We start from the raw sequence: 55,404 nt of genomic DNA, 5'->3' as shown, positions 1-55,404 counted from the left end.
CGTCCTGTGCGTGCCACAGGGTACGCACGGCGCGCTTGAGATAGGAGGTGTGCGCCACGTCGAAGGTGAAGCCGGCTTCCTTCAGGAGGCGACCCGCCTCGCGGGCCTCGGCCACGCCCTGCTCGCTCAGGTCGACATCGGCCCAGCCGCTGAAGCGATTTTCGAGGTTCCAGGCCGACTGGCCGTGGCGGATCATGACAAGCTTGTACATGGCATCCAACGTCGGGAAGAAAAATCCGATGGTGGAACCTCGCCCGCGAGGCGTCAACTTCGGACGCGCGTAAGGTATCCCTGCCAGAAGTCACGCTAAACCTTACGACGCCTGGGCGCATCTCAGGTGTCCTAGTCCACTGCCGGAGTGCCGCACCATGCGTCGTACCCTTCTTTCCCTTCTCATCGCCTTTTCCGTGACCGGCGCCGGCGCCGCGATGGCCGCCGACGACATCAACAAGATCAACGGCACCGCCTCGGTCGACGCCGGGCAGACCGCCGGCGACGTGCACACGGTGAACGGCTCGGTGAAGATCGGCGCGCGCGCCACTGTCGAAAAGGCCAGCACGGTCAACGGTTCGGTCGACCTAGCCGAGGGCGCCACGGCCACCGAAGTCAGCTCGGTCAACGGTTCCGTGTCATTGCATCCGCAAACCCGCGTCAGCCAGGACCTGCACACCGTGAACGGCCGTGTCCAGCTGGAGCGCGGCGCGGACGTCAAGGGCAAACTGTCCAACGTCAACGGCGAGATCTCCCTCGACGGCGCGCATGTCGGCGGCGGCATCGAGACCGTCAATGCGGACATCACACTGGACGGCGGCGCGAAGGTCGAGGGCGGCATCCTGGTGAAGAAGCCGAGGATGGGCTGGCAAAGCAGCAACGACAAGATCCCGACGATCGTGATCGGGCCCAACGCCGTGGTCCAGGGCCCGCTGACCTTCGAACACGAGGTCAAGCTCTATGTCAGCTCCTCGGCCAAGGTGGGCAAGATCGAGGGCGCGACGCCGCAATCGTTCTCGGGCAGCGCGCCGTAACCCGAACCGCGGACTCAGATCCAGTCGCGCGGCGTGAGATATTCGGCAAGCCGGGCCTCGGGGGTGTCCGCTTCCGGGGTATAGGCGTACTCGAAGCGGACGCGCGGCGGCAGGCTCATCAGGATCGACTCGGTACGCCCGCCGGATTGCAGGCCGAACAGGGTGCCGCGGTCGTAGACCAGGTTGAACTCGACGTAGCGTCCGCGCCGATAGAGCTGGAACTCCCGTTCGCGCTCGCCATAGGGCGTGTCGCGACGGCGTTCGACAATGGGCAGGTAGCCGTCGAGGAAACCCTGGCCGACATCGCGGGTGAAATCCAGGCAGCGTGCAAAGCCGCCTTCGTTGACATCGTCGTAGAACAGGCCGCCCACGCCACGCGTCTCGCCACGGTGCTTGAGGTAGAAATACTCGTCGCACCATTGCTTGTAGCGCGCGTAGACATCATCGCCGTAGGGTGCGCACAGGTCGCTTGCCGTGCGATGCCAGTGACGGATGTCCTCGTCGAACGGGTAGAACGGCGTGAGGTCGAAACCGCCGCCGAACCACCATACCGGCTCCGCGCCTTCCTTCGATGCCTCGAAATAGCGGACATTGGCATGGGTGGTGGGGATATACGGATTACGCGGATGAAGCACCAGCGACACGCCGGTGGCGACGAAGCTGCCACCGACCAGGTCGGGCCGATGCGCCGTGGCGCTGGGCGGCAGCTGCGAGCCGGAGACACGCGAGAAGTTCACCCCCGCCTGCTCGAACACCGCGCCGTCGCGCAGTACGCGGGTGCGGCCGCCACCACCGGCGGGACGCGTCCACGCGTCTTCCTCGAAGCGCGCGGTGCCGTCGATGGCTTCCACGGCGGCGCAGATGCGGTCCTGCAGCCCGCGCAGGAACGATTCGGCAAGGTCGGCTTGTTCGGACATGGACGGCGCGCCTGTACGGAGGAATATCCCGAAGCTTAGCAAGTCGCGACGATGCCCCTGCTGCGGCACGCGGCCGCGCGACGGTGACGCGTCAGGAGATGCGCGCGGCCATCCGCCGGTTGCCGGTGAGCGATGCCCAGCGCATGCCGATGTCGATCCACATCAGGTAGCCCGCTTCCATCAGCATTCGCAGGATATAGCGGCCCGACAGCGCAAGGCGGGGCTCCGCCGCGATGGGCGCGGCATCGAAGCCGAGCCGGCGCGCCAGATACAGGCAACGGGCCAGGTGATAGCGACTGGTAACCAGCCACACGGCAGGCAAAGGCGCCGCGTGCGCGGGGCGCAGGAGTTCACGCGCGTGCCGCAGGTTTTCGAGGGAATCGATCGACATCTGCTCCAGCGTCACCGGGACATCCCCGGGCCACTCCCCGGCCGCCGCCAGCCAGCGCCGGCCGGCTTCGGCTTCGCTGATCGAACCGCCGCTGCTTCCGCCCAGCAGCAACACCCGGTCGGCCTGGCCGGCCAGGACGTTGTCGCGACCGCGGGCCAGGCGACCGATGAAGTCCGCCTCCGGCCGATCCTGGACCAGCATGCGCCCGAAGATCAGCAGCGCGCGCCGTGCATTGCCCAGTACGGGGCTGCGCCATGCGATGCGCCAGACATTGACCAGATGCGCCACGTAGACCAGGCCGAGGCTGCCGACGAAGACGACCATGGTGACCGCCGCCGCGACCAGGATGTCGCGATCACTCAGGTAGCGCCATACACCGCGGCGAAGGGGTTTCAGTAAGCCGGCCATAGGCAGCGGAGTCTGGCCACTCGGGCCGCGCGACGCAACGACGGGGGCGAACCTGCGACTCTCGTTCACGCGACGCTAGACGTCAAAAAGGATAGGCTCGTCACATGCCTCATTCCATGCCCCCTCTCGCCATACGCGCGTACACGGCGACCTCCGCGCTGGGTCGCGGCCTCGACGCACACGCTGCCGCCATCGCCTCGTCCCACGGGGGCCTTCGTCCGAACGACTTCAGTTCCGCGCCGCTACCGTGCTGGATCGGACGCGTCGAGGGCCTCGAAGACGAACCGCTGCCGCCCGACATGGCCGGGTGGGACTGCCGCAACAACCGGCTCGCCTGGCTGGCCCTGCAACAGGATGGTTTCGCCGATGCCCTACATGCGGCGCGCGAGCGTTACGGCGCCTCCCGCGTCGCCGTGTTGCTGGGCACTTCCACCGCCAGCATCGGCCTGACCGAAGAGGGTTACCGCCGTTTGGACGACGGGCGCATACCCGCGGACCTGCGGCGCCCCATGCTGCATACGCCTCACTCCCTGGCTGGCTTCGTCGCCAGCACGTTCGCCCTCGAGGGGCCCTGTCTCACCGTCGCCACCGCCTGCTCGTCGAGCGCCAAGGTGTTCGCCAACGCGGAGCGGATGATCCGGCTGGGCCTGATCGATGCCGCGGTCGTCGGCGGTACCGACACGCTGTGCGACAGCGTGTTGTTCGGCTTCAACTCGCTGGAGCTGGTCTCGGCGACGCCATGCCAACCGTTCGACGCGGAGCGCGCCGGCATCTCGATCGGCGAGGCGGCCGGTTTCGCCCTGCTGGAGCGTGCCGTGGAGGGCGAACACCTGCCGCTGTTGATCGGCTACGGCGAGGCCAGCGATGCCCATCACATGTCCACGCCGCATCCGGAAGGGCTCGGTGCCGAGCTGGCCCTCGACGACGCCTTGACTCGCGCCGGCCTGATGGCGACGGACGTGGATTACATCAACCTGCACGGCACCGCCAGCCAGAAGAACGACGAAGTGGAGGCCGCGCTGGTGGCGCGCCGCTTCCCCGCCACGACGCGCGCCAGCTCGACCAAGGGCTTCACCGGGCACACGCTCGGTGCCGCTGGCATCCTCGAAGCCGCACTGACCCTGCTGGCGATGCGCGACGGCGTCGTGCCGGCCAACCTCGGCGCGAACACTCCCGACCCACTGTGCGGCCCGCAGATGGCCTGGCAGCGGGAGACGCGCGATATCCGCATCGCCCTGAGCAATTCCTTCGGCTTCGGGGGCAACAACGCGTGCCTGGCGTTCGCAAGCGCCGGGGTGGCGGCATGAGCGCGGCGCTGACCGTATGGGTCAAGGGCGTGGGCCTTTGGGCGCCGGGCGCAGCCAACTGGGCGAGCTTCCTGGCGATCGTCAACCACGGCGCCACGCCCGAAACAACCGTGACGCGTCCCGTGGCGGACACCCTGCCGCCCAACGAGCGCCGACGCGCACCGGAAAGCGTGCTGCTTGCCGCTGCCGCCGCCGGCCAGGCCGTGCAGATGAGCGGCTTCGAAGCCGCCGTGTTGCCCTGCGTGTTCGCCTCCGCCCACGGCGACCAGGCCATCACCGACTACATGTGCACCACCCTGGCCAGCGCGCCGACCGAACTGTCGCCGACGAAATTCCACAACTCGGTGCACAACGCGCCGGCTGGTTACTGGACCATCGCCACGCACTGTCACGCCAGTTCCAGCGCGATAACGGGCGGTGAGGCCACGTTCGGCGCCGGCCTGCTGGAGGCCGCCACGCTGGCGGTGGCGGACGAGCGGGAAGTGCTGCTCGCCAGCTACGACATCGCCGGTGCCGGTCCACTGGGCGAGATGACCGGCAGCACCGGGCCCTTCGCCTGTGCACTTGTCCTTTCGCCCCATGAAGATCGTTCGGCAGTGCGGCTCGACCTGATGCCCGTCACGGGCAACAGCGCGCCCGAGCCCACGGGCGACGCGTGGATGGACGCGGTGGCGGCCAGCAATCCGTCCGCTCAGGCGCTGCCGCTGCTGCGCGCCCTGGCACGTCGTAGCCGCACCGCCTTGCGGGTGGCGGCCGCGCATGGGATGGACCTGCACATCGATCTGGAGATTTCGGTATGACCGCGGCTGGTGAACGTTTCTGCATCCTCATTCCCTGCCTCAACGAGGAACGTGCCATTGCGCGTGTCGTCGGCGAGGCCCTGGAACTGGGCATGCCTGTCATCGTCGTCGACGACGGTTCGGACGACCGCACCCCCGATATCGTCGGCGCGCTGCCGGTCACCCTGCTTCGCCACGAAACACGGAGGGGCAAGGGCGAAGCCTTGCGTACCGGGTTTCGCGAAGCACTCAGGCAGGGCATCGACAACGTCATCACCATGGACGGCGACGGGCAACACCGCGCGTCCGACATTCCGGCGATCCTCGAGGCCAATCGGCGCTACCCGGGCAGTATCGTGATCGGCGCACGGCTACTCGCGCGCGACCAGCAACCGCCGGGCCGCCGTCGCGCCAATGCCGTGGCGGACTGGGGCATCTCGTGGGCATGCGGACGGCCGGTGGCCGACACGCAGAGTGGCCAGCGACTCTACCCCCGCGCCGCGATCGAACTGGTGGACCTGCCGGCGGAGCACTTCGTCTTCGAGGCCGCGCTGTTGATCACCGCATGCCGCGAACGCGGCATCGGCGTCGTCTCCGTGCCGATCGCCTCCCGTTATGAAGGCGAGTTCCGGCTCAGCCATTTCCAGCCGGTGCGCGACGTCACCCGCATCACGGTCTACACGATCGGCCGCATCTTCCATTACGGCAACGTCATGGCCTGCTACCGTTCGTCGCGCGCGCACCCCGTCGTGGTCGATGCCGGCAGCGCCGCGCATCCGTCGCATTGATCCACCCGCACCACCGCATCGCTCGAGAGGCCGCCACGATGGATCGCATGACATACGACGCAATCATCCTCGGCGGGGGCCTCGCCGGCCTGACGCTGGCCCTGCAACTGAACGGCGAATACCCCGACATGCGCATCGTGGTGCTCGAACGCAACACGCATCCGTTGCCGGTGGCGGCCCACAAGGTAGGCGAGTCCACGGTAGAGATCGCCGCGCACTATCTCGCGGAGACGCTGGGCCTGCGCGAGCACCTGGAGTCCGAACACATCCGCAAGTTCGGCTTCCGCTTCTTCTTCTCCCAGGGACGCGACGACCTTGCCGACGTGGTGGAACTGGGCGTCCGCGCCGTGCTGCCGACGCCGAGCTACCAGATCGACCGTGGCATCCTGGAAAATTTCCTTGCCGAGGAAGCGACCCGTCGCGGCATCACCTTCCTGGCCGGCGCCGTGATTCGTGGCTTCGACATCGGCCCGTCCGACGAGCCGCACACCGTGCGCTTCCAGCATGAGGGCGCTGACCATGTGGCCGAGTCCCGCTGGCTGCTCGATGCCTCCGGCCGCGCGGGGATGATCCGCCGCAAGCTCGATCTCACGCGCGACAACGGGCACCACGCCAACGCGGTCTGGTTCCGTATCGACGACCGCCTGGCCATCGACGACTGGTGCAACGATGCCGACTGGCAGGCGCGTTGCGAGCCCGCGGAACGCTGGCGTTCCACCAACCACCTGTGTGGCCCGGGATACTGGCTATGGCTGATCCCGCTGTCGTCCGGCGCACACTCCGTCGGCATCGTGGCGGATGCCGCCATGCATCCGATCGAGCGCATGCGCGATTTCGACCGTGCGCTCGCCTGGATGCACGAGCACCAGCCACTGGTGGCACGCGAGGTGGAAAAGCGACGCGACAAGCTGCTCGACTTCGCCTTCTTCCGGCACTTCTCGTACAGCTGTTCGCGCATGTATTCCTCCGATCGCTGGGCGCTCACCGGGGAAGCCGGTGCGTTCCTCGATCCGTTCTATTCACCCGGCAGCGACTTCATCGCCATCTCCAACACCTACATCACCGCGCTGGTCGGGCTGGACCGTCGCGGCGAGCCCCTGGCGCCGCACGCACGCCTCTACGAGCGGCTGTTCTTCTCGTTCTACGAGAACACGCTGTCGATGTACCGCGGCCAGTACAACCTGTTCGGCGATCCCGAGGTGCTGCCGATCAAGGTGATCTGGGATTACGCCTACTACTGGGGCGTGCTGTGCCAGCTGGTGTTCCAGAAGCGCCTTGCGGACAGTTCGCTCATCGCAACCCTGGGGCCGGAACTGACCGCGGCGTCACAGCTCAACACGGACATGCAGGCCTTCTTCCAACGCTGGCACGCGGTATCGGAACGACGTAATCCGCGCACCATGCTCGACCAGCGCGAGCTGGCCTGGTTCGCGCAGATGAACGCCACGTTGCACGACACCCTGGACACGGAAGCACTGACGACGCGCCTGCGCGACAACGTGCACATGATGCGACTGCTCGCCGCCGCCATCGTGGAACGCGCTGCCGCCGATCATCCGTCCGTGCTGGACGACGCCGCGCACCTGCTCGACCTCGAAGGCCCCCGCACCGAACTGTTCCCCACCCTGGTCGAAGCCGCGTAGGAGCGCACGCTGTGCGCGATTCGCCACTCGCGACTCACCCGCCCGGGTGAATCACCGCCGCTCGCCCCGACGCGATCTCCGCGCCATCGTGCTCGATGCGGAACGTGTATTGCGCGCCCGAGCCGTCGGCGATCAGGCAGGTGGCGTGTACGTCGATGGCGCCGACCAGTGTGTCGATGCGGTCGACGGCCAGTCGCACACCGCGCAGGCTGACCAGCATGCCGGGCTTCGGTTCGGTCTGGCCCTGCTCCTTCGCCAGCAGTGCGCCGTGCACGGCCATCGCCTGTGCGCCGTACTCGGCCAGGTGCACCGCGTGCAGGCCGTGCCCACCGCGCAAGGGATGGGTGTCGAGCCCGTGGCGGGTGCTTACCGCATGGATGGACGCGGCATCCCACGCCAGCACGCCATCGAGCAGGCACATGTCGCCCGCGTGCGGAATGAGATCGATGAAGTCGGCCCTGTCCAGCACGGCGGTCATCGCACCGGCCTGGTGACGGATGGGTCGGTCGCGGACGAAGCATGGGCCACCGGCGTTTCGGCGGCCGCCTCGGCTTCCTGCCAGAAGTCGTAGAAGTTGAACCAGTTGAATGGATAGGCGCGTGCGTAATGTTCCACCCGTCGTACATAGTGCTCGATGATGTCGTCCAGCGCCGCGGCACGTTGCGCACGCGGGATGGCGATGCCATCGGAGAACGGCTCGAAGATCAGCCGGTAGCGATTGCCGCCCAGGTAGATGCCCATGCACAGCACCACCGGGATCTTCAACGCACCGGCCAGCAGCCACGGCCCCACCGGGAACGGCGCCGGCGTACCGAGGAAGGGCACCCGGCGGGTGACTTCATCGCGATGCCCCCGGTCGGCCAGCAAGGCCACCATCGCGCCCTGCGCCGCACCCTCGGCCATGGCCAGCGCCACGGATGTGCCCCCGCGCGACGCGTCGATCACGGCGGCACCGACCTCGGGCGCCAGCGCTTCGAGCACCGTGGTCAGGGCCGGGGTTTTCTGCTTGTCGAGCACGACGCGCAAAGGCACGTCGGGACGTCGGGCGCCGAGCGCGCGCAGCGCCTCGAAGCTGCCCTGGTGCGAACCAATCAGCAGCACGCCGCGACCCACGTCGATCCAGCGGTCGAGGTGCTGCAGCCCCTCGGTCTCCACCCGGAAGTCGCGCTCGCCACGGGCGAGGAAGAACAGGCGATCCAGCAAGGTGCCCGCGAACAGGTGGATATGGTGGAACACGTCGCGGGACCGCACCGGACGCCCCAGGACACGGCTCAGGTAGGCACGCGAGGCGGCACGCTCGTCGGCTCGCCGGAGGAAGAAATACAGGGCGATCGGATACAGCAGCAGGCGCGCGACACGGCGCCCGAAGCCCAGCGCGACCGTCCGGATCAGCCAGATCGCCACCACGCCGCCGCCTTCACGCTGCTGCCAGTGGCTCATGCCACGCCTTCCAGCGTGCCGCGCAGGAGGATGTCGGCGCCGCGACGCACCGTGAATCGGAAGCGCCCATTGTCGAGCGCGCCAAGCTCCAGCTCAGCCGTCTCGTCCGGGCGAAGGGGCGCGAGGAACTTGGCGTCGATCACCTGGCGCACGGACAAGCCCCGCCAGGCGAGCAGCGCCGACGCAGCAGCCTCGATCAGCAGGACGCCGGCCACGATGGGCTGCCCCGGGAAATGACCCGCGAAGCTGGGATGGCTGGCGTCGAAGCGCAGGGTGCGCACGCAGGACGCGGGATCGGCGGCATCGCTCATTGGCATCTCCGGTGGACGGCCGGGGCAGGATCGACCCATCCCGTGCGCACCGGAACGACGGTCAGGCCGCGGCGCGGTGCTGTTCGATGTGATCGGACAGGGTGCGCAGGCTGGTGAAGATGGTGCGGTTGTCCGGGTTGTCGGACTTCAGCTGGAAACCGTACCGCTTGGACACGGCCAGCGCGATTTCGAGCGCGTCGATGGAGTCCAGGCCCAGGTCGCCACCGAACAGCGGCGCATCCGGATCGATGTCGGCCGGCTGCACCGACTCGAGGTTGAGGCTCGTGACGATCAGTTCGGCGAGTTCGTGCTGTGCTGCGGTTTGCGTTGCCATGTGGTCTTTCCAGATCCTGGATATGCCTGCCTCCCCCCGGATGGCAGCGGTCGCGGAGTTTACCACAGCGCCCTGGGCCGTTCGCCGACGCCATTCATAGGCGCCGAGCCTGTCCGTTCACGTTCCACGCCCGTTGCGGGGCGATATGATGCCCTGAACGCGTTCTATGGAATAACCGATGCCCCACGGCACTGAAATGCGCGAGCGCCCTGCGCTCGCGGCCGCACCGTCGCCCTCGCCACGGGTGCACTATCGTCACGGCACGGCCGCGCCGGGCCCCCACACCCTGGCACTGTTCGGCTTCGGTCCCGATGCCGGCCACAGCGACGATCCGCGCTGGCTGCAGGTGGCACTGAGCCCCCTCGGCGACGCACCGATGGAATCCTGGGAAGTGGATGCCCCGGTGGAAGCCGGTCGCGAGGGCGACCTGCGCTGGTCGCGTGGCGGCGGCTGGCTGTATGCCGCGGTGCAGTGCCACGAGGACGACCACGGCGGACCGGAAGGCGCCGCGGCGTATGCGTATGGGCTGCTGTCCGATTTCGTCGGGCAGGCGGTCGAGTGCCACGTGCAGCGCATCTGGAACTACCTCGGTGCCATCAACGAGGGCAGCGGTGACGACGAGCGCTACAAGCACTTCTGCACCGGCCGTATCCGCGGTATGGGCGATGCCTTCGCGCAGGGCTTTCCCGCCGCCTCCGCCATCGGCCACCACGCCGATCCCGGGCTGCTCCAGGTCTATCTGCTGGCCACCGACCGGCCCGGCACGCGGGTTGAAAACCCCCGCCAGGTCAGCGCATGGCAGTATCCGCGCCAGTACGGCCGCACGCCGCCGAGCTTTGCCCGGGCTACCCTGCTGCCCGCCGACGATGTACTGGCGATTTCCGGTACCGCCGCCGTCGTGGGACATGCGTCGGCCCATGCGGGTGACCTCGACGCCCAGCTGGCGGAGACCCTGCGCAACCTCGACGCCCTGCTGGATTCGGCGGGCATGCCCGTTGGCCTCGGTGCATCGGCGCCGTTGAAGGTCTACGTGCGGCATCCGGCCGACGAAGCGGCAGTGCGCGCGTTCGCGGCGCAGCGCCTGCCCGGCGCGCCCCTGCTACTCGTGCATGGCGATATCTGCCGGGCCGAACTGCTGGTCGAGATCGACGGCTGGCGTTACCGCCACGCCTGATCGACAGGCGGCGCTCGACGCCGCCTGTCGATCAGGACTTTTTCACAGGCCGTGTCCAGCCTTCGATGGCCGTCTGCCGCGCACGGGACATCGTCAGGGTGTCGGCCGGCGCGTCCTTCGTGATCACGGAACCGGCACCGATCGTCGCTCCCGCATGCAGTGTCACCGGCGCCACGAGGGCACTGTTGGAGCCGACGAACACCCCGTCCTCGATGGTGGTGCGACTCTTGTTCACGCCGTCGTAGTTGCAGGTGATCGTGCCCGCGCCAATGTTCACGCCGCTGCCGATGACGGTGTCGCCGAGGTAACTGAGGTGATTGGCCTTGGAGCCCGCGCCGATGCGCGCGTTCTTGGTCTCCACGAAGTTGCCGATGTGGACGCCCGCCGCCAGGTCGGTGCCCGGCCGGAGGCGCGCGAACGGGCCGATGGTGCAGGGGCCGTGCGTCACCACGCCGTCGAGGTCACCGTGCGCGAGCACCACCGTGCCCGCCGCCAGCGTGACGTTGCGCAGCCGCGTGAACGGACCGATGCGGACGTCGTCGCCGAGGACCACCTCACCTTCGAGAATCACGTTGACGTCGATCTCCACGTCGCGGCCCGCACGTACCGTACCGCGCACATCCAGGCGTGCCGGATCGGCCAGGCGCACACCCGCCAGGGCCAGTTCGCGCGCCGCGCGTTCGCGATGCAGGGCTTCCAGGCCGGCCAGCTGCCAGGGATCGTTGGCACCGGACGCCTCGACGGGATCGCAGGGCACGCACGCCGCCGGCATGCCGATCCGGGCCGCCATGGCGAAGACATCGGTGAGGTAGTACTCACCCTGCGCGTTGGCGTTGCCGAGGCTTTGCGTCCAGCCGAGCAGGCGCGCGGCGTCACCGGCGACGATGCCCGTGTTGACGCGGTCGATCGCGCGCTGCGCGGTGTCGGCATCCTTTTCCTCGACGACCTGGGTGACCCGGCCGTCGGCGTCGAGCACCACGCGGCCATAACCGTGCGGATCGGCCAGCCGCGTGGCCAGCATGGCCAGGGCCCCGGGGGCGCCGACCAGCGCCGCGAGCGTTTCCGACCGGACGAGGGGCACGTCGCCGTAGAGCACCAGCACGCGCCCTGCAAGGATGCCCGCGGCGTCCAGGTACTCCAGCGCCGTACGTACGGCATGCCCGGTGCCCAGGCGCTCACGCTGCTCGATCCAGCCCAGCGACGTATCGGCAGCGAACGCGTCGCGCACCTGCTGGCCGTTGTGGCCGTATACGACATGGATGCTCGACGGGTGCAGCGCACGGGCCGCGGCAACGACATGCGCCAGCAGGGGGCGGCCGGCCAGCGGCATCAGCACCTTGGCGGAGGCGGACTTCATCCGCTTGCCCTCGCCGGCGGCGAGGACGAGGACGTGAAGGGGCGTAGCGGTCATGGGCGATCGGGCCTGCCTGGATACGAGGGCCGCACTGTCGCGCGTTTGGGCGGCCGTGCCAAGTCGGCTAGTTGTCGTCCGGCCGTTTGGAGAGGTTCTCGAGGTTGGGCTTGTAGGCCTCGACGAAGGCGTTGCGAAGGATGCCGACGATGGCATCGGACGTGGACACGCTCTTATCGTCGATGTTGCCGGAGATGGACACGCGCGTCGCGAACTGGTCCTTCGCATGGTTCTTGAAGATCTTGGCCACGCCCTCGGCAGCCGCTTCGTAAGCCAGCTTCAGCGGTCCCTTCTTGTCCTGCTCCACGTCCTGCTTCCAGCTGAAGAGCTTGAGGCCGTGGAACAGCGGCTTGGCGTAGCCGGTGAGCTTGCGGTCCTTGGCCTGCAGTTCCATCACGAAGTCGCCTTCGCCACCGGCGAAATCGAGGCCGGAATACGCACGCGCCAGGCTGTTCGCCTTGACCAGCTTGATGTTGCGGATCGAGATCGAATAGTGGAAATCGCCCAGGCGTTCCACCGGATCGATCTCGGCACTGGTTTCCAGCGGCGCGTCGCCCAGCACCTTCGCCGTGGCGTGCATGTGCGCCACGCGGTCGCCGCCTTCGCGCTTGACGTTGGTGAGGTTGGTCACCGTGCCGTTGACGTCGGTCATCTTCAGGTCGACCTTGGGACTCGACACGAAGTTGTTGAAGGTGATGGTGCCGTTGAAGACATTGATCTCGTCGAAGCGGAACGGCGCCAGCGCATGCAGCTGCTCGCGCCAGTCCACGCCCTGGCCGGTCTGCTTCTCGCCTTCGGATTTGCCGTCGACGAAGTTCACCACCGGATCGAAGAAATCGATCTTGCCGCGGAAGTGCCCCTGCACCAGCGCCTTCCAGGTCAGCGAGATATCCGCGCGTGCGGTCTTGAACAGCGGCACCGGCACCTTGCCGTCCACCTTGGTGATGGACATCTCGTCGATGGAATACGCACCGCGCCACAGGTGGATGTCGATATCCGCGATGCGCCCGCTGTACGCACCCATATGGGCCAGACGGTGATTGAGGTAGTTGAGCACGACATAGGGCAAGGCGATGCGGGCCGCGATCAACACGACGGCAACGACTCCGATGATCCAGAGGCTTCGGCGGTAGCGGGTGCGCATGGGGCAATCACCTGGAAATGACGTGACAGTGTTGCGCCGCGCGGGTTAGTTCCGGATGAAGACGGTGATTACGCTAGAAAAAAGAACCAAAAAAAACCCCTCCGAAGAGGGGTCCTTGGTCGACGGGCGTCGTCGCTCAGTGCTTGAGCGTCTTGCGCATGCGCTCCAGCGCCTGCAGCTGCGCCAGGGCCTCGGCCAGCTTGGCCTGGGCCTCGGCGACGTCCATCTGCGGGCCGCGCTGAGACAGGGCGGCCTCGGCTTCTTCCTTGGCCTTCAGGGCGGCGGCCTCGTCGAGATCGGCGGCGCGGGCCGCCGTATCGGCGAGGATGGTCACCACCTGCGGCTGCACCTCGAGGATGCCGCCGGACACGTAGAACTGCTGGCGATCGCCGTTGGTGCCGACCACGTCCACGTGGCCCGGCTTCAGGCGGGTGATCAGCGGCGCGTGACGCGGCGCGATGCCCAGCTCGCCGAGCTCACCGGTGGCGACCACGAGCGTGGCTTCGCCGGAGTAGATCTCGGCTTCGGCGCTGACGATGTCGACGCGGATGGTGTGGGTCATGGGCTTGTCTTCCGTTGGTCGTGAGTGGGAGAAGAAGGTCGCTTACGCGGCCTTCTTGGCACCCATCTCTTCGCCCTTCTTGATGGCTTCGTCGATGCCGCCGACCATGTAGAACGCCTGCTCCGGCAGGTGGTCGAGGTCGCCGTCGAGAATCATCTTGAAGCCGCGGATCGTTTCCTTCAGCGCGACGTACTTGCCCGGCGAGCCGGTGAATACCTCGGCCACGTGGAACGGCTGCGAGAAGAAGCGCTCGATCTTGCGGGCGCGCGACACCGAGGCCTTGTCTTCCGGCGACAGCTCGTCCATGCCCAGGATGGCGATGATGTCCTTCAGCTCCTTGTAGCGCTGCAGGGTGCCCTGCACGCGACGGGCGATGTCGTAGTGCTCCTGGCCGATCACCGAGGCGTCGAGCTGGCGGCTGCTGGAAGCGAGCGGATCGACGGCCGGATAGATGCCGAGCGAGGCGATGTCACGGCTCAGCGTCACGGTGGCGTCCAGATGCGCGAAGGTGGTGGCCGGCGACGGATCGGTAAGGTCATCCGCGGGCACGTACACGGCCTGGATCGAGGTGATCGAGCCGGTCTTGGTCGAGGTGATGCGCTCCTGCAGGACGCCCATTTCCTCGGCCAGCGTCGGCTGGTAGCCCACGGCCGACGGCATGCGGCCAAGCAGCGCGGACACTTCGGTACCGGCCAGGGTGTAGCGGTAGATGTTGTCGACGAACAGCAGCACGTCCTTGCCCTTGCCCGTCTCGTCCTTCTCGTCGCGGAAGTACTCGGCCATGGTGAGGCCGGTGAGCGCGACGCGCAGGCGGTTGCCCGGCGGCTCGTTCATCTGGCCGTAGACCATCGCGACCTTGTCCAGGACGTTGGAATCCTTCATCTCGTGGTAGAAGTCGTTGCCCTCACGGGTACGCTCACCCACGCCGGCGAACACGGACAGACCCGAGTGCGCCTTGGCGATGTTGTTGATGAGTTCCATCATGTTGACCGTCTTGCCCACGCCGGCGCCGCCGAACAGGCCGACCTTGCCGCCCTTGGCGAACGGGCACATCAGGTCGATGACCTTGATGCCGGTTTCCAGCAGTTCATTGGCCGCGGCCTGCTCGTCGTACGACGGGGCTTCGCGGTGGATGACCCACTGTTCTTTCTCGCCGATGGGGCCGGCTTCGTCGATCGGGTTGCCCAGCACGTCCATGATGCGGCCGAGCGTTGCCGCGCCGACCGGCACCTTGATGCCTTCGCCGGTGTTGCGGGCGAGGAGGTTGCGGCGCAGGCCGTCGGTGGAACCGAGCGCGATGGTGCGCACGATGCCGTCGCCGAGCTGCTGCTGCACTTCGAGGGTGATCTCGGTGCCGTCGATCTTCAGTGCGTCGTAAACCTGCGGCACCTGGTCGCGCGGGAATTCGACGTCGACGACCGCGCCGATGATCTGAACAACTTTACCCTGGCTCATGGAATGCTCCGGATGAATCTAAGTAGGTTTCGGTTCGGGCGCCGCACCGTGCGTCGCCATCGCGTATAGCTTTGGGATCAGACCGCGGCGGCGCCGCCGACGATCTCCGAGATTTCCTGGGTGATCGCTGCCTGGCGCGCCTTGTTGTAGACCAGCGTCAGTTCGCCGATGACCTTGTTGGCGTTGTCGGAAGCGGCCTTCATGGCGACCATGCGCGCGGCATGTTCGCTGGCCAGGTTCTCCAGCGTGGCCTGGTACACCACGGACTCGATGTAACGCGTCATCAGGTGCTCGAGCACCGTGCGCGCATCGGGTTCGTAGATGTAGTCCCAGTCGTGCGTCTGCTCCACCTTGACGCCCTTGGCGGCATCGCCTTCGGCGCTTTCCAGTTCCTTCGCGACCAGCGACACCGGCAGCAACGCCTCGATGGTCGGCTTCTGCACGATGGTGTTCACGAAGTCGTTGTAGACCAGGAAGACACGATCGAGCTTGTTGTCGCTGTAGCCGTCGAGCACGACCTTGATCACGCCGATGACGTCTTCCAGCTTGGGCTTCTCACCGAGGTGGGTCGCCGTGCCGATCAGGTTCACGCCCTTGATGCGACGGAAGAACTGCACGGCCTTCTGGCCGATGGCCACCACGTCGATCTCGGCACCCTTGTCCTGCCACTCGCGGATCGAGGTCAGCGTGCGACGGAACAGGTTGGAATTGAGGCCGCCCGCTAGGCCGCGGTCGGTCGACACCACGATGAAGCCGACGCGTGCGACTTTTTCCCGCTCGGTGAGGAACGGATGGGTGAAGTCCGTGCTGGCCTGGGCCACGTGCGCGATCACCTTGCGCATGAGACGCGCGTAGGGACGCGACGCCTTCATCAGGTCCTGCGCCTTGCGGATCTTCGACGCCGAGACCATTTCGAGCGCACGCGTCACCTTGCGCATGTTCTGCGTGCTCTTGATCTTGGTTTTGATTTCGCGGCCGCTAGCCATGGGTACTCGCCGTTACGTGAAACGTGAAAACTTAGGAGGGCAAAGCGTCAGTTACATGGTGCAACCGACGCTTTACGCTTGGCGCCTTACGCTCTTACCAGCTACCGGTCTTCTTGAACTCGTCGGCGGCCGACTTGAAGGTCGCCTCGATGTCCTTGTCCCAGTCGCCGGTGGCGTCGATCTTCGTCATCAGATCGGCGTGGTTCTGGCGCATGAAGGCATGCAGGCCCTTCTCGAACGCCAGCACCTTGTTGACCGGCAGGTCGTCGAGGTAACCCTTCTCCGCCGCATAGACCGACACGCCGAGCTCGGCGATGGACAGGGGCGAGTACTGCGCCTGCTTCATCAGCTCGGTGACGCGCTGGCCGCGGTCGAGCTGGGCGCGGGTCGCCGCGTCCAGGTCCGAGGCGAACTGCGCGAACGCAGCCAGTTCGCGGTACTGCGCGAGGGCCAGCTTCACGCCGCCGGACAGCTTCTTGATGATCTTGGTCTGCGCGGCACCACCGACACGCGACACCGAGATACCGGCGTTCACGGGCGGACGGATACCGGCGTTGAACAGGTCGGTCTCGAGGAAGATCTGGCCGTCGGTGATCGAGATGACGTTGGTCGGCACGAACGCGGAAACGTCGCCGGCCTGGGTCTCGATGATCGGCAGCGCGGTGAGCGAACCGGTCTTGCCGGTCACTTCGCCGTTGGTCATCTTTTCCACGTACTCCGCGCTGACGCGCGAGGCGCGCTCGAGCAGGCGCGAGTGGAGATAGAAGACGTCGCCGGGGTACGCTTCGCGACCCGGCGGGCGCTTCAGCAGCAGCGAGATCTGGCGATAGGCCACGGCCTGCTTGGAGAGGTCGTCGTACACGATGAGCGCGTCTTCGCCGCGGTCACGGAAGTACTCGCCCATGGCGCAGCCGGAGTACGGTGCGACGTACTGCAGCGCGGCGGCTTCGGACGCCGAGGCCACCACCACGATGGTGTTGGCCAGCGCGCCGTTCTGCTCAAGCTTGCGCACGACGTTGGCGATCGAGCTGCGCTTCTGGCCGATGGCGACGTAGATGCACTTAATGCCCGAGTCTTTCTGGTTGATGATCGCGTCGATGGCCACGGCGGTCTTGCCCGTCTGGCGGTCGCCGATGATCAGCTCGCGCTGGCCGCGGCCGATCGGGATCATGGAGTCGATGGACTTGTAGCCCGTCTGCATCGGCTGGTCGACCGACTGGCGCCAGATGACGCCCGGTGCGACCTTTTCGACCGGACTGGTGCCCACGGCGTCGATCGGGCCCTTGCCGTCGATCGGGTTGCCGAGAGCGTCGACGACGCGGCCGAGCAGGCCCGGGCCGACCGGCACTTCGAGGATGCGGCCGGTGGTCTTGGCGGCATCGCCTTCGCGCAGGTGCTGGTACTCACCGAGCACCACGGCGCCGACCGAGTCGCGCTCGAGGTTCAGCGCGAGGGCGTAGGTGTCGTTGGGCAGTTCGATCATTTCGCCCTGCATCACGTCGGCCAGGCCGTGGATGCGCACGATACCGTCGGACACGCTGATGATCGTGCCTTCGTTGCGTGCCTCGGCGCCGAGCTTGAACTGCTCGATGCGGGTCTTGATCAGCTCGCTGATCTCGGACGGATTCAGTGTGGTGCTGGACATGGTCGGTTCCTTGGGTTGCGCCGCACGAGCGGCACCCGGTGGTATGAGAAGCTCGTATCAGTGCGCCAGCGCGCTGGCCAGCCGTTGCAGGCGGCCGCGCGCCGAACCGTCGATGACCTGCTCGCCGGTGTCGATGACGACACCCCCGAGCAGCGCCGGATCGACGTGCGTATCCAGTTCGATCTCACGCTTGAAGCGGCGCTTCAGCGAGGCGCGAAGCGTGTCCGCCTCGGCGGCATCGAGATCCAGCGCGCTCGTGACCTTGACCCGCAGCGTCGACTCCGACTCACGCTTGTAGTCGTCGTAGAGCGATGCGATTTCCGGCAGGAGCGCCATGCGGCGGTTGTCGGCCAGTTCGTCGAGGAACGACGCAAACGGCGTGTCGGCCGCCATGCCCTCGGGCAGGTGCAGCGCGACCAGCTGGGCCGGCGACACGCGCGGATCGTTGCCGAGGCCGGCGACACGCTGATCCGCCGCGACCAGGGCCGCGAAGTTCAGTGCCGACGACCAGTCGGCCAGCGACCCGGACGCCTGCGCCACTTCGAAGGCGGCACGTGCGTAGGGACGGGCAAGGGTGAGCGCCTGGGCCATGATCAGATCTCGGCAGCGAGCTGGTCGAGCAGGGCCTTGTGAGCCGCCGGATCGATTTCGCGCTGGACGATTTTTTCCGCGCCGCGGACGGCGAGTGCACCGACCTGTTCGCGCAGCTGTTCACGGGCACGCTGGGCCATCGAGGCGATCTCGTCCTGGGCCGAAGCCTTCAGGCGGTTGATCTCTTCGATCGCATCGGCGCGGGCCTTCTCGAGAATCTGGTTGGCCTGCTGCTGAGCCTTGTCGATGATGTCCGTCGACTGCACGCGGGCCTGCTTGATCTCGGTGGCGACCTTGGCGTCGGCATCCTTCAGCTCGGCGCGAGCGCGCTCCGCGGCGGCGAGCCCTTCGGCCACCTTCTTCTGGCGTTCTTCGATGGCACCGTTGAGCTGGGGCCAGATGAACTTGGTGGTGAACCAGACCAGGATCGCAAAAGAGATCATCTGGCCCAGGAAGGTCATGTTGATTTCCATGATCTCTCCAAAGACTCCGAACGCAGGGGTACTGACGGTCGCCGCGGCCCTTCAGGCCACGGCGACGAAGACGAGCGTGTTGCTTAGCCGCCGGCGGCGGTGCGCAGAACGCCGATCAGCGGGTTGGAGAATGCGAGCAGCAGCGCGATGGCGAGGCCGATGATGAACGCGGCGTCGATCAGGCCGGCGAGCAGGAACATGCGGCCCTGCAGCAGCGGAACCAGCTCCGGCTGGCGCGCAGCCGACTCGAGGAACTTCGAGCCCATGATCGCGATGCCGAGGCAGGCGCCGAGCGCGCCGAGGCCGATGATCACGCCGATGGCGATAGCGGTCATGCCCTGCACGTGTGCGAAGAGTGCGGTGAGTTCCATGGTGTTCTCCTGGGATATCTAAGAAAGACGAATGGGTGGAAACGAAAAACGAAAAGGGACTTGGGTCTAACGTCGGTGCGGTGAGTTAGTGGTGTTCACGCGCCGTGGCGATGTAGACGATCGTCAGCATCATGAAGATGAACGCCTGCAGGGCGATGATCAGGATGTGGAAGATCGCCCACGCCGTGTTGAACACGACGCCGGGCACGAAGCCGATCCAGCTCACCATCAGGCCGGCGATCAGCATGAACACCAATTCGCCACCGTACATGTTGCCGAAGAGTCGCATCGCGAGCGACACGGGCTTCGACAGGGTTTCGACGACGTTGAGCAGCAGGTTCGGGATGACCAGCACCAGCTTCACGACCGGGTTGTGGGCGTGGAATGGCGCGGTGAGCATCTCCTTGCCGAACCCGAAACCGCCCTTGGCCTTGATGCCATGACCGATGACGATGAAGAGCACGGCGACGGAGAGGCCGACGGTGGTGTTGATGTCCGCGGTGGGAACCATGCGGAAGAAGGTGTGATGCGCGGTTTCGGCACCGCCGAACGTATGCACGAGCCAGCCGGCCAGATCCACCGGCAGCAGGTCCATGGCGTTCATCAGGAACACCCACATGAAGATGGACAGGGCCAGCGGCGTGACCGTGCGGCGGTCGCCGTGGAAGGTGTCCTTCACCTGCGTGTCCACGAACTCGATGGCCAGCTCGACCATGGCCTGACCCTTCGACGGGACACCGGAGGTCGCCTTGCGGGCGAACAGCCAGAACCACAGGCAGAAGATGGCACCCAGCACGAACGACACCACGAGGGAGTCGACACGCAGGTTCCAGAACGTCGAATGATCGGCGCTGAAATTCACCGTCAGGTGGTTCAGGTGGTGCTGGATGTACTCGGTCAGACCGCCTTGCGGTTCGCTCGCCATGCCTCAACCCTTGAATCTGAATGCAAATACGTTGACCGTGAAACCGGCCACCAGGCCCACCAGGGCGGGCAAGAATGGCAGTTTCCACTGGACCAGAATGAGCGCCATGCCACCGATGAGGACGATCCAGCGAAGGATCGTTCCCGCCAGGAGCCTTGCATACATCGCTCCGCCTCCGCCCAGCGCGCTGAAAGCTCGCGCGGCAAGCAGCGCGGTAGCGATAGCGACGATCAGGGCCCCTGCAAATGCGGCCATACCGGCGGCACGCCCCTGCAGTAGAAACACGAGTCCCGCGACAACGGCCACCACGAACTGCGCGATAACGACGCGCAAGGCGAGATGACGACCGGCGGCAAGACTATTGAGCAACGCGAGGCTCCCGTGGTTTCGCTCGAAGGCGGCACCTTGGTTCTATGGGCCACGGTTTAATCTGGAAAAGTATACCAGCGCCGTAAACGACGGGACAAGCGACGAAAGTCCAATAACCACCCGTCGGCGCGACGGTCCGTCGCGTCGTTGCGAAGGAGGCGGCGTGGATCAGGCCCTGGCGGGCTGACCTGCCAACGCGCCGAGCGACGTGGCCGTCTCCACGGCCACATCGAATATGCCGCCCGCGGCGGAGGCCGCGCGCTCGACACCTTCCCGTTGCAGGTCGCCTCCGCGGACGAGGATGGCGCGCAGCGCCGCCGCATCCGTGGCGATCATCGCGTCGGCCATGAGGCCGGATGCCGCCCGGGCATGCCCCTCCATCGCCTGCAGGTGCAGGTCGGCGACGCGCTCCATGCCGCGCCAGGCAAGGGCTTGCGCGGATGTAGCCTGCTCGACGAAGCGGGCAAGATCGGCGTAACCGTTTACGTGGGGCATCGTGTGCGTCCGGCGGAACGGGGGAGGTGCCGGAGTGTAGACCCGCATGCGGCAACGCAGCAACCACGAATGGTTGCGACGACAGGCTTTGCTCAGTCGCCGGTGTACTCGGCACCGGAGGTGCAGGTTTCATGCACCACGACCTTGGCCAGGCCGGGCACCGAAGGACGAAGTTGCTGGAAAATCCACCGCGCCAGGTTTTCGCTGGTGGGGTTTTCCAGGCCTTCGATGTCGTTGAGGTAGTGATGGTCCAGCCGATCGTAAATCGGCATGAAGCAGGCCTTCAGATCGCCGAAGTCCATGACCCAGCCGAGCGCCGGGTCTACCGGCCCCTCGACATGCAGCTCCACGCGGAACGAATGGCCGTGCAGGCGCGCGCACTTATGGCCTTCCGGCACATTCGGCAGGCGATGGGCCGCCTCGAGGGTAAAGGACTTGAAGATGCGCATGGCCGTGATCGATCGCGGGTGGCCGCTTAGTGTAGCGGAGCATGGACCGGGACGATTTTCGTGAACGGCCTTCACGACGCAGTTCGCATTTTCAGCGCCCGCCTGCTCTGATTCATGGACATTCGGCTGTGAAAAGGTTGCAGTCGTAACAGGTGCGACGGATCCGGGGGGCCGTCGGGGGGATTTTTCGCGTTCACCAGGAGGCATCGATGTGCCTTGGTCGTGATTCGCTCGACCGGCCGCACCCGTGCGGTCTGGCCGAGGAAGTGTTTGCCGCCCTTCCACTGCCCTGCATCGTCTGGCCCTACGGAGGCGGCCGCGCGGTGATGGTCAATGCCGCCTTCCGCCTCGAATTCGGCGCGGGCCGCGGCCGTGCCGGGCCCCGCTGGGTCGCCGAGCACCTGCAACCGGCGGGGGGCGTAGACGAATTCGCGTTCAACGACGCCCAAGGCTCACCCCGTCGGTATCGGGTGACACGCCAGCATGTCGAAGCATCGGGTGGGACGTTCCAGGCGGTGTACCTGACACCCCTGCCTGCCGCCGAGCCCGCCGCACCTGTGTCGCTTTCCCTCGCCAGCCGACGGCGGGACCTGGGACTGACGCCCAGGGAATCGCAGGTGCTGGACGGCATCATGGGCGGCAAGCTGAACAAGGTGATCGCCGGCGAATTGCGGATCAGCCCGAAAACGGTGGAATTGCATCGCGCCAACCTGATGGCCAAGCTGCGCGTGCACAACGTGGTGGAACTGGCGAAAGCGGTGCTCGAGGCGCCGACGGCGACGCCAGCGCGGCCGAGGCACCGGACGGCCGGCAACCCGGCGGATACGGGACCCGTGGCGGCCTGAGGGCGCTCGCCGGCACGACCGACGAAAAAAGGCCGCACCCTGGGGTGCGGCCTTTCTTTTTCTTGGTGGCTAGAGGCGGGCTCGAACCGCCGACCTCAGCATTATGAGTGCCGCGCTCTGACCAGCTGAGCTACCTAGCCGTGGAACCTGGTCGTTCGCAAGCTAGGCTCACGAAGGCCGGGCAGTTTAATCGGCGACGGCCTTCCGTTCAAGTAGCGCCTTGCCCCGTCTTCTCGCGCTGTGGTTGAATCGAGCAGGAGCGGATGTTTCGCGGAGGGCGGATGATCGACGCTGATGGCTATCGACCGAATGTGGGCATCGTCCTCCTCAATGGCGACGGGCGCCTGTTCTGGGCGCGTCGGGTCAACCGCGACGGCTGGCAGTTCCCCCAGGGCGGCATGCGCAGCGACGAAACCCCGCTGGAAGCCATGTACCGCGAACTGGAGGAAGAAACCGGCCTGCTGGCCCAGCACGTGGAAGTGCTGGCCGAAACCCGTGGCTGGCTGCGCTACCGGCTGCCCAGCCGCTTCGTGCGCCACCACCAGCGGCCCACCTGCATCGGCCAGAAGCAGGTGTGGTTCCTGCTCCGCCTCAAGTGCACCGAGGATGCGTTCCGCCTGGATGCCTGCGAGAAACCCGAGTTCGACCTCTGGCGCTGGGTGGACTTCTGGTACCCCGCCAACCACGTCGTGAATTTCAAGCGCCAGGTTTACGAACGGGCCCTGCGGCAGTTCGCGCCCATGGTGGAGACGGTCTGTTCCGTCACGGTGGGCACCTGTCCCCAGCAGGCCGAACTGGAAAGACTGGCCCGCGGCGGCGAGTAAGGCGGCCTGGCTCACGCCTTCACATTTGTGCGGTTGACAATCGTTCGCATTCGTATTCGAATGCCGACCCATGTACATATGCATGTGCAATGCCGTCACCGACCACGCCATTCGCCGCGCCGCGGCCGATGGGGTGGAGTCGTTCGCCGAACTCCAGGCCCGCACCGGCTGCTCGGACTGCTGCGGCGCATGCGAGCCGGAAGCCCGCCAGTGCCTGCGCCAGGCGGTCAGCGAAACCCGCTCCCTCCCGTTCCTGGCCACTACGGCCTGATCCCCGCGGCATCCGCACTTGCGGACGCGAACCGTGTTCATTCTCGTTACGTCACGCCCTGGCCGCGGCACGTATAGTCGCGGCTGAATATCCAGGGAGACACCCCATGAAGGGCGACGCGAAGGTCATCGAATTCCTCAACAAGGTCCTCTACAACGAGCTGGCCGCGATCAACCAGTACTTCCTGCATTACAGGATGTTCAAGGACTGGGGCTACAACGAACTCGCCAAGCACGAGTACGAGGAGTCGATCGAGGAAATGAAGCATGCCGACAAGCTGATCGAGCGCATCCTGTTCCTCGACGGCCTGCCCAACCTGCAGCACCTGGGTAAGCTGCGCATCGGCGAGAACGTGGTCGAAGCGCTCCAGGGCGACCTGGACCTGGAAATGATCGCCACGAAGGACCTGCGCGAGGCCATTGCCTACAGCGAAGGCATCCACGACTTCGTCAGCCGCGACCTCTTCAAGTTCATCCTTGGCCAGGAAGAAGAGCACATCGACTGGCTCGAGACGCAGTTCAGCCTCATCTCGGACATCGGACCGGAGCGCTACATGCTCAGCAAGGTTGGATCGCTCGACAAGCATTGAAGAAGAAACCGCCGAGAGGCGGTTTTTTCTTTGTACGCTTGTTGGGGAGGGCTCGCCTTTGGCGTCGCTTTGGGCCTTGGGCCTTGGGCCTTGGAGCAAGAGCCGGCGGGGGCCACCCTCGGGGCCACGCCTGCGGCGACCCGTTGAGGAAAGGCCGCTGGCGCGGCCGTGTATCTGATTCGCGCACATCGTGCGCTCCTACCCCCCAGACGGCCGACCACGCGTTGGATATGCCCCAACCGGCCCTACCCGTGGTGGTAGGAGCCCACGATGTGGGCGAAAAGCCAACAAAGCGCTGACGCCATACCCCGCAAATCTGCGACCGCTCGCGTAACAACCCACCTCAATGTCGGGAAGAGCCGGCGGGTAGCCCCCTCGTGGCCGGTAGCCGCAGGCGAGGGCTTCGAACGGAAAAAGCCCGAAGGGGGCCGGCCAGGACGGCCGGCCGTTTCCGCTGAGACAGGATGTCGAATCGGAAACCTCCGTTCGAAGCCCGACCCGGCCCGAAGGGCAATCAATACACGGCCGCGGAGCGGCCTTTCCTTGACGGGTCGCCGCAGGCGTGGCCACGAGGGGGCTACCCGCCGGCTCTTGCTCGAACGCCCCCAGGCACCAAGCCCAACGCGATGCCGAAGGCGAGCCCACCCACACAAGAACGCAACCCCTCACTTTTTGCCTGAAGCCGCAGAGGCGATACCATCCCGTCTTCACGCATCCTCCACGGAACCGCTCATGGCGTCACGCCATCCACCCCGCTTCGTCGTGCGCCGCCTCGAGGATCTCTCGGCGGCGCGGCGCAAGCGCCTCCTGCTGCTGGCCGCCTGGCTGGGTAGCCTGGTGGCCGTGGCACTGGTGACGTGGGCGGCGGTCAGCGCGCGTCAGCCGCATCGCCTCGGCGCAGCGACCACGGTGGCCGGCGGCGATGCAGGCGGCGAGGCGCTGCGCCAGCAGGTGGCCAACGGGCAGCGAGACAGCCAGGTCGCCGAGATTGCCGCCAGGGAACTCCGGCGCAACCTCGCCGAGCGCGACGAGGAAATCAGCGGCCTTCGCGCCGACCTGGCGTTCTACACGCGGCTGGTGGGCAACGGCGGCCAGCATGACGGCCTGAAGATCCAGGGAGCCCGGGCCACGGCAGTCAAGGGCAGCCCGGACGCCTGGAACCTCGTGGTCACCTTGACGCGCAGCGCCCGGGGCGGCGATCCGGTCAAGGGCGACCTCCGCCTCGCCGTCGAGGGCATCCAGGACAATCGAGTCCGCACGCTGGAAGGCACGGACCTGGGGCTGGCCGTTTCCGGGGAGGGCCTGCCGTTCGCCTTCCGGTATTTTCAACAGGTCCAGGGCAGTTTCACGCTGCCGACCGGCTTCCAGCCGACCCGGCTGCGCCTGCAGGCGAAAGGCGCGGGCGCGGAGGCGGTCGCCGTCACGCTGCCGTGGACCGATATCATACGCAACGAAGAGGCTAACGATGTTCAGCACTAAGGGGAAAGCGCAGGGGCCGGCGGTCAATGCCGCGGCGACGAGCCTGATCGCCCGTGGCGTGGTCATTCGGGGCGACGTGTCGTTCAACGGCAACCTGCACCTGGATGGCACAGTGGAAGGCGCCGTCCACGCCGAGGCAGGCAGCGACGGCGTGCTCACCATCAGCGAGACCGGCCGCGTGGTCGGGCGCATCGAGGTGCCGCATGCGGTCATCAATGGCGCGGTCACCGGCGATATCGATGCGGCCGAACGGCTGGAGCTGGCGCCACTGGCCCGCATCGAGGGGGACGTGCACTACCAGGTGCTGGAGATGGCAGCCGGCGCGCAGGTGAACGGCAAGATGATCCATCGCGGCCCGGTAACGGTCCGCCAGTTGGCCCAGGCGGCCATCGCCGCCGCGCCGGTGGCATCCGAGGCTTGACCTGCCGCCGATCGGCGCCATTATGGACGGCATGAACAACCCCTTCCCCATGGCTCCGTCGGCACCCGCGCCGGATTACCGCACGGCGGGTGCGCCTCTTATCTTCACCGAGGCCGCCGCCCGCAAGGTGCACGAGCTGATCGACGAAGAAGGCAACCCGTCGCTCAAGCTGCGTGTCTACATCAGCGGCGGCGGCTGCTCGGGCTTCCAGTACGGATTCACTTTCGATGAGGAACAGGCCGAAGACGACCTGGCCGTGTCCCGCGAAGGGGTGACGCTGGTGGTCGATCCCCTGTCGCTGCAATACCTGACAGGCGCCGAGATCGATTACGCGGAGTCGTTCAGCGGCTCGCAGTTCGTCATTCGCAACCCGAACGCGAAGACGACCTGCGGTTGCGGCTCCTCGTTCAGCGCATGAGCGGCGCCACCGCGTGAGCAATGTTTTCGCGGGGCTCGAGATCGACCGCATGGCCGAGCGCCGTGAGGATCGGGTCTGGGTCGAAGAGATCGAACGCGCAGCCGATTCACGCTTCCTCGTGCTGGACATCGAAGGCCAGGCGTTCGTGGCCGCCCACGCCGAACACCCCGAGTGGATGACATCGGCCATGCGCGCCGAGCGCTTCGGCGACGTGCCGTCCACCCTGCTGGGCCTGGCCGCCGGCAGCGCCTGGTTCGCCCTGGTACTCGACGAAGCGCACGCCGCGACGTTCGTCGACCTGACCGCCGCACGGCGCATGAACCTGCGCGAGGCCGGGCTGGTGTTTCCCGCCTTCGAGGCGGGCCTGTTCGCCTTCGCCAAGGGCATCGCGCACTGGCAGCGGCAGATGCGCTTCTGCAACCTCTGCGGGGCGCCGACCCTCGTCGTGGCGTCGGGGCATCGCGTGCAATGCACCAACCCCGATGGCCCCCACATGCATTTTCCGCGCACCGACGCGGCCATCATCGTGATCGTGGAGGACGGCGACCGCTGCCTGCTCGGCCGGCAACGCGGATGGCCGGCGGGTCGCTATTCCACGCTGGCCGGCTTCATCGAGCCGGGTGAATCACTGGAAGATGCCGTCAAGCGCGAGGTGCGCGAGGAATCGGGCGTGGAAGTGCTGCACGCCACGTACCACTCGTCGCAGCCCTGGCCCATGCCCGCGTCGCTGATGGTCGGCTTCACCGCTACCGCGAAAACCCGCGAGATCGTGCTTCGCGACGACGAACTGGAAGACGCCCGCTGGTTTACCGCGGACGATATCGCCGCCGGCATACGCTCTGGCGAGTTGGGCGTACCGCCGCCGCTGTCGGTGTCGTACCGGCTGATCGAGCACTGGCTGGCGCAGCGGCACGTATCGCTCGATCAGCTGCTGGCGGACGCGCCGCGCCACTGAGTTCTTCGCCTACAATCGAGTCATCCATCTACGGATTGCGCTCGCCATGGCCCTACGTCTCCTCGCCATCCTCATCGCCCTGGTCGTCGTCTGGAGCGTGCCCCGACTGGCGCGCTGGCGGGACGACCGCTGGTTCCGCGGCTGGGTCGCGCGCACGGGCGACCTGTCCGGCCCCGGCCGCGTGGCGATACTTCTGCTGGTACCCGTCGCCCTGGCCGCGATCGTCTCGGGGCTGCTTTACTCGCTGCCCTTCTTCGACCTGGCCTGGCTGGTCTTCGCCATCGTCGTGCTTACGTATGCGCTGGGACCGCGCGAGATCGAAGCGGATATCGACGCCGTGTTGCGTGCCGCCGACCCCTTGCGCCGCGATGAAGCCCTGAACGCGCTGCGCCACGACGAGACGCCCCTGCCGTGGTACGCACCGGCGATCGTCGAGGCCGCGTTCTACGGCGCCCTGCGCCGCCGGTTCGGCGTGCTGTTGTGGTTCCTGCTGCTGGGCCCGGCCGGCGCGCTCGGCTACCGTCTGGCCCAGATGCTGGGTCGCGACGCCCCGGTGTCGCTGGACGGCGCCACGCGCACGTCGGCACACCGCCTGGCCGATGCGCTGGACTGGCTGCCCGCCCATCTCATGGTCTTCGCCATGGCCCTGGTGTCCGACTTCGACGCGGTCATCGGTGCATGGAGACAGTGGCACCACACCTCGGGCAGCCCACGCTCACGGCTGGAGCCGGATTTCCTCGGCGCGGTCGCACGTGCCGGCGTGGATGCCGATGTCGAAGCCGGCGACGGCTATGCGCAGGATGTCAGCGATCCGCTGGTCGAACTGGAGGACGCCCGCCGGGTGATCCGACGCGTGCTGGTGGTCTGGATGGCCGTGGTCGCGGTGATCGTGCTGGCGGCGTGGATCGCCTGAGGCGACGGCGCTCAGCCTTTGTCCCCCCGTAATGCACTCACCCGCGCCTGCAGGGACGCCGCGCTCGCCGCCTCGGCGGGCAACGGCTCGCCGCCCACCAGTTCGATCCGCGACCAGAACCGGCGGGGCAGCCGCGACCGATGCAGCGCGCTGTCACGCCGGCTGAAAATGCTGCCCCACATGCCCCGCAACGCCAGCGGCACCACGGGCACCGGGCGGCGCGCCAGGATGCGGTCGACACCGGGGCGGAACGTGGCGATCTCGCCGTCGTGGGTAAGCCCGCCCTCGGGGAAGATACAGACCACCTCGCCGGCGGCAAGGGCCTCGTCGATCGCGTCGAAGGCTTTATCCATCAGGGCGGGATCTTCGTTGCGACCGGCGATGGGAATCGCCTTCGCCGTGCGGAAGACGAAGCGAAGCACCGGGATGTTGAAGATCCGGTAATACATCACGAAGCGCATCGGCCGACGCACGCTTGCCATCAGGATCAGCGGGTCCATGAAGCTCACGTGGTTGCATACCACGAGTGCCGCGCCTTCCTCGGGCACGTTCTTCAGGCCGTCCACGCGGACGCGGTAGAGCGTATGCACCAGCACCCAGGTGATGAAGCGCATCATGAACTCGGGCACGAGCGTGAAGATATACACCGCCACGGCGATGTTGAGCAGGCCGGTGACGAGGAAGATCGTCGGTACGGAAAGACCCAGCAAGGTAAGGCCGATGCCGAAACCGGAGGCTATACAGATCAGCAATGCGTTGACGATGTTGTTGCCGGCGATGATGCGCGACAGTCGCTCGCGCGGCGCGCGGCTCTGCACGAAGGCGAACAGCGGCACCACGTAGAACCCGGCGAAGGCGCCGATCAGGGTGAGATCCAGGGCGGCGCGCCAGGCGCCCGGCGCGGCCAGGAAGGCCATCCAGCCGAGCGAGGCCCCGGCCGGCACGTCGGGTCGCGCGAAGAACAGATCGACCGCGAACACGGTGAGGCCGAATGCGCCGATCGGCACCAGGCCGATCTCGACGCGCTTGCCGGAAAGTCGCTCGCACAGCAGCGAGCCGACGCCCGTGCCCAGCGAGAACAGCGTCAGCACCAGCGTATTGACCGACCCGTCGCCGCCCAGCACATCGCGCGTGTAGTTGGGCAATTGCGCGATCATCACGGTGCCGAAAAACCAGAACCACGAGATGCCCAGGATCGCGTTGAACACCGCGCGGTCCTCATGGGTGAGCTTCAGCACACGCCATGTCTCGCTGACCGGATTCCAGTTGAAGCGTAGCTCCGGCGCCGTGGCCGGCGCCACGGGAATGGACCGGCTGACCAGATAGCCCGCGACCGCGATGGCGATCGTGGTCAGCGACGCGGCGAGGGTGCCGTAACCCGCGATCAGCATGAGCGAGTTGCCGACGATCATGCCCACCAGCATCGCCAGCTGCGTGCCCGTCTCGACCAGTGCATTGCCACCGACCAGCTCGGTACGGTCCAGCGCCTGCGGCAGGATCGAATACTTGATCGGGCCGAACATCGTCGAGTGCATGCCCATCAGGAACAGCACGACCAGCAGCAGCGTGATGTGGTGGGTGAAGAAGCCGATCGCGGCGATCGTCATGGCGGCGATCTCGAACAGCTTCACGTAGCGGATGATGCGCGTCTTCTCGAACTTCTCCGCCAGCTGGCCCGCCGTGGCGGAAAACAGGAAGTACGGCAGGATGAACAGCGCGGGCGCCAGGTTCGTGTAGAGCGACACCTGCTCCCTGGGCAGCGCCATCTGGAAGGCTACCAGCATGACCATGGCGTTGCGGAATGCATTGTCGTTGAAGGCGCCCAGCGCCTGCGTCCAGAAAAAGGGCGCGAAGCGGCGCCTGGCGAGAAGGGAGAACTGGGACATGCCGGCGGCCACCTCTGGATGTCGTGGCAGTGTATCGCAGCGTTGGCGACACGCGAGGGTAGTAAGCGGACAAGACGACAGCGACGGCTGGCATGGAAAGCGGTTCGCTCACACGAAGCCCTGCATGGCGCTTACATATCCGACCAGGCTTCGACCGGAGAATTGGCCGTTCATCCCGTCATGACGTGACTCTTCGATGCGCGACACCAGGACATCGTCACCCACGTGTATCACCCTCTACTCCGTCCCTGGTCGTCGTATCCCAAGGCACCGACCGTCGGCGACGTGATTCCCAGCCTGACGACAACGTCACCTGCCGTGCCGGCAAGCTTTCTGTCGTTTCGCGATATCGGCGCGGAAGAACACTGGCAACCCCTTCCGATCGATGCCGAGCGCTGACGCAAGACACCTGCTCCCCCACCGCCAAAGGATTGGCCCATGAACCATCGATCGCTCGCAACCTGCATCGCCGCCGGATGGCTCCTGCCGTTCTTCATACCGCTCGCGCAGGCGGCCCCTCCGCTACGAACCGTGCCCCTGGCAAGCCTGTCGTCGGCGCTCAGTCCCGACGCGCACCCACGGCTGGCGGACAACTGGGTCAACCGGGGTTTCGACGGTCGTATCGTCTGGGTGGACGACGCCGAACTGGGCGATGCGGAGGGGCGCCAGCGCATGATGTCCGCCCTGGATGCGGGCCTCGCGGTGCTTGTGACCCGACGCGAAAGCACCAGTGAAAACACCATGTCACTGCTGGGCTTCCAGGCCGATGCCCGGCGTGCGATCTACGTCAGGAGCGCCACCGACACGCTCAAGGTCGCCTATGTGGCGGACGAGATCGGCCCCACCCAGGCCGCGGGGGTTTTCTCCCGGTGGGTAGAGGCGTACGCGCCTCCACCGAAACAGTTCAAACTGTTTGCCTCGCTGGTCTCCCTGCAACCTGCGGAATCGACCGGCTACGTGCCACGGCTTTATCTCGAGTCACAGACGAACCTCGAAGGCGATCGGCAGATCAGTCACAAGATCACGATCAGGCGCGACATCCGGCCTGGTATGGACGAGAACGTGCTGTCGGTGGAAACCGATGTCCGGCAACGGCCCGAGCACTACGGCCCCTTTTGGAATGGTCACTTCAACGCGGAAAAGGGGTATCACCTGTTCATCCCGTTGCGTTACGACATCGTCACCTCGATCGCCGCGGTCGGCAGCGATGTGCCCATCAGGCTGGACGGCATGCAGCCGACCAGCGGCAAGCCATCCACGGAAGTGAAAACCGCCCGACTGTCGACGGAAAGCGGTGGCGGGTCCAGCGTGCCCGCCAACATCATGGATTTCCTGACCACCCTGCCCTCGGGCGCGGCGGGAGCGCTGGGCAAGCTACCCACCTTGTTTCCCGGTACCGACAGGGTTGTCGAGACCCATGAGATCACCGTGCCGACCGCCGATTACGAGGTCCAGGCCAGGCTATACGGGGGTAAGGGCGGCATGCGGCATGTGACGTGGAGCTTCGAACTGTCGTCCGACATCGCGCATGACCACAAGCGGTTCCAGGATGGCTACAGCAAGCTCGGTTACCCGTACTACAGCTTGAAGAAAGTCACCAACATGATGAAGTCCGCTCATCTGCAAACCGCATCGTCCTGGCGTTTACCGGGCGAGTGGCGGGGGAAGATCGATGTGACGACGCGCGCCACGGTGGTGAATCGGGTCTTCTTCGACGAATCCCTTCCCGGCGGGCAGTTCGAAACCACCGAGCCGGACCATCCGGCCTCCGATACCCACTTCACGATGCGCGTGGATCTCGACTCGCCCCTGCTGACCCACCAGCCGACGGTACGCCTGCAATCACTCGAAGGCGAAGGAAAATGCCTCGCCCAGCCGAACCCGGCAGCCCCCGAGATCGCCATGCAGACCTGCGACGCCGGGTTGGCGGGCCGCGAGCAGCAGTGGTTTCTGGACATCGACAGCACCTACCGCAACCGCGCCAGCGGAGACTGCCTCACGACAGACCTCACCGACGGCGCCATACGCGCCGAAACCTGCTACGGCGCCGCGCTCAACCAGCAATGGATGTGGTCGGCCGACCGCCTCCACTCCAAGGCGAATGGCGGCGACCGCTGGCGGCTGCACCTGCGCAAGGGCGTGCCCAACGCGAAGTTCGATCCGACGCTGCACGATGCCATCCGGCCGAACCGGCACCATGCGCTGCTGCCGCCGTGGTGGTCCTATCCGGCGAAGCCGAGCCCGGGCGACACCGCACCCAACCCCAACGGCATATCGCATGTCATCTACGATGAAATCAGTCACTACCGGCGCGTAAGCGACGACCAGCGCTGGCAGATCCACATCGTGACGGACAAACGGTAGCCCTAGCGGTCGAAGGCCCGATGGGCGATGTCGCGGCGGTGGAACGCATCCGCGAAACGGACGCGTTCCACCGCCGCATAGGCCTTGCCTCGTGCATCGGCCAGATCGGCGCCGAGCGCGCAGACAGTCAGCACACGGCCGCCCGCCGTCACCGGGCGGCCCTGGGCATCGTCCGCGGTGCCCGCGTGGAACACCTTCACGTCGGCGCCAAAATCCGCGTCGGCGCCCGTGATGACGTCACCGGCCCGCACCTTGCCCGGATAGCCGCCCGCGGCGAGGACGACGCCCAACGCGGGACGCGTATCCCAGTCGGCCGTCGCGTCGGCGATGGCACCGTCCAGCGCCGCCTCGATCAGGTCGACGAGGTCGGAACGAAGCCGCAGCATGATCGGCTGGGTTTCCGGATCGCCGAAACGCACGTTGAACTCGATGACTTTGGCTACACCCGCGGGATCGATCATCAGGCCCGCATAGAGAAACCCGGTGAACGGCACGCCATCCGCCGCCATGCCGTCCAGCGTCGGCTGGATGATCTCGCGCATGACCCGCGCCGACACCGCATCGGTGACCACGGGCGCCGGCGAATAGGCGCCCATACCGCCAGTGTTGGGACCGCGGTCGCCGTCGTCGCGGCGCTTGTGATCCTGGCTGGTGGCCATGGGCAGCGCATGGCGGCCATCCGCGATGACGATGAAGCTGGCTTCCTCGCCCTCGAGGAATTCCTCGATGACCACCCGGGACGACGCATCGCCGAAGGCCTGCTGCCCGAGCATGTCCTCCAGCGCGGCTTCCGCCTCGGCCAGCGTCATGGCCACGACCACGCCCTTGCCTGCGGCCAGGCCGTCGGCCTTGATGACGATGGGCGCCCCGGTGGTGCGCACATGGTCCAGCGCCGGGGCCAGTTGGGTGAACACCGCGTAGTGCGCCGTGGGAATGCGATGCCGGGCAAGGAAGTCCTTGGCGAACGCCTTGCTGCCTTCCAGTTGGGCCGCAGCGGCGGAGGGGCCGAAGCAGCGCAGGCCGGCGGCGACGAAGCGGTCGACGACACCGGCCACCAGCGGTACTTCGGGGCCGACCACGGTCAGGTCGACACCTTCGTCCCTGGCCAGGGCCAGCAGGCCGTCGATGTCGGTGACCGCGACGGGTACGTTGCGCAAGCCCGGCTCACGCGCGGTGCCGGCATTGCCCGGTGCGACGATGACCTCGTCGACGCGTTCGGACTGGCCGAGTTTCCACGCCAGCGCGTGTTCGCGACCGCCGCCGCCGATAACGAGGACCTTCATGCTGTTTCTCCGGGCAAGTAACCCGGAATTCTATCAGCCGCGTGCGGCGAGCATCTGCAACAGCAGGCCGCGGGGCAACTTGCCGGTCTCGTTGCGCGGCAACGCGTCCACCCGGCGCAGGGGACGCGGCAGGAACACCGGATCCATCGAGCGGCGCAGTGCCGCCAGCACGGCCTGCTCGGTCAGGTCGGGCGCGACGACCAGCCCCGCGATACGACAGACGCCCGACGCATCGGCGTCGTCCAGCTGGAACAACACGCCATCCTGGACGCCATCGATGTCGAGCAGGCGCCGGTTGAGGTCGCCCAACGAGGCACGCTTGCCGGCGATTTCCAGCAGGTCGGTGTTGCGACCGCGGAGCTGGAAGCGACGACCCTCGTCGTGCAACGAGACGATATCGGCCAGCGCCATCGGCTCGGCCAGCTGCGGCGCTTCCACCAGGGTGCCGTCCGGTTGCGGATGCAGGGTGACGCCGTGGTAGAGCGACCAGTGATCGTCGGTTGCCGTGCGGCGGCTGGCGAAGACGCAGGTTTCGGTGGACCCGAACACTTCGTGCAACGGCGCGCCGAAACGTGCCTCCGCGGCGACCGCCAGTTCGACCGGCATGGGCGCGGTAGCCGAGACGAACGCGGCAAGGCGCGGCAGCGTCACGCCGGACGCCACCAGGGCACGCAGGTGCACCGGCGTCGTCACCAGTACGCGGGGCTCCGGCATCGACGCCAGGGCGGTGGCGACATCGGCGGGGAAGAAGGGGCGACCCGAGTGCACGCTCACCTCCGACAGCAGCGGCATGACCACGGACATCTCCATGCCGTACATGTGCTGCGGCGGCACCGTGGCCACGACATCGAAGGCGCGGCCGATGGTGCCGACCAGCATCGACGCATTGCCGGCGTTGCTGGCGACGAAGCTGCCCCAGGTCTTCACGTTGGGCTTCGGCTTGCCGGTGGAGCCGGAGGTGTAACCGATGGCCACCACCGCATCGGCCGGAATGCCCGGTACATCGTCGCCCGACGCGGCGGCATCGTCGAGCACAGGCATGCGCCGGTAGCCCGCCGGTGCCGGGTCCAGCGCCAGCTCGCCGATGGCGTACGCGCCGGGGTGGCTGGCCATCACCTCGTCCACGGCGTGCGCGGCACGCGAGGGCGGCAACAGGTTGGTCTGGCCGCGAACGACCAGTGCCGCGAAGGCGACGAGGAACGCGTAGCGATCCTCGCAGAGGTTCACGGCGCTGCCGGCCTCCGGAAGCGATACCGCCACCTGGCGCACGTGGGCGAGGAAGGTCGCGACGGTGACGGGCCGGCCGTCGCGCCAAGCGACCACGCGCGACGGCGCGCCGACCAGCAGCGGCAGGGTGGGCGCATGGTCATGCGCGGTAAGTTCGCAAGCGGTCGACATCGGTGATTCCCCCCTCTCAGGCGCGGATGATAGCGCCGGTCAGGGCGTCACGGATGGTGGTCGGGCGCGACTGGTCACCCAGCGGGGCATCCAGTGCCTCGTCCAGGCGATCGCCGAAATAGTGTTCCAGCGTGGCGAGGTCGCGTGCGGGCGGCTGACCATGCGGATTGGCGCTGGTGGAAACCAGCGGTCCACCGAAAACGCGGCACAACGCGGCCGACGGGGCATGCGCGGTCACGCGCAACGCGATGCCGGCATGCCCGCCGGCGATCCAGGGGGGAACGTCGACGCTGCGCGGGAACACCCAGGTGTGCGGGCCGGGCCACGAGCGCCGGATATCCGCGAGCACCTGCGGCGGCACCGCGCTGGCATCGATGTAGGGCTGGACCTGGGCGAAATCCGCGGCGATCAGCAGCACGCCCAGCGACGAGGGGCGGCCCTTGAGCGCGAAAATCCGCTCGAAGGCGGCCTGGTTGTGCGGATCGCAGCCGAGGCCGAACACGGCCTCGGTCGGGTAGGCAAGGACGCCACCCTCGCGAAGCCGGGCGGCGGCCAGGGCGACATCGGCGAGAGCGATGCGTCGCATGTCAGTCGGCGGCGGGCGACGCCGGCTTGGCGGCGGCACCGACGGCTTTTTTCGCGGCTGTTTTCTTCGTCGCGGCCTTCGTCGTGGACGCCTTCTTCGCGGCCGTTTTCTTTGCCGCGGTTTTCTTCACCGTGGACTTCTTCGCACCGGCTTTTTTCGACGCCGCTTTTTTCACGGCTGTCTTCTTCGCCGGCGCGTCGCCCGGAGCGACGGCCTTCTTCGTGGTCGCCTTCTTGGCGGCGGCCTTCTTGGTCGCGGTTTTCTTGGCCGCACGGCCGCCGCGTGGCTTCTTGATCGGCGCCGCCGCCAGCAACTCGCGGCATTCGGCTTCGGTCAGCGACTTCGGCTCCTTGTCCTTGGGGATGCGCGCGTTCTTTTCGCCGTCGGTGATGTACGGACCGTAGCGACCGTTCAGCACCTGCACGCCGTCGCCGAAGTCGAGGATGATGCGGTTGGCGATGGCCTCGAGCTTCTCCTGCACCAGCTGCAGGGCGCGCGGCAGCTCGATGGTGTACGGGTCGTCTTCCGGCTTGAGCGAGGCATACATGGCGCCCTGCTTCACGAAGGGCCCGAAACGGCCCACGCCCACGGTGACATCGTCGCCCGCTTCCGACTGGCCCAGGTTGCGCGGCAGCTTGAACAGTTCCATCGCCTCCGGCAGCGTGATGGTGTGCATGCTCTGCCCGGGACGCAGGCTGGCGTAGGTGGGCTTGGCTTCGTCGTCCTTGCTGCCGATCTGCGCGTAGGCGCCGTAACGGCCCAGGCGCACCGACACCGGCTTGCCGGATTTCGGATCGTCGCCGAGTTCGCGGGCACCCGTGGCTTCGTTGCGGTCGACCGATTCGGTCTTGTCGTCTACCAGTGTCTTGAACGGCTGCCAGAACCGCTCGAGCAGCGGCACCCAGGCTTCTTCGCCACGGCTGACCGCGTCCAGTTCGTCTTCGAGCCGGGCGGTGAAATCGTAATCGACGTACTGCGCGAAATGGCCGGACAGGAACTGGCTGACGGCGCGGCCCACATCGGTCGGCTTGAACCGGCGGCTTTCCAGGAGCACGTATTCACGGCTGAGCAGCACCTGGATGATGCTGGCATAGGTAGACGGACGGCCGATGCCGTATTCCTCGAGCGTCTTGACCAGGCTGGCTTCGGAGAAGCGCGGCGGCGGCTCGGTGAAATGCTGGTCGGCCGCGATGGCGGCGACCGGCACGACCTCGCCCTGGGTCAGGCGCGGCAGGCGGCGCTGGTCGTCGTCTTCATCGCCCTTCTGGTCCTTGCCTTCCTCGTACACGGCGAGGAAGCCGGGATCGATCACGGTGGTGCCCGTGGCACGGAACGCGGAATCGGCCACCGGGAACTCCACCGAGACGGTGTTCAGCGTGGCGTGGACCATCTGGCAGGCCACCGTGCGCTTCCAGATGAGTTCGTAGAGCTTGCGCTGGTCGTCGTTGAGGAACGAGCCGACGCTGCGGGGCGTGCGCATGGCGGAGGTGGGGCGAATGGCCTCGTGCGCTTCCTGCGCGTTCTTCGACTTGGACTTGTAGGCCTGCACCGCGTCAGGCAAGGCTTTCCTGCCGTATTCGCTGGCGATCAGGTCGCGCAGTTCGGCCGTGGCGTCGTTGGACAGGGCCACGGAGTCGGTACGCATATAGGTGATCAGGCCGACGTTGCCCTCGCTGCCCAGACCGACGCCTTCATAGAGGCCCTGCGCGATGCGCATGGTGCGACTGGTCGAGAAGCCGAGCTTGCGCGCGGCCTCCTGCTGCAGCGTGGACGTGGTGAACGGCGGCGCCGGGCGACGCTTGCGCTCCTTGCTGGTGACCTCGCCGACGGTGAACTTGCCGGCCGCGGCCTTTTCCAGCGCGACGCGCGCCGACATCGCGTCGGCCTCGTTGGTGAGGTCGAACTGCTCGAACTTCTTGCCGTCCAGGCGCACCAGGCGGGCATCGAACGCGCCGTCCTTGTGCGCGAGGCTGGCCTGGATGGTCCAGTACTCCCGTGCCCGGAACGCTTCGATTTCCAGCTCGCGCTCGACGATCATGCGCAGCGCGGGCGACTGCACGCGGCCCGCCGACAGGCCGCGCTGCACCTTGCGCCAGAGCACCGGCGACAGGTTGAAGCCGACCAGGTAATCCAGCGCGCGGCGCGCCTGCTGGGCATCGACCAGATCGTGCGACAGCTTGCGCGGGTTGGCCACGGCTTCCTTGATCGCCTTGGGCGTGATCTCGCTGAAGACCACCCGCTGCACGTCCTTGCCCTCGAGCAGACCGCGCTCCCGGAGGATCTCGCTGATGTGCCAGGAGATGGCCTCGCCCTCGCGATCCAAGTCGGTCGCGAGATAGATGCAGCTGGCCGCCTTGGCCGCCTTGGCGATGGCATCGACGTGTTTCTCGTTGCGGTCGATGACCTCGTAGGCCATGGCGAAGCCGCGCTCGGGATCGACCGCACCCTCCTTGGGCCGAAGATCGCGCACGTGGCCGTACGACGCCAGCACCTGGAAATCCGTGCCGAGGTACTTGTTGATCGTCTTGGCCTTGGCGGGCGACTCGACGATGAGCAGGTTCTTTGCCATGCGTTAACCGATTCCGAAAACCGCCGGGGCCAGGGGGCCCCAGGGTATGTATATATTTAGTGGGACCATAACGCCGGGATGCCTGTCAAGCGGCACGTGCTTACGTCACGCGCTGATAACGGTTTCCAGGGAGGCAGGCGACCTCGCCTTCCAGTTCGAGAATCAGCAGCATGGACGACAGTGGCCCGGCGGCGAGCCCTGTCGTGCCCACCAGGGCGTCCAGAGAAGCGGGATCGTACCCCATGACGTCCAGGAGGCGGCGATATTCCTCATCGGCCCGCCAGTCGAATGGAGCGCGCCTGGACCGCGCGGTGGCCGGAGCGGCCTGGTCGGCAGCCAGCCGCTCGCGCAACTGGGCGCCCAGTTCCATGGCGGCCGGCGCCAGCGCGGCCAGCACCTCGTCCGGCCGCTGGACCAGGCGGGCGCCGTCGGCAATCAGCGCGTGACAGCCCTCGGCCAGGGGGTTGTGGATGGAACCGGGCAGGGCGAAGACATCCCTGCCCTGCTCGCCGGCGACCCGGGCGGTGATCAGCGAGCCCGAGCGCAGCCCGGCCTCCACCACCACCACGCCCAGGCTGAGCCCGGCGATGATGCGGTTGCGCTGCGGAAAGTGGTACGCCACGCCGCTGGTGCCAGGCGAATATTCGCTGACGATGGCCCCCTCGGCCGCGATTCGCCGGGCGAGGGCGTGGTGCTTGGGCGGGTAGACCCTGTCCGGGCCGGTGGCGATGACGGCGATGGTGGGGTGGCCGGCGTCCAGCGCGGCCTCGTGGGCCGCGCCGTCGATGCCGTCGGCCATGCCGCTGGTGACCACCAGGCCGCCTTCGGCCAGGCCGGCGGCGAACCGGCGGGCATTGGCCAGGCCCGGTGCCTGGGCCTTGCGCGCACCCACGATGGCGACCTGCGGCCGCAGCAGCAAGGTGGCGTCGCCCTTGACGAACAGCGCGGCCGGCGGATCGGGAATGGCTTCCAGCTGTGGGGGGAAGTCTTCCTCCGTGCACAGCAGCAGGCGCTGGTCGTGGCCGCCGTTCACCCAGGCCAGGTCGCCGGCCAGGGCGGTTTCATCCGGCCGATCCAGCCAGGCCTGGGTTTCGGCGTCGAGCGCCTCGGTGTGCCGCAGCAGCCAGGCGAGCAGCGCGGGGGCGCTGCCGCGGGCCTGCAGGCCCTCGCGCAGCTGTCGGGCGCTGACGCCGGGAGTGCGCAGGAGGATCAGCCAGGCGCGGAGGTCGTCGGTGTCGGTCATCCGGCCAGTGTAGAGACTCCGGCCGGGCTGGCTATCGGCGAACGACCCGCCGGTGTCGCCGTTATTCCGGCATGACCAGTTTCTGGCCCTTCTTGATCGGACGGTAGGCGTCCATCACGAGGGCATAGCTGACATGGTCGAACGTGCGGAACACCATGAGGTGGCCGGCGAATTCATCCGGCAGCTTGACCTTGCGGGAGGTGTCGCGGCGCTCGTAGTTGCCGCCCACCTCGTCGGGAATGACCTCGCCCTGGTCCATCACCGTGAAGGTGGTGCCGTTGTCCACGCCATCGGCAGAACCCGCGGAGATGGAGACCACCTGGCGGCTGCCGGCAAAATTGCCGTCGGCGATGCCGATGACCCGGCCGTCCCGCGGCAGGCCCTTCGGCGCGTGCGGGTAGAAATAGGGATCGTACGGCTTGTCGTCCACCTGCATCAGACGGTCGCCCTTGCGGATTTCCAGCGTGGAGTCGACCAGGACCAGGCTGGCTACGTTGTGCTCGGGCTGCACGGCGATGACCTCGGCGGTGCCGATGACAGACACTTCCACACCGCGATCCACGCCACGGCCGGTGTGCGTGTCGTGACGCGAGTCCTCGCGCCACGGGCTGGGCGCCATCGAGGCGTCGCTATCCAGCTCATCGGCCACGAAGGCGCCATGGCTGGGATTGTTGAGCATGTCCTTGTCGCCTGAGTACGTGCCGTGGTCGCGGAAGCGATTGCTCGGGCGGACGATGGCCCAGCGCTGACCCGGCTGGGCCGAATCGAGGTCGCGGGCGTAGATCTTGTTGCCCGGCGACGCACGCAGGTGCGACTCCTCGAAGCCGACCAGGTACGGCAGGCGATCCACGTCGTCCGCGCCCATGACCCGCATTTCCTTGAGGAACATGCGTAGGTCGGCGAGCGGAATGGCGGTGACGGCATCGCCCTCGCTGCGCACGCGCGGCTCCAGGCCGAGGTGCGGACCGCTGCCGACGGACATCGACAGGTTGAGCACATCGCCAGGATAGATCAGGTGCGGATTGCGGACCTGGGGGTTGGCCTGCCAGATCTCGGGCCACAGCCACGGCTTGCTCAGGAAGCGCGCGGAAATATCCCACAGCGTGTCGCCCCGGCGGACCGTGTAGGTGTCCGGATGATCGGGGCGTAGCTGGGCAGCCGCGGCGTAGACGGCCACGGTGAAGAACATGCCGGCGAGCAGCATGGCGAACTTCTTGATCATGCGGGATTTCCCCCTTCCCCGGTGCTGTCGCGAGTGTAACTGAATCGTTAAAGGGCACAATACTCGGCGTGACTCGCCGGGCCCCCGGCTCACGCGTAGAATACAGGCTCATCCTACCTTTGCCCCTGCCTGGTTTCCGCCGATCCGCCCGCAATATGTCGGCAATCCGGTGCCGCAGTGGCCCGCGCAGACGTTCAAGGTGACACCGTGTCGATCCTCACCATCCTCGAGTTCCCGGACCCGCGCCTGCGCACCGTCGCGGCCCCGGTCACCGTGTTCGATGCCGAGCTGAAGCAGTTCGTGGCCGATATGTACGAAACCATGTATTCCGCCAACGGCGTGGGCCTGGCCGCCACGCAGGTCAACGTGCACCAGCGCCTGCTGGTGGCCGACATGAGCGACGACCGCAACGAGCCGATGGTGCTGATCAACCCCGAGATCGTCGAGAAGGACGGCCAGCAGGTCTACCAGGAAGGCTGCCTGTCGTTCCCGGGCATCTACGCCGATGTCACCCGCGCCCTGCATGTGAAGGTCCGCGCCCAGGATGCCGAAGGCAACCCCGTTCTCGTCGATGTGGAAGGTCCGCTCGCGGTGTGCATCCAGCACGAGATGGACCACCTGGCGGGCAAGGTCTTCGTCGATTACCTGTCGCCGCTCAAGCGCGGCATGCTGTTGAAGCGGATGGAAAAGCAGCGCAAGGCCAGCGCCTGAGCGTGGCCATCCGTCCGTTGCGCGTGGTGTTCGCCGGAACACCCGAATTCGCCGTTCCCTGTTTCGACGCCTGCCGTGCATCGGGCGCCGAGGTCGTGGCCGCCTACACCCAGCCCGACCGGCCCGCCGGCCGTGGCCGCAAGCTGGGGGCCAGCCCGGTCAAGGAAGCGGCGCTGGCGGCCGGCGTGCCGGTGGAGCAACCCGAATCGTTCAAGGCCCAGGCCGACCGCGATCGCCTGGCCGCCTACGCGCCCGATCTGATGGTCGTGGTCGCCTACGGCCTCATCCTGCCCCGCAAGGTGCTGGCCATCCCCGCGCTGGGCTGCTGGAACGTGCATGCCTCGCTGCTGCCCCGCTGGCGTGGCGCGGCACCCATCCAGCGGGCGATCCTGGCCGGCGATGCCGAATCGGGCGTCGACCTGATGCAGATGGAAGCGGGCCTGGACACCGGCCCGGTGCTGGTCGAACGGCGCACCTCCATCGCGCCGGACGACACCGGCGGCAGCCTGCACGACCGGCTCGCGGCCCTGGGCGCGGATGCGCTGGTGGAAGGGCTGCGGCGCACGATGGCCGGCGAGGTCCTTGCGGCCCGTGCGCAGGATGACGAAGGCGTGGCCTACGCCCACAAGCTCGACAAGGCCGAAGCCCGCCTGGATTTCACGCAGCCCGCCGACGCGCTGGAGCGCAAGGTGCGCGCGTTCGATCCCTGGCCGGTGGCCGAGGCCGAGGTGGCCGGCGAGCGCCTGCGCGTCTGGGCGGCACGCGCCATCGACGGCGTTCCGGGCAGCACTCCCGGCGAGGTGCTGGGCGCCTCGCGCGACGGTATCGACATCGCCTGTGCCCAGGGTGCCTTGCGCCTGCTGGCCGTACAGCGCGCCGGCGGTCGCCGGATCGGCGCCGCCGACTATCTCAACGCGCGCCCGGAGCTGAAGCAGGCGCGTCCGTGAGCCAGGCCATTTCGGTTCGCGCCCTGGCCGCCGAGTCGCTGGCCGGCATCGCCCTCTCCGGGCATTCGCTGCGCGAGGTGGCCGACCGCGCGCTGCCACGGCTGGCCGACCCGCGCGATCGCGCCCTGCTCACCGCGCTGCTGCACGAAGGTGCGCGCTGGTGGCCACGCTTCGATGCGGCGCTGGATCGTCTGCTGGCAAAGCCCATCCGGCGCAACGAGCCGGCCGTCCACGCGTTGCTGGTCACCGCGCTGGTGCAGCTCGAGGTATTGCAGATGCCGGGCTACGCGGCCGTGGCCGCCACCGTGGAAGCCGTACGCGAGTTGCGCCGCCCGCGCCTGGCGGGCATGGCCAACGCCGTGCTGCGGCGCTGGCTGCGTGAGCGCGAGGCCCTGCTGGCCGAGTTGGATGCCACACCGGCCACGCGCCATGCCCATCCTGCCTGGCTGGCCTCGGCCCTGGCGCACGACTGGCCCGGACGCGCCGACGAGATCATGGCCGCCGCCAACCACGAGCCGCCCCTGATGCTGCGCGTGAACCGCCGGCGTGCCGACCGCGACGCCCTGGCGACCACGCTGCGCGAGGCCGGGCAGGATATCCAGCCGCATGACTGGCTGGCCGATGGCCTGGTGCTGCCGCACAGCACCGACGTGACCCGCCTGCCCGGCTTTGCTGCGGGCCATTTCGCCGTGCAGGACGGGGCCGCGCAGGTGCCGGCCGACCTGCTCGATCTGGCCGACGGCCACCGCGTGCTCGACGCCTGCGCCGCCCCCGGCGGCAAGGCCTGCCATGCGCTGGAGCGGGCGGACGTCGCGCTGCTGGCCGTGGAGTCCGAAAGCCGCCGGGCGCCGCGCATCCGGCAGAATCTCGACCGGCTCGGCCTGAGCGCCGAGGTAGTGGTGGGCGATGCCGGCGACATCGCCGCGTGGTGGGACGGCCGCCCGTTCGACCGCGTGATGATCGACGCCCCGTGCTCGGCCACCGGCGTGATCCGCCGCCGGCCCGACGTGCGGCTGCATCGCCGCGCTGCGGATATCCCCGCGCTGGTGGCGCAGCAGCGGCGCATCCTCGCCGCCTGCTGGGACACGCTCGCCGCGGGCGGCACCCTGCTCTACGTCACGTGCTCGCTGCTGCGCGCCGAGAACGAGGGCGTGGTCGGTGCGTTCGTCGGCGAGCGCACCGACGCCACCGTGGTGTCGTTCACCCTCCCGGTGGGCCAGGCCGCCGCCATCGGCTGGCAGATCCTGCCGGGCGATGGCGACCTGGACGGCATGTACTACGCGCTGCTGCGCAAGACCGGCTGAACGGATCCGCCCGGGTCAGGCCGGTGCCGCGCCCGGCAGGCTGGCCAGCCTGACCTCGCGATAGAACGCCTCGGTGCCGTCGATGAAGCGATCGAGGCCGAACGCGGCTTCCGCATGGGCACGCGCCGCGAAGCCCATCGCCCGCAGGCGGTCACGCTGCGCCACCAGTCGGCGCAGCGCCGCGGCGATGGCCTGGCGATCGCGCGCCGGCACGACCCAGCCGTCCCGGCCTTCGTCGATGTTCTCGGGCAGGCCCGCGTAATCGCTGACCAGCACCGGTTTTTCCATCGCCATCATCTCGCGGCAGGCGAAGGAAATGGTCTCGACGTCCCAGGACAGCACGAAACCCGCGTCCAGGGTCGCCACCAGTGGCCGCACGTCGTCGAGCAGGCCGGCGAAATGCACGTGCGAGTCGAGTCCCAGAGCGTGGATACGGGCCCGGTCCGCCTCGTCGGGCAGCGCACCGGCCAGCACCACGCGCAGGCGATCGCGCCAGTCCGGTGCCAGCGACCCCAGCGCCTCGACCAGATCCATCCAGCCCTTGTAGCGCGAGGTGCCGGCGTTGCTGCCGATCAACAGCGGCACCTGCGCGCCGGGCGCGATGGCCGGGGCCAGCCAGGCCTGACGCAGGCCCGGGTCCGCCGGGCGGGGCGCGAAACGGTCGATATCGACGCCGTTGAACACGGTAGTGACACGGCAGCGGGCGTACGGCGAGGCCATCACCTGGCGACGCACGTACTCGCACACGGCGATCACGCCATCGGTACCGGCACGCGCCCGCCAGGCATGGCCGATACCGGTCATCGGCTTGGAGTTGTGTTTGGTCAGCACGATGGGCGGCCGGCGCGGCAGGCCGCGGGCCGCCGCCATGACCAGGCGGTGGTCGGCGGAGCCATTGACGTGGACCAGCTCGAAACGATGGTCGGCCAGGTAAGCGGACAACTGCCGGCGCGCGCGATGACGCGCGGGCAGCTTGCCCAGGCCGTTCGGGAACGGCTGGTCCAGCACGTGCACACCTGGCAGCACCCGGGCTTCGCGGTTGAGGCGGCTGCCCGGGGGCGCCGCCACATGCACCTGGTGGCGACCGCACAGCCCGCGCGCCAGCGCAATCAGGTAGGTGGTATGCCCGCCGCCGTCACCGGCGTGGAAGTTGGTGAACAGGAGCTTCATGCGCGGGGCAGGTCCTTACGGAAGCTGAATTGGCGCCGCTCACCGGGAAGCCCACGGAGAGGCATCCGCGATCCGTTAAAGTAACATGCCCTCGCGCCGCCCCGGCGGCACGAGCCGGTGCCGGCGAAGCCGCCGCACCGTTCCGATTCCGACAGGTGCCGAGTGCTCGAAAAACCGAATCCGTGGCGCGCGTGGATCGTCTCGCTGCTCATCGCGATCATGCCCCTGTCCTTCGCCGTGCCGGTCAAGGCCAAGGCGCTGCCCGCACTGATCCTGTTCCTCACCGGTTTGTGGGCCATCGCGGCACGCCCGGACGTGCGGCGCGCGTATCGTCGCGCCGCGCCGGTGGTCGTGCCGGCCGCCATCGCGCTGGTGTTCTGGGGCGTCAACGTCAGCGCTCACGGGGTGGACTGGCGCGAGTTCGACGTGACCTCGCACGTGCTGGCCTTCATGGTGATCGCCGGCACGTTCGCGCTGCCCCTGCGCACCGTCGCCATGCGCATCGGCTTCAGCAGTTCGGCCGGCGTGCTCGGCCTCATCTGCCTCGAACAGCACTACGTCGAAGGCATCGACCGCGTCTACGGCGTCAACAACGGCGAATGGGGCGCCATCGAGTTCGGCATGTTCATGCTCACGCTGGCCCTCGTCGCCATCCTGCAGGCCCTGCGCGGCGAGCTGCGCCCCCGCGAGCGGGCGATGCACGCCGTGTTCGCCGCGCTCGGTTTCTATGGCGCCCTGCTGACCCAGAGCCGTGGCCCGCTGCTGGCCTTCGTGCCGGTGTTCGCGGCGCTGATGCTCATCCAGGGCCGGCGCACCGGCCGCTGGCGGCAAAGCGTGCTGGCCCTGGTGATCGGTGTGGGCGCGGCCGGCCTCGCCGCCACCACGCTGCACGGCGAGATGGTGGAACGCCTGGCCGCGGTCAAGGACGAGGTGGCCACCTACAGCGAACAGGACGCCACCGGCGCCGTGCGCGAGCGCCTGGAAATGTGGCGGGCCGCCCGCATGGCCGTGATCGCGCATCCGCTGACCGGCGTGGGCATGAACCAGTTCGGCAGTTTCACCCGGGCGCGTATCGCCGATGGCCAGGTCAATCCGTCCGTAGAGCGCTACAACCATCCGCACAGCGAATACCTTGAATGGGCGGCCACCGGCGGCATTCCCGGGCTGCTCATCCTGGTGGCGCTGTTCGGTTGCTCGCTGGGGTACTTCGGACGCCACGCGCTCAATTCCGACAACACGGTGGCCATGCCGGCCTGTGCGGGGTTTTCCACGACCGCCATGTATGCGCTGTGCGGGCTGACCGACAACGTGTTCTACCGCGCCATGCCGCACTCGCTGTTCTTCTTCCTGACCCTGGGCCTGGCCGTGCACGTGGCGCGCTCGCTGGAGCGGCGGCGCGCGGTCGCCGGGCCGCTCTGACATGGCCCACGTCAACCTCATCGCCTGGGACAACGGCCGCGGGCTTGCCCACGACATCCGCCTGGTGGAAAACGCGTTGCGCGGCCTCGGTCACCAGGTGACGGTGACACGCGCGCCCCAGCGCAACAGCGGCTGGCCCTGGCGTGCGTGGGTGCAGCGAGCCGCCATGGTCGCGCGCTGGCTAACCGGACGCGGCCCGCGACGTTACGACCTCGGCATCACCATCGAGCACGTGCATCCGGGCTACCTGCCGATGTCGCGCCGCAACGCACTCATCCCCAATCCGGAGTGGATGAGCCAGCGGGACCGCCGCCACCTGCCGCGCTTCGACGCCATCCTGTGCAAGACCCACAGCGCAATGGCCACGTTCGGCGCGATGGGGCTTCCCGTGGCGCACATCGGCTTCCTCAGCGCGGACTGCCACCGGGACGGCCTGCCGCGCGACCGCGAATTCCTGCACCTGGCCGGCGGCAGCCGGATGAAGGGTACCCAGCGGCTGCTGGACGTCTGGCGCCGGCATCCGGAGTGGCCGACGCTGCACGTGCTGCAGTCGCCCTCGGTGGCCGCTTCCGAGCCAGCGCCCTCCCCGGCCAATCTCGACCACCAGGTGACCTACCTGGCGGATGCCGAAGCCATCCATCGCCTGCAGAACACGCATCGTTTCCACCTGTGCCTGTCCGAGGCCGAGGGCTGGGGCCATTACATCGCGGAAGCCATGAGCTGCGGCGCCGTGGTGCTGGCCACCGATGGCGCCCCGATGAACGAGCTGGTGGACGACACCCGCGGGTTGCGGGTGGCGGCGCACGAAAACGGCACGCTCAACGCGGCCACCCTGTGGGCCTTCGACGAAAAAGCGCTGGAAACCTGCGTCGAGCGTGCCATCAACATGGCGGATACCGAGGTCGAAACCCTCGGCCGGGCGGCACGCGCGTGGTATGAGGCCAACCAGTCCGGCTTCCCCGCCCGCCTGGGCCGGGCGCTGGATACGCTGCTACCACGCCGAAGCGTTTAGAATTCCCGATCCTTCAGCGGTGACGACGCCCTTGTCCAACAGCGCCTATAACCGATCGGAACACCTTCGCGCCCTCTGGCCCTGGCTGCCGCTGTGGGCCGCGATGGCGTTACTGGCGATCTTCTCCCACGGCCCCATGCCGATGTTTTCCACGCGCACCCTGGCCGTCGCCTGGGAAATGTGGGCACACGGCCACTGGCTGGTGCCGCATATCAACGGCGAGCCGTACAGCGAGAAGGTGCCGCTGCTGTTCTGGATGATCCACGCCGGCTGGGCGGTGTTCGGGGTCAACGATGTCTGGCCGCGCGTGCTCGAGGTGATCTTCGGCGGCGCGCAGCTGGTGCTGGCCTCGTTGCTGGCCAGCCGGCTTTTCCCGGCACGCCCGTGGGTCGCCAAGGCCACGCCGTGGCTGCTGATGGGCCTCGCGTACGCCTTCCTGTTCGGCCTGCAGATCATGTACGAGGTGCTGCTGGTGGTGTGGGTGCTGGCCGCCCTGCTCGCCCTGACGCCCACGGCGACGCGCGCGGAGCCGCGCTGGTGGCTGTTCGGCCTGTTCGTCGGCGCCGGCCTGCTGACCAAGGGTCCGGTGATGGCGCTGCACGTGCTGTTCCCGCTGCTGCTGGGCCCGCTGTGGAGCGACTGGGCGCGCCAGCACAAGGCCCGCTGGTACGGCTTCGGCGTGCTCGGCCTGCTGCTGGGCTTCGCCATCCTGCTGGCCTGGGCGCTGCCCGCCGGCGAGGCGGGCGGCGAGGCTTACCGCCAGCGGCTGTTCTTCACCCAGACGGCCGGCCGCGTGGTCGACACGCACGCCGCCGACCTGCAGAACCACGCCCGCCCCGCCTGGTATTACCTGCTGTTCCTGCCGGTCATCGTGTTTCCGCTGAGCGGCTGGCTGCGCGGCATCGTGGCCCTGCCGATGACGCTGTTCCGCCGGCCGTGGCGCGCGGGCACCGGCGGTGCCATCGCCTGCTCGGTCGTGGCGCTGCTGCTGTCGCTGGTCTCCGCCGCCGTCGCGCACTTCCCGCCGTTGCTGGAGAAGCTGCTGGTGGTGCTGGTGGTAGTGCCGCTGCTCGTCGCGCTGATGCGCCAGCCGCTGGAAACCGGGCTGCGCTTCCTGCTGGCCTGGTTGCTGCCGTCGCTGCTGGTGTTCTCGCTGGTCACCGGCAAGCAGTTGTACTACCTGCTGCCCGAGCTGGCCGGCGTCACGATGCTGGTGGCCGCGTCGGTCGCCGACCTGCGCGAGCGGCATGCGGTTCTGGCCACGCGTTATGTCCTGGGCACGTGGCCGCTCTCGGTCGGCGCCTTCGTGCTCGCCATCGCGCTGTTCGCCATGCCGTCGCTGGTGCCCTCGCGCTTCCCGGACAACCTCTGGCTGACCGGCATGGCGCCCTATGCCCGCTTCTTCGGCGTGATCTTCATCGTGCTGGGGGCGCTGCTGTTGCTGCGCGGCCGTGGCGAGATGCGCCGGCTGGCCTTCGCCGGCCTGATCGGCACGGTGTCGCTCAATGCGCTGTTCACGCTGGGCGTGTGGTACCGCTACGACCTGGCGCCGGCATCGCAGTACCTTGCCCAGGCCGATGCCGCCGGACACCCGATCGGCAACCTCGGCGTGTCGTACAACGGGCAGTACCACTTTGCCGGTCGCCTGATGCATCCCATCGCGCGCATCAACGTGGTGCCGGGCATGGCGACACCGGTGGAAGACGACGAGGACACCGCCGTACACAACGGCGACAGCCTGGGCGACTTCGCGCACCACCATCCCGACGGCGTCATCGTGTCCTATGCCAAGCATCCGCCGACGGAGGCCTTCCGCTACGCCCGGCTGATCCAGCCCTCGCGTACCGGCTGGCTGATGATCTGGGACGCTCCCACCCTGGCCGCGTTGCAGGCGGGCCGCGTGCCCGCGGAGCCGAAGCAGCCGACGCTGCTCTATCCGCAGGAATACTGGCGCACGCGGGCGGCACTCCGATGAGCCCCGATCCCCTGATCGAGCGCCTCCGCGCGCAGATGGGCGGGCCACGCGATGGCGCGCTGCTGCGCTTCTCGATCGGCAATGCGCTGCTGGGCGACGGCATGTACCGCGACGCCGCCGCCGCGTTCCGCGAGGCTCTGACGTTCGACCGCGATTACTCGGCAGCGTGGAAACTGCTGGGCAAAGCCCTGCTGGCCGAGGACGACGAGAACGCCGCCGCCGAAGCCTGGCGCGAAGGCGTCGCAGCCGCCACACGGCGTGGCGACATCCAGGCCGGCAAGGAAATGACGGTGTTCCTCAACCGCCTTTCGCGGAAGGGCTGACCTTGTAGGGATCCGGCCGGTCGTGGGCGGTGAACCGTTTGTAGTGCCACTGGTACTGCGGGTAGGCACGCTCGACGCATTGCTCCACCCCGCGGTTCAACGCCGCGCAGGCCACCGCGAGGTCCGTGCTGTCGATGCCTTCCGGCGCGGGCAGGATGTGGATGCGGAAGCCCTGGCCGTCCGGCAGGCGCTCGGCGAAGCTGAAAAGCACCGTGGCGCCCGTGCGCGCCGCCAGGCGCGGCAACAGCACCATCGTCAGTGCCTCCACGCCGAAGAACGGCGCGAACTCGCCGTCGCCCTCGCGCGGTTTCTGGTCCGGCAGGATGCCCACGGTGCCGCCCGCGGCCAGCCGCTTGAACAGCGTGCGTACGCCGGCGCCCTCCGCCCGCACCTGCTCCGGCGCCAGCTTGCCGCGCACCTTGCGCAGCAGGGCCTCGATGGCCGCGATGCGCGGCGGCCGATAGAGGATGGCCATGGGTGTCCGGCTGCACAGCCAGTAGTTGAGCAGTTCCCAGCAGCCCAGGTGCGGCGCGGCGACGATGGTGCCGTTGCCGGACGCCAGCGCCGCCTCGAACAGGTCGCCGCCGACCACTTCGCGCACCAGGCCCAGCGAACGGTCGGCACCGGCGCCCCAGATGGCCGCCACCTCGGTCACCGACTTCCCGGACTCCTCCATGGTGCGCACGAGCAGCTCCCGGTGCTCGGCCTCGGTGAGCGCGGGGCGGGTAAGCCGCAGGTTGACCGCGCTGTAACGCGCGCTGCGCGAGCCGGAGCGCAACGAACGGCGACCGATCCACGCACCGACGCGATGGACGGTACGCAACGGGAAGAGGCTGACCAGCCGCAGCAGGAGATAGAGAACGTAGATATCCGGGCGCATCCGCGGAAGTGTAAGGCACACATGCTTGCCGTGGCCCCGCCTCCTGTAACGCGAGGCCTGCACCCTTTAAGCTTGGCCGCCCGCCGCCGCTAACCCAGCCATGATTGCACTGATCCAACGTGTCGAATCCGCACGCGTCGATGTCGACGGGCAGACGGTGGGTGCCATCGACGCCGGCCTGCTCGCCCTGGTCGCGGTGGAACCGGGCGACGGCGAGGCCCAGTGCGTGCGCATGCTGGAACGGCTGCGCGGTTACCGCGTCTTCTCCGATGCCGACGGGAAAATGAACCTCGCGCTGGCCGACACCGGCGGCAGCCTGTTGCTGGTCAGCCAGTTCACCCTGGCCGCGGACACGCGCAAGGGCATGCGACCCAGCTTCACCACCGCCGCCGCGCCGGACGACGCCCGCCGCTGGTTCGATCGTCTGGTCGAACTGGCCCGGGCCGCCCAGCCGGGGGTGGAAACCGGACGCTTCGGTGCCCATATGAAAGTTCACCTGATCAACGATGGCCCGGTCACCTTCCGTCTGGAGGTGCGCTGAGGCGTCCTGGCACGGGGGCTGCGGCCTCTGTCTCCCTTCCCACCGCGACGCGGTCGCCCGGCCGGCAACGGCCATCTGGCGCGATTCTTGCGTTGCATCGGTGGGTCCGATCCACTTGAAAACTGGTCAAAAAATCATCAAATGACTATACTGATCGGTTCCTGTAACCCGCGGCGGTCGGCATGACTAACAAAGCTCACGAGCAGCAGTCCGAAATCAAACAGCTCATCTCCAAGGGCCTGGAGCAGGGCTACCTGACCTACGCGGAAATCAACGATCACCTGCCCGACGACATCGTCGATCCGGAGCAGATCGAAGACATCATGGCGGTGCTCAAGGGCGTCGGCATCGAAGTGCACGACTCCGCACCGGATACCGACACGATCTCCGACGGCGCCGCCCCCGGCACCAGCACCGACGACGAGTCGGCTGCCGAAGAGGCCGTGGCGCTGCTGTCGGCCGTCGATGCCGAAGTGGGCCGCACCACCGATCCCGTCCGCATGTACATGCGTGAGATGGGCACCGTGGAACTGCTCACCCGCGAGGGCGAGATCGCCATCGCCAAGCGCATCGAGGAAGGCCTCAGCCAGGTGCAGACCGCACTGGCCAGCTTCCCGCTGACCATCCAGCTGCTGCTCGAGGAATACGATCAGCACGTCGAGGGCAAGCGTCGCCTGAGCGAGATCCTGGCCGGCTTCGCCGACCTGGAAGAAGCCGCCGACCAGGCCAAGGCCGAGGCAGCGGAAGCCGCCGAGGCAGCGGGCGATGTCGAGTCCGACGACGACGAGGAAGCGGTGGAAGGCGCCGAGGAAGAGGAAGCCGGTCCCACCGGTCCCGATCCGGAAGAAGTGAAGCGCCGCATGGAAGAACTGCGCTCGCTGCACGGCAAGTTCCAGAAGACCGCGCCCAAGGCCGAGATCAACGACAAGAAGGTCGCGAAGATCCGCGAGCAGATGTCGGAGGCGTTCCTCAACCTCAAGCTGCCCTCGGCGCTGATCGACAGCTTCGTGCGCAAGCTGCGCGAAGTGGTGAACGACATCCGTCACCACGAGCGCGTGCTGATGGACATCTTCGTCAAGCAGGTGAAAATGCCGCGCGCGGAGTTCCTCAAGAGCTTCCCCTCGAACGAAGGCAACCTGGAGTGGGCCGCCGAGCTGTCGCGCAAGCGCCAGAAGTGGTCGCCCAACATCAAGAACTACCGCGAAGTGATCGACGGCGAGCAGGAAAAACTGGCCGCCATCGAGCGCACGCTGTACCTGCCACTGACCGACATCAAGGAAATCAACCGCGCGATGTCCGTCGGTGAGGCCAAGGCCCGCCGCGCCAAGAAGGAAATGGTCGAGGCCAACCTTCGCCTGGTCATCTCCATCGCCAAGAAGTACACCAACCGCGGCCTGCAGTTCCTCGACCTTATCCAGGAAGGCAACATCGGCCTGATGAAGGCCGTGGACAAGTTCGAATACCGCCGCGGTTACAAGTTCTCCACGTACGCCACGTGGTGGATCCGTCAGGCCATCACCCGCTCGATCGCCGATCAGGCCCGCACCATCCGTATCCCGGTGCACATGATCGAGACGATCAACAAGTTGAACCGCATCTCCCGCCAGATGCTCCAGCAGTTCGGCCGCGAGCCGACGCCGGAAGAGCTGGCCAAGGAAATGGAGATGCCGGAGGACAAGATCCGCAAGGTGCTGAAGATCGCGAAAGAACCGATCTCCATGGAAACCCCGATCGGCGACGACGAAGACTCCCACCTGGGCGACTTCATCGAAGACACCAACGCCAGCTCGCCCATCGAGTCGGCGACGGAAACGGGCCTCATGGAAACCGTGCGTGACGTGCTGGCCGGCCTCACCCCGCGTGAAGCCAAGGTGCTGCGCATGCGCTTCGGCATCGACATGAACACGGATCACACGCTGGAAGAAGTCGGCAAGCAGTTCGACGTGACCCGCGAGCGTATTCGTCAGATCGAAGCCAAAGCCCTGCGCAAGCTGCGTCACCCGAGCCGTTCGGAAACCCTGCGTTCGTTCCTCGATATCGACTGATATCGGGGTTGAGGGTTTCGTCGGAAGCGCCCGCTTATGCGGGCGTTTTCGTTTTTGCGGCTGCGGCTGCGGCCTCCGCTGCTTCGGCGCGCTCGCGTGTCACGACGCCGGCACGCAGGCCCATGGGGCGTAGCAGTTTGGCCACGGTGGCGAGTGTGGGGCTCTTGATGCCGCGCTCGATGTCCTGCAGTCCTCGGGGGGACACGCGGCAAAGCTTGGCGTACTCGGCGATGGTCAGGTGGAGCGTGGTGCGGACCTGCCGAATGACTTCGGGGATCGGGCGGCCAGGGTGGGCGTTGATGTCGTCGAGCAGGGCGCGGCGGACGTCCATTTCTTCGCTGCTGGTCAGGGGTTTGAAGCGTTTGTCCATGGGTCAAAGCGCCTCGAGTTGTTCGACGACGTCTTCGATGGCGGCGCGCTGCATATCCAGGATGGCCACATCGACGCCGATGTCGAGGGCATAGGTGCGCAGGCTGCGCAGTGGCTCGATCATTTCTCTCAAGGCATGCACCAGGATGTTCTGGTCCACGCCTGTTGCTTCCGCCACCTGAGCGACGACGCTGGCCCACTTGGGCGCGCCGCCGTCATCTTTCTCCCAGCGCATGCGACGTGCGATGCCATCGGGGTGCAGCATCATCGGCACGAAATCGAACAAGGGCGTGAGGCCTATGTAGCCGTCTGCACGGCGCTGGATGGCCGTATTACGTGCGTGATTATCCTTGTTGCCGAGCGCGATGTTGGCGACGTCACGGCGCAGGTACTCGACCACATCGCGATCCCGGTTGGTACATGCCGTTGCAAGGCGACGCAGCGCCTCGTTATGCGAAGGCACGAGCCCGAAGCCAGCGAGGCCGCAAAGCGAGGCGAGGCTTTCCTGGGCGTGACGCAGCACCCCGTGCGGCGTCACCGTGCGATCGAATCGGGGAATGAATACCGTACGCGCACTGCCATGCATCTTCCCGTGCACATCCAGGCCGAGGTGCCGCGCAAGCGCCATGTAAGGTGCTTCGTGCCGAAGAATCGTGGCAAGAGCGGCATTGGGCCCTCGTGCGAATTTGACCAGCCAGTGGGCAGCGACGTCTTCGTCGGGAAGCGCATGATCGAGGTAGTAGAGACCCTCGCGATCCTGCGTCATCAGGATCTTGGGCCACTCGCCCTGGACGCCGGACGATCCGGCTACAAAAAGCCCGTGCCGGACCAGATGCTCGCTAAAGGCTTCCGCCCGCTCGAGCACGTCGGCCTCGGTGAATCCCTTCCGGTCATGTGCTGCATGTGCCTTCAACCGATCGGCGGCTTCGCGCACGCGGATGTTGCCGATCGGGTTGCCCGCGCCGGCCAGGAGCAGTTGCCAGTCAGCTGACGCCCCGGCGGTCTCACGAAGGCCCAGTTGACGAAGCAGTTCCTGTCGTCCGTAGCCTTGCGGCAACAGATCGACCAGGAACGGAGGCCACGTGGTGTGGCGGATGGATTCCAGCGACACGGGTGCCGTCGCGCTAAGCGCGGATGCGTCAACCCTGCCCTCGTTTTCCAGGGCATATGCCAGGCTGTAGGCGGTGTCTGTTGCGACTTCCCAACCAGCTGCATGCGGGCCGAGTAGGCGTATGGCAGCCGCCTCGACCCAGAGGCCGTCCTGGAAAACTTCGAGAGTTGCTTTTTCGCTCATATACGCACTCTTGTATCACATAAAAAGACCAAAAGCGTTACAATTAGGATACTTTAGTGCCTTTTTATGACGGACGGCCTTCGAGACGCTTTGCGCTCGCAACCTGATGCCGTATCCGTGGCTGCTGGCCGGTTTGCCCTGACGCCATCCGATCGTATGGTCGGATGGGCAGCGTGCGTTACGGCGCCCGGCGCGTTCTAATGGGCCTCAGGCCTTGTCCCGGCTACAGGAAATCACCATGCCACAGCTTCTCACCACCGCACGGATCGCCAGCGTATCGCTTCTCCTGGCCGTTGCCTGCGCCCACGCTGCCCCGCAGACACCTGCCGCGCCGGCGCGTGCCGAAGCCGGCGCTGCCGCGTCCAAGGATCTCAACTCGCTTCCGCTGGCTGACCAGAAACGGTTTGCCGCCGGTCGGTTCCTTGGCTTCTACACGATCAACGGCCGCACCACGGGTGATGTGTGCCGCGCCGAGGGCGTCGATCTGACGGCCTATGTGAAGGCGTTCCAGCGCAAGCACGATGCCGAGTACGAGCGGGCCGACAAGATCATGGTGGCTTCGGGCTTCTCGACGGCGGAGATGGCCTCGGCCACCGATGCCAACCGTGGCAGGCTGGAAGAGAAGGTGAGGCAATCCCTGCTCGACCTGGCCACGGCGATGAAAAAGACGACGGTCAAGGACGGCTGCGATTACATCGCCGCGCACGTGAGCGATGCCGTGGCCGGGCAGTCTTTCGCCGCGCAGAACCCGGACA

The 55,404-nt window shown here is 67.2% G+C and carries 57 protein-coding genes and 1 tRNA gene (2 of these 58 only partly in view); 26 read left to right on the top strand and 32 right to left on the bottom strand.

Annotated features, from left to right (window positions below; genetic code table 11):
* Nucleotides 1-211, bottom strand: the 5' end (the start) of a protein-coding gene (gene gpmA, locus AB8808_RS01275) for a 2,3-diphosphoglycerate-dependent phosphoglycerate mutase (RefSeq protein ID WP_369926061.1). Its footprint begins 524 nt before the window's first position; only the first 211 of its 735 coding nucleotides appear in the window; the start codon lies at nt 209-211; its stop codon lies off the left edge, out of view.
* Between the two features lie 157 nt (nt 212-368).
* On the opposite strand from gpmA, the gene AB8808_RS01270 reads away from it, so the two are divergent.
* The gene (locus AB8808_RS01270; protein ID WP_369926059.1) at nt 369-1,025 is read left to right on the top strand and encodes a DUF4097 family beta strand repeat-containing protein; all 657 of its coding nucleotides are present in this window, start codon (nt 369-371) and stop codon (nt 1,023-1,025) included.
* 14 nt (nt 1,026-1,039) lie between these two features.
* Here the strand turns inward: AB8808_RS01270 and hemF are convergent, their stop codons facing one another.
* Together hemF and AB8808_RS01260 are read right to left on the bottom strand one after the other, a co-directional pair.
* Nucleotides 1,040-1,942: an oxygen-dependent coproporphyrinogen oxidase gene (gene hemF / locus AB8808_RS01265; RefSeq protein WP_369926058.1), complete on the bottom strand. Its 903-nt coding sequence runs from the start codon at nt 1,940-1,942 to the stop codon at nt 1,040-1,042.
* 91 nt (nt 1,943-2,033) lie between these two features.
* On the bottom strand, nt 2,034-2,741 hold the full coding sequence (locus AB8808_RS01260) for a YdcF family protein (RefSeq protein WP_369926056.1): 708 nt from the start codon (nt 2,739-2,741) through the stop codon (nt 2,034-2,036).
* A gap of 104 nt (nt 2,742-2,845) precedes the next feature.
* Here AB8808_RS01260 and AB8808_RS01255 point away from each other — a divergent pair, with 104 nt between their 5' ends.
* From AB8808_RS01255 to AB8808_RS01240, 4 genes are read left to right on the top strand one after another with little or no spacing between them, the layout of a single operon-like run.
* Nucleotides 2,846-4,048, top strand: a complete 1,203-nt coding sequence (locus AB8808_RS01255) for a beta-ketoacyl-[acyl-carrier-protein] synthase family protein (protein WP_369926054.1) — start codon at nt 2,846-2,848, stop codon at nt 4,046-4,048.
* Nucleotides 4,045-4,848, top strand: coding sequence for a beta-ketoacyl synthase chain length factor (locus AB8808_RS01250; protein WP_369926051.1), 804 nt, complete (start codon nt 4,045-4,047; stop codon nt 4,846-4,848). Before AB8808_RS01255 ends, AB8808_RS01250 begins: the two co-directional genes overlap by 4 nt.
* Entirely contained in the window at nt 4,845-5,615 is a 771-nt protein-coding gene (locus AB8808_RS01245) for a glycosyltransferase family 2 protein (RefSeq protein WP_369926049.1), read from the top strand. The genes AB8808_RS01250 and AB8808_RS01245 overlap by 4 nt, the downstream gene beginning before the upstream one ends.
* A gap of 38 nt (nt 5,616-5,653) precedes the next feature.
* On the top strand, nt 5,654-7,258 hold the full coding sequence (locus AB8808_RS01240; protein WP_369926046.1) for an NAD(P)/FAD-dependent oxidoreductase: 1,605 nt from the start codon (nt 5,654-5,656) through the stop codon (nt 7,256-7,258).
* 34 nt (nt 7,259-7,292) lie between these two features.
* Here AB8808_RS01240 and AB8808_RS01235 read toward each other — a convergent pair whose 3' ends face one another.
* From AB8808_RS01235 to AB8808_RS01220, 4 genes are all read right to left on the bottom strand, one after another.
* Nucleotides 7,293-7,727 carry a hotdog family protein gene (locus AB8808_RS01235; RefSeq protein ID WP_369931309.1) on the bottom strand — a complete coding sequence of 145 codons (435 nt, stop codon included), beginning with the start codon at nt 7,725-7,727 and terminating at the stop codon, nt 7,293-7,295.
* Nucleotides 7,728-7,732: 5 nt separating this feature from the next.
* A complete protein-coding gene (locus tag AB8808_RS01230) occupies nt 7,733-8,698 on the bottom strand; it encodes a lysophospholipid acyltransferase family protein (protein WP_369926044.1) in 966 nt (321 codons plus the stop codon).
* Complete coding sequence (locus AB8808_RS01225) at nt 8,695-9,009, bottom strand: ApeI family dehydratase (protein ID WP_369926042.1); 315 nt, start codon at nt 9,007-9,009, stop codon at nt 8,695-8,697. The genes AB8808_RS01230 and AB8808_RS01225 overlap by 4 nt, the downstream gene beginning before the upstream one ends.
* Nucleotides 9,010-9,070: 61 nt before the next feature.
* Complete coding sequence (locus AB8808_RS01220) at nt 9,071-9,343, bottom strand: phosphopantetheine-binding protein (RefSeq protein ID WP_036138341.1); 273 nt, start codon at nt 9,341-9,343, stop codon at nt 9,071-9,073.
* Between the two features lie 178 nt (nt 9,344-9,521).
* Here AB8808_RS01220 and AB8808_RS01215 point away from each other — a divergent pair, with 178 nt between their 5' ends.
* Complete coding sequence (locus AB8808_RS01215) at nt 9,522-10,517, top strand: chorismate transformation FkbO/Hyg5 family protein (RefSeq protein WP_369926040.1); 996 nt, start codon at nt 9,522-9,524, stop codon at nt 10,515-10,517.
* Between the two features lie 31 nt (nt 10,518-10,548).
* On the opposite strand, the gene glmU is transcribed toward AB8808_RS01215, so the two are convergent.
* From glmU to queD, 13 genes are all read right to left on the bottom strand, one after another.
* Nucleotides 10,549-11,928, bottom strand: a complete 1,380-nt coding sequence (gene glmU / locus AB8808_RS01210; protein ID WP_369926038.1) for a bifunctional UDP-N-acetylglucosamine diphosphorylase/glucosamine-1-phosphate N-acetyltransferase GlmU — start codon at nt 11,926-11,928, stop codon at nt 10,549-10,551.
* Nucleotides 11,929-11,995: 67 nt separating this feature from the next.
* Nucleotides 11,996-13,072, bottom strand: a complete 1,077-nt coding sequence (locus AB8808_RS01205) for an AsmA family protein (protein ID WP_369926036.1) — start codon at nt 13,070-13,072, stop codon at nt 11,996-11,998.
* Nucleotides 13,073-13,208: 136 nt separating this feature from the next.
* On the bottom strand, nt 13,209-13,634 hold the full coding sequence (locus tag AB8808_RS01200) for a F0F1 ATP synthase subunit epsilon (RefSeq protein WP_036138353.1): 426 nt from the start codon (nt 13,632-13,634) through the stop codon (nt 13,209-13,211).
* A 42-nt stretch (nt 13,635-13,676) separates the two neighbouring features.
* Nucleotides 13,677-15,089 carry a F0F1 ATP synthase subunit beta gene (gene atpD, locus AB8808_RS01195; RefSeq protein ID WP_036138355.1) on the bottom strand — a complete coding sequence of 471 codons (1,413 nt, stop codon included), beginning with the start codon at nt 15,087-15,089 and terminating at the stop codon, nt 13,677-13,679.
* Nucleotides 15,090-15,166: 77 nt separating this feature from the next.
* Nucleotides 15,167-16,075, bottom strand: coding sequence for a F0F1 ATP synthase subunit gamma (gene atpG / locus AB8808_RS01190; RefSeq protein ID WP_036138356.1), 909 nt, complete (start codon nt 16,073-16,075; stop codon nt 15,167-15,169).
* 94 nt (nt 16,076-16,169) lie between these two features.
* Entirely contained in the window at nt 16,170-17,720 is a 1,551-nt protein-coding gene (gene atpA, locus AB8808_RS01185) for a F0F1 ATP synthase subunit alpha (RefSeq protein WP_369926032.1), read from the bottom strand.
* Nucleotides 17,721-17,777: 57 nt separating this feature from the next.
* Nucleotides 17,778-18,311: a F0F1 ATP synthase subunit delta gene (locus AB8808_RS01180; RefSeq protein WP_369926030.1), complete on the bottom strand. Its 534-nt coding sequence runs from the start codon at nt 18,309-18,311 to the stop codon at nt 17,778-17,780.
* A gap of 2 nt (nt 18,312-18,313) precedes the next feature.
* A complete protein-coding gene (locus AB8808_RS01175) occupies nt 18,314-18,784 on the bottom strand; it encodes a F0F1 ATP synthase subunit B (protein WP_036109523.1) in 471 nt (156 codons plus the stop codon).
* 83 nt (nt 18,785-18,867) lie between these two features.
* A complete protein-coding gene (gene atpE, locus AB8808_RS01170) occupies nt 18,868-19,155 on the bottom strand; it encodes a F0F1 ATP synthase subunit C (protein WP_036109522.1) in 288 nt (95 codons plus the stop codon).
* Nucleotides 19,156-19,240: 85 nt separating this feature from the next.
* Nucleotides 19,241-20,080: a F0F1 ATP synthase subunit A gene (atpB, locus tag AB8808_RS01165; protein WP_369926027.1), complete on the bottom strand. Its 840-nt coding sequence runs from the start codon at nt 20,078-20,080 to the stop codon at nt 19,241-19,243.
* A 3-nt stretch (nt 20,081-20,083) separates the two neighbouring features.
* Nucleotides 20,084-20,449, bottom strand: coding sequence for an ATP synthase subunit I (locus AB8808_RS01160; RefSeq protein WP_036138367.1), 366 nt, complete (start codon nt 20,447-20,449; stop codon nt 20,084-20,086).
* A 168-nt stretch (nt 20,450-20,617) separates the two neighbouring features.
* Nucleotides 20,618-20,944 carry a hypothetical protein gene (locus AB8808_RS01155; protein ID WP_369926025.1) on the bottom strand — a complete coding sequence of 109 codons (327 nt, stop codon included), beginning with the start codon at nt 20,942-20,944 and terminating at the stop codon, nt 20,618-20,620.
* 92 nt (nt 20,945-21,036) lie between these two features.
* A complete protein-coding gene (gene queD / locus AB8808_RS01150; RefSeq protein WP_369926023.1) occupies nt 21,037-21,393 on the bottom strand; it encodes a 6-carboxytetrahydropterin synthase QueD in 357 nt (118 codons plus the stop codon).
* A 209-nt stretch (nt 21,394-21,602) separates the two neighbouring features.
* On the opposite strand from queD, the gene AB8808_RS01145 reads away from it, so the two are divergent.
* Nucleotides 21,603-22,238, top strand: coding sequence for a LuxR C-terminal-related transcriptional regulator (locus AB8808_RS01145; RefSeq protein ID WP_369926021.1), 636 nt, complete (start codon nt 21,603-21,605; stop codon nt 22,236-22,238).
* A gap of 63 nt (nt 22,239-22,301) precedes the next feature.
* Here the strand turns inward: AB8808_RS01145 and AB8808_RS01140 are convergent.
* Nucleotides 22,302-22,378: transfer RNA gene (locus AB8808_RS01140), tRNA-Met, on the bottom strand.
* A 141-nt stretch (nt 22,379-22,519) separates the two neighbouring features.
* Between AB8808_RS01140 and AB8808_RS01135 the strand changes: the two genes are divergently transcribed.
* The 8 genes from AB8808_RS01135 (at nt 22,520) to AB8808_RS01100 (ending at nt 28,108) form a co-directional block, all read left to right on the top strand.
* Nucleotides 22,520-23,062: an RNA pyrophosphohydrolase gene (locus tag AB8808_RS01135; RefSeq protein ID WP_036138375.1), complete on the top strand. Its 543-nt coding sequence runs from the start codon at nt 22,520-22,522 to the stop codon at nt 23,060-23,062.
* A gap of 82 nt (nt 23,063-23,144) precedes the next feature.
* Nucleotides 23,145-23,333, top strand: a complete 189-nt coding sequence (locus AB8808_RS01130) for a (2Fe-2S)-binding protein (protein WP_369926019.1) — start codon at nt 23,145-23,147, stop codon at nt 23,331-23,333.
* A 106-nt stretch (nt 23,334-23,439) separates the two neighbouring features.
* Nucleotides 23,440-23,922, top strand: coding sequence for a bacterioferritin (gene bfr / locus AB8808_RS01125; RefSeq protein WP_036109515.1), 483 nt, complete (start codon nt 23,440-23,442; stop codon nt 23,920-23,922).
* Nucleotides 23,923-24,654: 732 nt separating this feature from the next.
* Nucleotides 24,655-25,401, top strand: coding sequence for a DUF6776 family protein (locus AB8808_RS01120; protein WP_369926016.1), 747 nt, complete (start codon nt 24,655-24,657; stop codon nt 25,399-25,401).
* Nucleotides 25,388-25,822, top strand: a complete 435-nt coding sequence (locus AB8808_RS01115; RefSeq protein WP_369926014.1) for a bactofilin family protein — start codon at nt 25,388-25,390, stop codon at nt 25,820-25,822. Before AB8808_RS01120 ends, AB8808_RS01115 begins: the two co-directional genes overlap by 14 nt.
* Nucleotides 25,823-25,853: 31 nt before the next feature.
* Nucleotides 25,854-26,240, top strand: coding sequence for an iron-sulfur cluster insertion protein ErpA (erpA, locus tag AB8808_RS01110; protein WP_369926011.1), 387 nt, complete (start codon nt 25,854-25,856; stop codon nt 26,238-26,240).
* A gap of 13 nt (nt 26,241-26,253) precedes the next feature.
* On the top strand, nt 26,254-27,195 hold the full coding sequence (gene nudC, locus AB8808_RS01105; protein ID WP_369926010.1) for an NAD(+) diphosphatase: 942 nt from the start codon (nt 26,254-26,256) through the stop codon (nt 27,193-27,195).
* Nucleotides 27,196-27,241: 46 nt separating this feature from the next.
* Entirely contained in the window at nt 27,242-28,108 is an 867-nt protein-coding gene (locus AB8808_RS01100) for a beta-lactamase induction protein (protein ID WP_369926008.1), read from the top strand.
* Nucleotides 28,109-28,119: 11 nt separating this feature from the next.
* On the opposite strand, the gene AB8808_RS01095 is transcribed toward AB8808_RS01100, so the two are convergent.
* Nucleotides 28,120-29,994, bottom strand: coding sequence for an MFS transporter (locus tag AB8808_RS01095; RefSeq protein ID WP_369926007.1), 1,875 nt, complete (start codon nt 29,992-29,994; stop codon nt 28,120-28,122).
* 438 nt (nt 29,995-30,432) lie between these two features.
* Here AB8808_RS01095 and AB8808_RS01090 point away from each other — a divergent pair, with 438 nt between their 5' ends.
* Nucleotides 30,433-32,358 carry a ricin-type beta-trefoil lectin domain protein gene (locus AB8808_RS01090; protein WP_369926005.1) on the top strand — a complete coding sequence of 642 codons (1,926 nt, stop codon included), beginning with the start codon at nt 30,433-30,435 and terminating at the stop codon, nt 32,356-32,358.
* Between the two features lie 2 nt (nt 32,359-32,360).
* Here AB8808_RS01090 and purD read toward each other — a convergent pair whose 3' ends face one another.
* The 6 genes from purD to AB8808_RS01060 all read right to left on the bottom strand — a co-directional run bounded on the left by purD (nt 32,361) and on the right by AB8808_RS01060 (nt 40,659).
* A complete protein-coding gene (purD, locus tag AB8808_RS01085; RefSeq protein ID WP_369926003.1) occupies nt 32,361-33,641 on the bottom strand; it encodes a phosphoribosylamine--glycine ligase in 1,281 nt (426 codons plus the stop codon).
* 33 nt (nt 33,642-33,674) lie between these two features.
* The gene (locus AB8808_RS01080; RefSeq protein ID WP_369926001.1) at nt 33,675-35,039 is read right to left on the bottom strand and encodes an AMP-binding protein; all 1,365 of its coding nucleotides are present in this window, start codon (nt 35,037-35,039) and stop codon (nt 33,675-33,677) included.
* A gap of 16 nt (nt 35,040-35,055) precedes the next feature.
* Nucleotides 35,056-35,625, bottom strand: coding sequence for an L-threonylcarbamoyladenylate synthase type 1 TsaC (gene tsaC, locus AB8808_RS01075; protein ID WP_369925999.1), 570 nt, complete (start codon nt 35,623-35,625; stop codon nt 35,056-35,058).
* Between the two features lies 1 nt (nt 35,626).
* Nucleotides 35,627-38,194 carry a DNA topoisomerase I gene (locus AB8808_RS01070; protein WP_369925997.1) on the bottom strand — a complete coding sequence of 856 codons (2,568 nt, stop codon included), beginning with the start codon at nt 38,192-38,194 and terminating at the stop codon, nt 35,627-35,629.
* Between the two features lie 100 nt (nt 38,195-38,294).
* Nucleotides 38,295-39,437 (bottom strand): DNA-processing protein DprA, encoded by a 1,143-nt coding sequence (gene dprA, locus AB8808_RS01065; protein WP_369925995.1) that lies wholly within the window; start codon nt 39,435-39,437, stop codon nt 38,295-38,297.
* 61 nt (nt 39,438-39,498) lie between these two features.
* Nucleotides 39,499-40,659, bottom strand: a complete 1,161-nt coding sequence (locus AB8808_RS01060) for a LysM peptidoglycan-binding domain-containing protein (RefSeq protein WP_369925994.1) — start codon at nt 40,657-40,659, stop codon at nt 39,499-39,501.
* Between the two features lie 207 nt (nt 40,660-40,866).
* Between AB8808_RS01060 and def the strand changes: the two genes are divergently transcribed.
* Genes def through rsmB form a run of 3 tightly spaced genes read left to right on the top strand, consistent with a single transcriptional unit; the run spans nt 40,867 to nt 43,621 of the window.
* A complete protein-coding gene (def, locus tag AB8808_RS01055) occupies nt 40,867-41,370 on the top strand; it encodes a peptide deformylase (RefSeq protein WP_369925992.1) in 504 nt (167 codons plus the stop codon).
* A 2-nt stretch (nt 41,371-41,372) separates the two neighbouring features.
* A complete protein-coding gene (gene fmt / locus AB8808_RS01050) occupies nt 41,373-42,317 on the top strand; it encodes a methionyl-tRNA formyltransferase (protein ID WP_369925989.1) in 945 nt (314 codons plus the stop codon).
* Nucleotides 42,314-43,621 carry a 16S rRNA (cytosine(967)-C(5))-methyltransferase RsmB gene (rsmB, locus tag AB8808_RS01045; protein ID WP_369925987.1) on the top strand — a complete coding sequence of 436 codons (1,308 nt, stop codon included), beginning with the start codon at nt 42,314-42,316 and terminating at the stop codon, nt 43,619-43,621. Before fmt ends, rsmB begins: the two co-directional genes overlap by 4 nt.
* A 15-nt stretch (nt 43,622-43,636) precedes the next feature.
* Here rsmB and AB8808_RS01040 read toward each other — a convergent pair whose 3' ends face one another.
* On the bottom strand, nt 43,637-44,791 hold the full coding sequence (locus AB8808_RS01040) for a glycosyltransferase family 4 protein (RefSeq protein ID WP_369925985.1): 1,155 nt from the start codon (nt 44,789-44,791) through the stop codon (nt 43,637-43,639).
* A 162-nt stretch (nt 44,792-44,953) separates the two neighbouring features.
* Here AB8808_RS01040 and AB8808_RS01035 point away from each other — a divergent pair, with 162 nt between their 5' ends.
* Genes AB8808_RS01035 through AB8808_RS01020 form a run of 4 tightly spaced genes read left to right on the top strand, consistent with a single transcriptional unit; the run spans nt 44,954 to nt 49,520 of the window.
* A complete protein-coding gene (locus tag AB8808_RS01035; RefSeq protein ID WP_369925983.1) occupies nt 44,954-46,210 on the top strand; it encodes an O-antigen ligase family protein in 1,257 nt (418 codons plus the stop codon).
* A gap of 1 nt (nt 46,211) precedes the next feature.
* Nucleotides 46,212-47,222, top strand: coding sequence for a glycosyltransferase (locus tag AB8808_RS01030; protein WP_369925981.1), 1,011 nt, complete (start codon nt 46,212-46,214; stop codon nt 47,220-47,222).
* Between the two features lie 31 nt (nt 47,223-47,253).
* A complete protein-coding gene (locus tag AB8808_RS01025) occupies nt 47,254-49,197 on the top strand; it encodes an ArnT family glycosyltransferase (RefSeq protein WP_369925979.1) in 1,944 nt (647 codons plus the stop codon).
* Nucleotides 49,194-49,520, top strand: a complete 327-nt coding sequence (locus AB8808_RS01020) for a hypothetical protein (RefSeq protein WP_036138415.1) — start codon at nt 49,194-49,196, stop codon at nt 49,518-49,520. The genes AB8808_RS01025 and AB8808_RS01020 overlap by 4 nt, the downstream gene beginning before the upstream one ends.
* Here the strand turns inward: AB8808_RS01020 and AB8808_RS01015 are convergent.
* Nucleotides 49,495-50,400 (bottom strand): LpxL/LpxP family acyltransferase, encoded by a 906-nt coding sequence (locus AB8808_RS01015; protein ID WP_369931308.1) that lies wholly within the window; start codon nt 50,398-50,400, stop codon nt 49,495-49,497. The genes AB8808_RS01020 and AB8808_RS01015 overlap by 26 nt on opposite strands.
* A gap of 100 nt (nt 50,401-50,500) precedes the next feature.
* Between AB8808_RS01015 and dtd the strand changes: the two genes are divergently transcribed.
* A complete protein-coding gene (gene dtd / locus AB8808_RS01010; protein WP_036138420.1) occupies nt 50,501-50,941 on the top strand; it encodes a D-aminoacyl-tRNA deacylase in 441 nt (146 codons plus the stop codon).
* 182 nt (nt 50,942-51,123) lie between these two features.
* A complete protein-coding gene (gene rpoD, locus AB8808_RS01005; protein ID WP_369925977.1) occupies nt 51,124-52,986 on the top strand; it encodes an RNA polymerase sigma factor RpoD in 1,863 nt (620 codons plus the stop codon).
* 34 nt (nt 52,987-53,020) lie between these two features.
* On the opposite strand, the gene AB8808_RS01000 is transcribed toward rpoD, so the two are convergent.
* Together AB8808_RS01000 and AB8808_RS00995 are read right to left on the bottom strand one after the other, a co-directional pair.
* A complete protein-coding gene (locus tag AB8808_RS01000; RefSeq protein ID WP_369925975.1) occupies nt 53,021-53,356 on the bottom strand; it encodes a helix-turn-helix domain-containing protein in 336 nt (111 codons plus the stop codon).
* Between the two features lie 3 nt (nt 53,357-53,359).
* Nucleotides 53,360-54,649: a type II toxin-antitoxin system HipA family toxin gene (locus AB8808_RS00995; RefSeq protein WP_369925973.1), complete on the bottom strand. Its 1,290-nt coding sequence runs from the start codon at nt 54,647-54,649 to the stop codon at nt 53,360-53,362.
* A 238-nt stretch (nt 54,650-54,887) separates the two neighbouring features.
* Here AB8808_RS00995 and AB8808_RS00990 point away from each other — a divergent pair, with 238 nt between their 5' ends.
* Nucleotides 54,888-55,404 carry the 5' portion of a hypothetical protein gene (locus tag AB8808_RS00990; protein ID WP_369925971.1) on the top strand. Its footprint extends 26 nt past the window's final position, so 517 of the gene's 543 nt are visible here — the first part of the coding sequence; the start codon lies at nt 54,888-54,890; its stop codon lies off the right edge, out of view.

Source organism: Xanthomonas sp. NCPPB 2632 (assembly GCF_041228075.2).
Classification (GTDB): domain Bacteria; phylum Pseudomonadota; class Gammaproteobacteria; order Xanthomonadales; family Rhodanobacteraceae; genus Luteibacter.
Note: the sequence above shows the minus strand (reverse complement) of the source record. Positions and strands in the feature narration are given on the sequence as shown.

Bases quoted from the DNA above. Each gene is read 5' to 3' on its own strand.
- AB8808_RS01270 (WP_369926059.1), top strand. From the start codon at position 369: ATGCGTCGTACCCTTCTTTCCCTTCTCATCGCCTTTTCCGTGACCGGC.
- hemF (WP_369926058.1), bottom strand. From the start codon at position 1,942: ATGTCCGAACAAGCCGACCTTGCCGAATCGTTCCTGCGCGGGCTGCAG.
- AB8808_RS01260 (WP_369926056.1), bottom strand. From the start codon at position 2,741: ATGGCCGGCTTACTGAAACCCCTTCGCCGCGGTGTATGGCGCTACCTG.
- AB8808_RS01255 (WP_369926054.1), top strand. From the start codon at position 2,846: ATGCCTCATTCCATGCCCCCTCTCGCCATACGCGCGTACACGGCGACC.
- AB8808_RS01250 (WP_369926051.1), top strand. From the start codon at position 4,045: ATGAGCGCGGCGCTGACCGTATGGGTCAAGGGCGTGGGCCTTTGGGCG.
- AB8808_RS01245 (WP_369926049.1), top strand. From the start codon at position 4,845: ATGACCGCGGCTGGTGAACGTTTCTGCATCCTCATTCCCTGCCTCAAC.
- AB8808_RS01240 (WP_369926046.1), top strand. From the start codon at position 5,654: ATGGATCGCATGACATACGACGCAATCATCCTCGGCGGGGGCCTCGCC.
- AB8808_RS01230 (WP_369926044.1), bottom strand. From the start codon at position 8,698: ATGAGCCACTGGCAGCAGCGTGAAGGCGGCGGCGTGGTGGCGATCTGG.
- AB8808_RS01225 (WP_369926042.1), bottom strand. From the start codon at position 9,009: ATGAGCGATGCCGCCGATCCCGCGTCCTGCGTGCGCACCCTGCGCTTC.
- AB8808_RS01220 (WP_036138341.1), bottom strand. From the start codon at position 9,343: ATGGCAACGCAAACCGCAGCACAGCACGAACTCGCCGAACTGATCGTC.
- AB8808_RS01215 (WP_369926040.1), top strand. From the start codon at position 9,522: ATGCCCCACGGCACTGAAATGCGCGAGCGCCCTGCGCTCGCGGCCGCA.
- glmU (WP_369926038.1), bottom strand. From the start codon at position 11,928: ATGACCGCTACGCCCCTTCACGTCCTCGTCCTCGCCGCCGGCGAGGGC.
- AB8808_RS01205 (WP_369926036.1), bottom strand. From the start codon at position 13,072: ATGCGCACCCGCTACCGCCGAAGCCTCTGGATCATCGGAGTCGTTGCC.
- AB8808_RS01200 (WP_036138353.1), bottom strand. From the start codon at position 13,634: ATGACCCACACCATCCGCGTCGACATCGTCAGCGCCGAAGCCGAGATC.
- atpD (WP_036138355.1), bottom strand. From the start codon at position 15,089: ATGAGCCAGGGTAAAGTTGTTCAGATCATCGGCGCGGTCGTCGACGTC.
- atpG (WP_036138356.1), bottom strand. From the start codon at position 16,075: ATGGCTAGCGGCCGCGAAATCAAAACCAAGATCAAGAGCACGCAGAAC.
- atpA (WP_369926032.1), bottom strand. From the start codon at position 17,720: ATGTCCAGCACCACACTGAATCCGTCCGAGATCAGCGAGCTGATCAAG.
- AB8808_RS01180 (WP_369926030.1), bottom strand. From the start codon at position 18,311: ATGGCCCAGGCGCTCACCCTTGCCCGTCCCTACGCACGTGCCGCCTTC.
- AB8808_RS01175 (WP_036109523.1), bottom strand. From the start codon at position 18,784: ATGGAAATCAACATGACCTTCCTGGGCCAGATGATCTCTTTTGCGATC.
- atpE (WP_036109522.1), bottom strand. From the start codon at position 19,155: ATGGAACTCACCGCACTCTTCGCACACGTGCAGGGCATGACCGCTATC.
- atpB (WP_369926027.1), bottom strand. From the start codon at position 20,080: ATGGCGAGCGAACCGCAAGGCGGTCTGACCGAGTACATCCAGCACCAC.
- AB8808_RS01155 (WP_369926025.1), bottom strand. From the start codon at position 20,944: ATGCCCCACGTAAACGGTTACGCCGATCTTGCCCGCTTCGTCGAGCAG.
- queD (WP_369926023.1), bottom strand. From the start codon at position 21,393: ATGCGCATCTTCAAGTCCTTTACCCTCGAGGCGGCCCATCGCCTGCCG.
- AB8808_RS01145 (WP_369926021.1), top strand. From the start codon at position 21,603: ATGTGCCTTGGTCGTGATTCGCTCGACCGGCCGCACCCGTGCGGTCTG.
- AB8808_RS01135 (WP_036138375.1), top strand. From the start codon at position 22,520: ATGATCGACGCTGATGGCTATCGACCGAATGTGGGCATCGTCCTCCTC.
- AB8808_RS01130 (WP_369926019.1), top strand. From the start codon at position 23,145: ATGTGCAATGCCGTCACCGACCACGCCATTCGCCGCGCCGCGGCCGAT.
- bfr (WP_036109515.1), top strand. From the start codon at position 23,440: ATGAAGGGCGACGCGAAGGTCATCGAATTCCTCAACAAGGTCCTCTAC.
- AB8808_RS01120 (WP_369926016.1), top strand. From the start codon at position 24,655: ATGGCGTCACGCCATCCACCCCGCTTCGTCGTGCGCCGCCTCGAGGAT.
- AB8808_RS01115 (WP_369926014.1), top strand. From the start codon at position 25,388: ATGTTCAGCACTAAGGGGAAAGCGCAGGGGCCGGCGGTCAATGCCGCG.
- erpA (WP_369926011.1), top strand. From the start codon at position 25,854: ATGAACAACCCCTTCCCCATGGCTCCGTCGGCACCCGCGCCGGATTAC.
- AB8808_RS01100 (WP_369926008.1), top strand. From the start codon at position 27,242: ATGGCCCTACGTCTCCTCGCCATCCTCATCGCCCTGGTCGTCGTCTGG.
- AB8808_RS01095 (WP_369926007.1), bottom strand. From the start codon at position 29,994: ATGTCCCAGTTCTCCCTTCTCGCCAGGCGCCGCTTCGCGCCCTTTTTC.
- AB8808_RS01090 (WP_369926005.1), top strand. From the start codon at position 30,433: ATGAACCATCGATCGCTCGCAACCTGCATCGCCGCCGGATGGCTCCTG.
- purD (WP_369926003.1), bottom strand. From the start codon at position 33,641: ATGAAGGTCCTCGTTATCGGCGGCGGCGGTCGCGAACACGCGCTGGCG.
- AB8808_RS01080 (WP_369926001.1), bottom strand. From the start codon at position 35,039: ATGTCGACCGCTTGCGAACTTACCGCGCATGACCATGCGCCCACCCTG.
- tsaC (WP_369925999.1), bottom strand. From the start codon at position 35,625: ATGCGACGCATCGCTCTCGCCGATGTCGCCCTGGCCGCCGCCCGGCTT.
- AB8808_RS01070 (WP_369925997.1), bottom strand. From the start codon at position 38,194: ATGGCAAAGAACCTGCTCATCGTCGAGTCGCCCGCCAAGGCCAAGACG.
- dprA (WP_369925995.1), bottom strand. From the start codon at position 39,437: ATGACCGACACCGACGACCTCCGCGCCTGGCTGATCCTCCTGCGCACT.
- AB8808_RS01060 (WP_369925994.1), bottom strand. From the start codon at position 40,659: ATGATCAAGAAGTTCGCCATGCTGCTCGCCGGCATGTTCTTCACCGTG.
- AB8808_RS01040 (WP_369925985.1), bottom strand. From the start codon at position 44,791: ATGAAGCTCCTGTTCACCAACTTCCACGCCGGTGACGGCGGCGGGCAT.
- AB8808_RS01030 (WP_369925981.1), top strand. From the start codon at position 46,212: ATGGCCCACGTCAACCTCATCGCCTGGGACAACGGCCGCGGGCTTGCC.
- AB8808_RS01020 (WP_036138415.1), top strand. From the start codon at position 49,194: ATGAGCCCCGATCCCCTGATCGAGCGCCTCCGCGCGCAGATGGGCGGG.
- AB8808_RS01015 (WP_369931308.1), bottom strand. From the start codon at position 50,400: ATGCGCCCGGATATCTACGTTCTCTATCTCCTGCTGCGGCTGGTCAGC.
- dtd (WP_036138420.1), top strand. From the start codon at position 50,501: ATGATTGCACTGATCCAACGTGTCGAATCCGCACGCGTCGATGTCGAC.
- rpoD (WP_369925977.1), top strand. From the start codon at position 51,124: ATGACTAACAAAGCTCACGAGCAGCAGTCCGAAATCAAACAGCTCATC.
- AB8808_RS01000 (WP_369925975.1), bottom strand. From the start codon at position 53,356: ATGGACAAACGCTTCAAACCCCTGACCAGCAGCGAAGAAATGGACGTC.
- AB8808_RS00995 (WP_369925973.1), bottom strand. From the start codon at position 54,649: ATGAGCGAAAAAGCAACTCTCGAAGTTTTCCAGGACGGCCTCTGGGTC.